Annotated in this window: 55 protein-coding genes and 1 pseudogene; 30 read left to right on the top strand and 26 right to left on the bottom strand. The window is 71.7% G+C overall.

All coding sequences use genetic code 11. The features are described 5' to 3' along the window. Positions 1–85: 85 nt before the first annotated feature. The 3 genes and pseudogenes from ACWER9_RS23275 to ACWER9_RS23265 all read left to right on the top strand — a co-directional run. Positions 86–664 (top strand): annotated as a pseudogene (locus tag ACWER9_RS23275) (AAA family ATPase); the annotation flags it as partial. Next, on the top strand, positions 661–873 hold the full coding sequence (locus ACWER9_RS23270; protein ID WP_452303838.1) for a hypothetical protein: 213 nt from the start codon (positions 661–663) through the stop codon (positions 871–873). The pseudogene ACWER9_RS23275 and the gene ACWER9_RS23270, both read left to right, overlap by 4 nt. After that, complete coding sequence (locus tag ACWER9_RS23265) at positions 873–1,223, top strand: DUF3140 domain-containing protein (RefSeq protein ID WP_357351511.1); 351 nt, start codon at positions 873–875, stop codon at positions 1,221–1,223. Before ACWER9_RS23270 ends, ACWER9_RS23265 begins: the two co-directional genes overlap by 1 nt. Positions 1,224–1,279: 56 nt before the next feature. On the opposite strand, the gene ACWER9_RS23260 is transcribed toward ACWER9_RS23265, so the two are convergent. The 3 genes from ACWER9_RS23260 to ACWER9_RS23250 all read right to left on the bottom strand — a co-directional run bounded on the left by ACWER9_RS23260 (position 1,280) and on the right by ACWER9_RS23250 (position 3,263). Next, positions 1,280–1,525: a hypothetical protein gene (locus ACWER9_RS23260; RefSeq protein WP_030490930.1), complete on the bottom strand. Its 246-nt coding sequence runs from the start codon at positions 1,523–1,525 to the stop codon at positions 1,280–1,282. A gap of 60 nt (positions 1,526–1,585) precedes the next feature. Continuing rightward, complete coding sequence (locus ACWER9_RS23255) at positions 1,586–2,566, bottom strand: LysR family transcriptional regulator (RefSeq protein WP_452303837.1); 981 nt, start codon at positions 2,564–2,566, stop codon at positions 1,586–1,588. Positions 2,567–2,651: 85 nt separating this feature from the next. Beyond that, positions 2,652–3,263, bottom strand: coding sequence for a hemerythrin domain-containing protein (locus ACWER9_RS23250; RefSeq protein WP_452303836.1), 612 nt, complete (start codon positions 3,261–3,263; stop codon positions 2,652–2,654). A 149-nt stretch (positions 3,264–3,412) separates the two neighbouring features. Here ACWER9_RS23250 and ACWER9_RS23245 point away from each other — a divergent pair, with 149 nt between their 5' ends. After that, positions 3,413–4,741, top strand: a complete 1,329-nt coding sequence (locus ACWER9_RS23245; protein ID WP_452303835.1) for a M20/M25/M40 family metallo-hydrolase — start codon at positions 3,413–3,415, stop codon at positions 4,739–4,741. Positions 4,742–4,800: 59 nt separating this feature from the next. Further along, positions 4,801–5,463, top strand: a complete 663-nt coding sequence (locus tag ACWER9_RS23240) for a hypothetical protein (protein ID WP_452303834.1) — start codon at positions 4,801–4,803, stop codon at positions 5,461–5,463. A gap of 45 nt (positions 5,464–5,508) precedes the next feature. Here the strand turns inward: ACWER9_RS23240 and ACWER9_RS23235 are convergent, their stop codons facing one another. The 3 genes from ACWER9_RS23235 to ACWER9_RS23225 form a co-directional block, all read right to left on the bottom strand. After that, positions 5,509–5,700: a DUF5703 family protein gene (locus tag ACWER9_RS23235; protein WP_039906151.1), complete on the bottom strand. Its 192-nt coding sequence runs from the start codon at positions 5,698–5,700 to the stop codon at positions 5,509–5,511. Between the two features lie 442 nt (positions 5,701–6,142). Further along, the gene (locus ACWER9_RS23230; protein WP_452303833.1) at positions 6,143–6,922 is read right to left on the bottom strand and encodes an SseB family protein; all 780 of its coding nucleotides are present in this window, start codon (positions 6,920–6,922) and stop codon (positions 6,143–6,145) included. After that, positions 6,919–7,338 (bottom strand): YbaB/EbfC family nucleoid-associated protein, encoded by a 420-nt coding sequence (locus ACWER9_RS23225; RefSeq protein ID WP_452303832.1) that lies wholly within the window; start codon positions 7,336–7,338, stop codon positions 6,919–6,921. The genes ACWER9_RS23230 and ACWER9_RS23225 overlap by 4 nt, the downstream gene beginning before the upstream one ends. Positions 7,339–7,430: 92 nt before the next feature. On the opposite strand from ACWER9_RS23225, the gene ACWER9_RS23220 reads away from it, so the two are divergent. Genes ACWER9_RS23220 through ACWER9_RS23210 form a run of 3 tightly spaced genes read left to right on the top strand, consistent with a single transcriptional unit; the run spans position 7,431 to position 9,741 of the window. After that, positions 7,431–7,763: a hypothetical protein gene (locus ACWER9_RS23220; RefSeq protein ID WP_452303831.1), complete on the top strand. Its 333-nt coding sequence runs from the start codon at positions 7,431–7,433 to the stop codon at positions 7,761–7,763. Beyond that, positions 7,760–8,821 carry a WXG100 family type VII secretion target gene (locus ACWER9_RS23215; protein WP_452303830.1) on the top strand — a complete coding sequence of 354 codons (1,062 nt, stop codon included), beginning with the start codon at positions 7,760–7,762 and terminating at the stop codon, positions 8,819–8,821. The genes ACWER9_RS23220 and ACWER9_RS23215 overlap by 4 nt, the downstream gene beginning before the upstream one ends. Before the next feature lie 14 nt (positions 8,822–8,835). After that, the gene (locus tag ACWER9_RS23210) at positions 8,836–9,741 is read left to right on the top strand and encodes a hypothetical protein (RefSeq protein WP_452303829.1); all 906 of its coding nucleotides are present in this window, start codon (positions 8,836–8,838) and stop codon (positions 9,739–9,741) included. A gap of 12 nt (positions 9,742–9,753) precedes the next feature. Here the strand turns inward: ACWER9_RS23210 and ACWER9_RS23205 are convergent, their stop codons facing one another. Further along, positions 9,754–10,725, bottom strand: coding sequence for an aldo/keto reductase (locus ACWER9_RS23205; protein WP_357351535.1), 972 nt, complete (start codon positions 10,723–10,725; stop codon positions 9,754–9,756). A 186-nt stretch (positions 10,726–10,911) separates the two neighbouring features. On the opposite strand from ACWER9_RS23205, the gene ACWER9_RS23200 reads away from it, so the two are divergent. The 6 genes from ACWER9_RS23200 to mshC all read left to right on the top strand — a co-directional run bounded on the left by ACWER9_RS23200 (position 10,912) and on the right by mshC (position 16,464). Then, positions 10,912–11,964 (top strand): LLM class F420-dependent oxidoreductase, encoded by a 1,053-nt coding sequence (locus ACWER9_RS23200; protein WP_452303828.1) that lies wholly within the window; start codon positions 10,912–10,914, stop codon positions 11,962–11,964. Beyond that, positions 11,961–12,797, top strand: coding sequence for an undecaprenyl-diphosphate phosphatase (locus ACWER9_RS23195; protein WP_452303827.1), 837 nt, complete (start codon positions 11,961–11,963; stop codon positions 12,795–12,797). Before ACWER9_RS23200 ends, ACWER9_RS23195 begins: the two co-directional genes overlap by 4 nt. A 92-nt stretch (positions 12,798–12,889) precedes the next feature. Beyond that, entirely contained in the window at positions 12,890–13,603 is a 714-nt protein-coding gene (locus tag ACWER9_RS23190; RefSeq protein WP_452303826.1) for an MSMEG_4193 family putative phosphomutase, read from the top strand. A 157-nt stretch (positions 13,604–13,760) separates the two neighbouring features. Further along, positions 13,761–14,342: a DUF3090 domain-containing protein gene (locus tag ACWER9_RS23185; protein ID WP_357232892.1), complete on the top strand. Its 582-nt coding sequence runs from the start codon at positions 13,761–13,763 to the stop codon at positions 14,340–14,342. Further along, positions 14,339–15,157 carry an SCO1664 family protein gene (locus ACWER9_RS23180; RefSeq protein ID WP_452303825.1) on the top strand — a complete coding sequence of 273 codons (819 nt, stop codon included), beginning with the start codon at positions 14,339–14,341 and terminating at the stop codon, positions 15,155–15,157. The genes ACWER9_RS23185 and ACWER9_RS23180 overlap by 4 nt, the downstream gene beginning before the upstream one ends. A gap of 68 nt (positions 15,158–15,225) precedes the next feature. Next, complete coding sequence (mshC, locus tag ACWER9_RS23175; protein WP_452303824.1) at positions 15,226–16,464, top strand: cysteine--1-D-myo-inosityl 2-amino-2-deoxy-alpha-D-glucopyranoside ligase; 1,239 nt, start codon at positions 15,226–15,228, stop codon at positions 16,462–16,464. A 427-nt stretch (positions 16,465–16,891) separates the two neighbouring features. Here mshC and ACWER9_RS23170 read toward each other — a convergent pair whose 3' ends face one another. Beyond that, positions 16,892–17,683: a GntR family transcriptional regulator gene (locus tag ACWER9_RS23170; protein ID WP_452303823.1), complete on the bottom strand. Its 792-nt coding sequence runs from the start codon at positions 17,681–17,683 to the stop codon at positions 16,892–16,894. Positions 17,684–17,807: 124 nt separating this feature from the next. Next, positions 17,808–18,677: a PAC2 family protein gene (locus ACWER9_RS23165; RefSeq protein WP_278139358.1), complete on the bottom strand. Its 870-nt coding sequence runs from the start codon at positions 18,675–18,677 to the stop codon at positions 17,808–17,810. A 276-nt stretch (positions 18,678–18,953) separates the two neighbouring features. On the opposite strand from ACWER9_RS23165, the gene metH reads away from it, so the two are divergent. The 4 genes from metH (at position 18,954) to ACWER9_RS23145 (ending at position 23,859) form a co-directional block, all read left to right on the top strand. Beyond that, entirely contained in the window at positions 18,954–22,454 is a 3,501-nt protein-coding gene (gene metH, locus ACWER9_RS23160) for a methionine synthase (RefSeq protein WP_452303844.1), read from the top strand. Between the two features lie 317 nt (positions 22,455–22,771). Then, on the top strand, positions 22,772–23,116 hold the full coding sequence (locus tag ACWER9_RS23155; RefSeq protein WP_452303821.1) for a zinc finger domain-containing protein: 345 nt from the start codon (positions 22,772–22,774) through the stop codon (positions 23,114–23,116). Positions 23,117–23,168: 52 nt separating this feature from the next. Beyond that, complete coding sequence (locus tag ACWER9_RS23150; RefSeq protein WP_452303819.1) at positions 23,169–23,306, top strand: hypothetical protein; 138 nt, start codon at positions 23,169–23,171, stop codon at positions 23,304–23,306. 112 nt (positions 23,307–23,418) lie between these two features. Beyond that, complete coding sequence (locus ACWER9_RS23145; RefSeq protein WP_452303818.1) at positions 23,419–23,859, top strand: VOC family protein; 441 nt, start codon at positions 23,419–23,421, stop codon at positions 23,857–23,859. 29 nt (positions 23,860–23,888) lie between these two features. Here the strand turns inward: ACWER9_RS23145 and ACWER9_RS23140 are convergent, their stop codons facing one another. Both ACWER9_RS23140 and ACWER9_RS23135 read right to left on the bottom strand, forming a co-directional pair. Continuing rightward, positions 23,889–25,190, bottom strand: coding sequence for an alpha/beta fold hydrolase (locus ACWER9_RS23140; RefSeq protein ID WP_452303817.1), 1,302 nt, complete (start codon positions 25,188–25,190; stop codon positions 23,889–23,891). 127 nt (positions 25,191–25,317) lie between these two features. After that, the gene (locus tag ACWER9_RS23135; RefSeq protein WP_452303816.1) at positions 25,318–26,238 is read right to left on the bottom strand and encodes an NAD-dependent epimerase/dehydratase family protein; all 921 of its coding nucleotides are present in this window, start codon (positions 26,236–26,238) and stop codon (positions 25,318–25,320) included. A gap of 183 nt (positions 26,239–26,421) precedes the next feature. Here ACWER9_RS23135 and ACWER9_RS23130 point away from each other — a divergent pair, with 183 nt between their 5' ends. After that, a complete protein-coding gene (locus ACWER9_RS23130) occupies positions 26,422–27,006 on the top strand; it encodes a hypothetical protein (RefSeq protein WP_452303815.1) in 585 nt (194 codons plus the stop codon). Positions 27,007–27,035: 29 nt separating this feature from the next. Continuing rightward, positions 27,036–27,980, top strand: a complete 945-nt coding sequence (locus tag ACWER9_RS23125; protein WP_452303814.1) for an acyltransferase domain-containing protein — start codon at positions 27,036–27,038, stop codon at positions 27,978–27,980. Here ACWER9_RS23125 and ACWER9_RS23120 read toward each other — a convergent pair. Then, positions 27,977–28,354 carry a nuclear transport factor 2 family protein gene (locus ACWER9_RS23120; RefSeq protein ID WP_452303813.1) on the bottom strand — a complete coding sequence of 126 codons (378 nt, stop codon included), beginning with the start codon at positions 28,352–28,354 and terminating at the stop codon, positions 27,977–27,979. The two genes, ACWER9_RS23125 and ACWER9_RS23120, sit on opposite strands and share 4 nt — an antisense overlap. An 81-nt stretch (positions 28,355–28,435) precedes the next feature. Here ACWER9_RS23120 and ACWER9_RS23115 point away from each other — a divergent pair, with 81 nt between their 5' ends. Then, positions 28,436–29,203, top strand: a complete 768-nt coding sequence (locus ACWER9_RS23115; protein WP_452303812.1) for a helix-turn-helix domain-containing protein — start codon at positions 28,436–28,438, stop codon at positions 29,201–29,203. 52 nt (positions 29,204–29,255) lie between these two features. On the opposite strand, the gene ACWER9_RS23110 is transcribed toward ACWER9_RS23115, so the two are convergent. Together ACWER9_RS23110 and ACWER9_RS23105 are read right to left on the bottom strand one after the other, a co-directional pair. After that, complete coding sequence (locus ACWER9_RS23110; protein ID WP_452303811.1) at positions 29,256–32,090, bottom strand: PQQ-dependent sugar dehydrogenase; 2,835 nt, start codon at positions 32,088–32,090, stop codon at positions 29,256–29,258. A gap of 88 nt (positions 32,091–32,178) precedes the next feature. Beyond that, positions 32,179–33,318, bottom strand: a complete 1,140-nt coding sequence (locus ACWER9_RS23105; protein WP_452303843.1) for a ThuA domain-containing protein — start codon at positions 33,316–33,318, stop codon at positions 32,179–32,181. A 357-nt stretch (positions 33,319–33,675) separates the two neighbouring features. Between ACWER9_RS23105 and ACWER9_RS23100 the strand changes: the two genes are divergently transcribed. After that, entirely contained in the window at positions 33,676–34,023 is a 348-nt protein-coding gene (locus ACWER9_RS23100; protein ID WP_452303810.1) for a hypothetical protein, read from the top strand. A 360-nt stretch (positions 34,024–34,383) separates the two neighbouring features. Here the strand turns inward: ACWER9_RS23100 and ACWER9_RS23095 are convergent, their stop codons facing one another. Both ACWER9_RS23095 and ACWER9_RS23090 read right to left on the bottom strand, forming a co-directional pair. Beyond that, on the bottom strand, positions 34,384–35,202 hold the full coding sequence (locus tag ACWER9_RS23095) for a CPBP family intramembrane glutamic endopeptidase (RefSeq protein WP_452303809.1): 819 nt from the start codon (positions 35,200–35,202) through the stop codon (positions 34,384–34,386). 37 nt (positions 35,203–35,239) lie between these two features. Continuing rightward, complete coding sequence (locus tag ACWER9_RS23090) at positions 35,240–35,983, bottom strand: SAM-dependent methyltransferase (RefSeq protein ID WP_452303808.1); 744 nt, start codon at positions 35,981–35,983, stop codon at positions 35,240–35,242. Positions 35,984–36,045: 62 nt separating this feature from the next. Between ACWER9_RS23090 and mug the strand changes: the two genes are divergently transcribed. Continuing rightward, positions 36,046–36,615 carry a G/U mismatch-specific DNA glycosylase gene (gene mug / locus ACWER9_RS23085; RefSeq protein WP_452303807.1) on the top strand — a complete coding sequence of 190 codons (570 nt, stop codon included), beginning with the start codon at positions 36,046–36,048 and terminating at the stop codon, positions 36,613–36,615. Here the strand turns inward: mug and ACWER9_RS23080 are convergent. After that, complete coding sequence (locus ACWER9_RS23080; protein WP_452303806.1) at positions 36,612–37,115, bottom strand: SRPBCC family protein; 504 nt, start codon at positions 37,113–37,115, stop codon at positions 36,612–36,614. The genes mug and ACWER9_RS23080 overlap by 4 nt on opposite strands. Then, entirely contained in the window at positions 37,112–37,474 is a 363-nt protein-coding gene (locus ACWER9_RS23075; protein WP_452303805.1) for an ArsR/SmtB family transcription factor, read from the bottom strand. The genes ACWER9_RS23080 and ACWER9_RS23075 overlap by 4 nt, the downstream gene beginning before the upstream one ends. Positions 37,475–37,584: 110 nt before the next feature. Between ACWER9_RS23075 and ACWER9_RS23070 the strand changes: the two genes are divergently transcribed. Further along, positions 37,585–38,685, top strand: coding sequence for a calcium:proton antiporter (locus ACWER9_RS23070; RefSeq protein ID WP_452303804.1), 1,101 nt, complete (start codon positions 37,585–37,587; stop codon positions 38,683–38,685). A gap of 56 nt (positions 38,686–38,741) precedes the next feature. Here the strand turns inward: ACWER9_RS23070 and ACWER9_RS23065 are convergent, their stop codons facing one another. Genes ACWER9_RS23065 through ACWER9_RS23055 form a run of 3 tightly spaced genes read right to left on the bottom strand, consistent with a single transcriptional unit; the run spans position 38,742 to position 39,863 of the window. Continuing rightward, positions 38,742–39,104: a sigma factor gene (locus ACWER9_RS23065; RefSeq protein WP_452303803.1), complete on the bottom strand. Its 363-nt coding sequence runs from the start codon at positions 39,102–39,104 to the stop codon at positions 38,742–38,744. 4 nt (positions 39,105–39,108) lie between these two features. After that, a complete protein-coding gene (locus tag ACWER9_RS23060) occupies positions 39,109–39,501 on the bottom strand; it encodes a YciI family protein (protein ID WP_452303842.1) in 393 nt (130 codons plus the stop codon). A gap of 5 nt (positions 39,502–39,506) precedes the next feature. Next, positions 39,507–39,863: a hypothetical protein gene (locus ACWER9_RS23055; RefSeq protein ID WP_452303802.1), complete on the bottom strand. Its 357-nt coding sequence runs from the start codon at positions 39,861–39,863 to the stop codon at positions 39,507–39,509. Between the two features lie 160 nt (positions 39,864–40,023). On the opposite strand from ACWER9_RS23055, the gene ACWER9_RS23050 reads away from it, so the two are divergent. Together ACWER9_RS23050 and ACWER9_RS23045 are read left to right on the top strand one after the other, a co-directional pair. Then, positions 40,024–40,767 carry a neutral zinc metallopeptidase gene (locus ACWER9_RS23050; RefSeq protein ID WP_452303801.1) on the top strand — a complete coding sequence of 248 codons (744 nt, stop codon included), beginning with the start codon at positions 40,024–40,026 and terminating at the stop codon, positions 40,765–40,767. 121 nt (positions 40,768–40,888) lie between these two features. Further along, positions 40,889–41,539 carry an HAD family hydrolase gene (locus ACWER9_RS23045; RefSeq protein ID WP_452303841.1) on the top strand — a complete coding sequence of 217 codons (651 nt, stop codon included), beginning with the start codon at positions 40,889–40,891 and terminating at the stop codon, positions 41,537–41,539. Positions 41,540–41,594: 55 nt separating this feature from the next. Here ACWER9_RS23045 and ACWER9_RS23040 read toward each other — a convergent pair whose 3' ends face one another. The 4 genes from ACWER9_RS23040 to ACWER9_RS23025 all read right to left on the bottom strand — a co-directional run bounded on the left by ACWER9_RS23040 (position 41,595) and on the right by ACWER9_RS23025 (position 47,082). Beyond that, on the bottom strand, positions 41,595–44,150 hold the full coding sequence (locus ACWER9_RS23040) for an ABC transporter permease (RefSeq protein WP_452303800.1): 2,556 nt from the start codon (positions 44,148–44,150) through the stop codon (positions 41,595–41,597). Beyond that, the gene (locus ACWER9_RS23035; RefSeq protein ID WP_452303799.1) at positions 44,150–44,917 is read right to left on the bottom strand and encodes an ABC transporter ATP-binding protein; all 768 of its coding nucleotides are present in this window, start codon (positions 44,915–44,917) and stop codon (positions 44,150–44,152) included. Before ACWER9_RS23035 ends, ACWER9_RS23040 begins: the two co-directional genes overlap by 1 nt. A 357-nt stretch (positions 44,918–45,274) precedes the next feature. Beyond that, positions 45,275–45,961 carry a response regulator gene (locus ACWER9_RS23030; protein ID WP_452303798.1) on the bottom strand — a complete coding sequence of 229 codons (687 nt, stop codon included), beginning with the start codon at positions 45,959–45,961 and terminating at the stop codon, positions 45,275–45,277. A gap of 206 nt (positions 45,962–46,167) precedes the next feature. Further along, on the bottom strand, positions 46,168–47,082 hold the full coding sequence (locus tag ACWER9_RS23025; protein WP_452303797.1) for a RecB family exonuclease: 915 nt from the start codon (positions 47,080–47,082) through the stop codon (positions 46,168–46,170). 140 nt (positions 47,083–47,222) lie between these two features. Here ACWER9_RS23025 and ACWER9_RS23020 point away from each other — a divergent pair, with 140 nt between their 5' ends. The 3 genes from ACWER9_RS23020 to ACWER9_RS23010 are packed head-to-tail and all read left to right on the top strand — an operon-like array spanning position 47,223 to position 49,931. After that, positions 47,223–48,314, top strand: coding sequence for a site-2 protease family protein (locus tag ACWER9_RS23020; RefSeq protein ID WP_452303840.1), 1,092 nt, complete (start codon positions 47,223–47,225; stop codon positions 48,312–48,314). Continuing rightward, positions 48,311–49,312, top strand: a complete 1,002-nt coding sequence (locus ACWER9_RS23015) for a tRNA (adenine-N1)-methyltransferase (protein WP_452303796.1) — start codon at positions 48,311–48,313, stop codon at positions 49,310–49,312. The genes ACWER9_RS23020 and ACWER9_RS23015 overlap by 4 nt, the downstream gene beginning before the upstream one ends. 46 nt (positions 49,313–49,358) lie before the next feature. After that, positions 49,359–49,931 (top strand): hypothetical protein, encoded by a 573-nt coding sequence (locus tag ACWER9_RS23010; protein WP_452303795.1) that lies wholly within the window; start codon positions 49,359–49,361, stop codon positions 49,929–49,931. Between the two features lie 49 nt (positions 49,932–49,980). On the opposite strand, the gene ACWER9_RS23005 is transcribed toward ACWER9_RS23010, so the two are convergent. Beyond that, on the bottom strand, positions 49,981–50,274 hold the full coding sequence (locus ACWER9_RS23005) for a ferredoxin (protein ID WP_452303839.1): 294 nt from the start codon (positions 50,272–50,274) through the stop codon (positions 49,981–49,983). A gap of 178 nt (positions 50,275–50,452) precedes the next feature. On the opposite strand from ACWER9_RS23005, the gene arc reads away from it, so the two are divergent. After that, positions 50,453–52,237: a proteasome ATPase gene (gene arc, locus ACWER9_RS23000; protein WP_452303794.1), complete on the top strand. Its 1,785-nt coding sequence runs from the start codon at positions 50,453–50,455 to the stop codon at positions 52,235–52,237. Positions 52,238–52,367 lie beyond the last annotated feature (130 nt).

Here is a 52,367-nt window from a genome sequence, read left to right as displayed (position 1 = left end):
GGCGAAGTTCGGGTCACCGTACGGCTGACCAGGCTGCGCCGGCGGGAAACCAGGCTGGGCCTGCGGGAAACCAGGCTGCGCCGGTGTGCTCGACGACGGGCGGCTCACCGACAGCCAGGGCCGCACGGTGAACTTCAAGAACACCGTACTGATCATGACGAGCAACCTCGGCTCCGAGCTGATCACCGGCGCCCAGCGCTCGGTCGGCTTCGGCACCGGGGACGTCGGCAGCGAGCAGGAGAGCAACGAGCTGCGCGAGCGGCTCATGCGGCGCCTACAGGAGAACTTCCGCCCGGAGTTCCTCAACCGCATCGACGAGGTCATCATCTTCCGTCGGCTGGAGGCCGAGCAGCTGCGCGACATCACCGCGCTGCTGCTGGAGGAGACCCGCCGCCGTATGCACGCCCAGGACCTCCAGGTGGAGTTCACCACCGCCGGCATCGACTGGCTCGCCGAGCACGGCTACCAGCCGGAGTTCGGCGCCCGACCGCTGCGCCGGGTGATCCAGCGGGAGGTGGACAACCACCTGTCCCGGATGTTGCTGGAGTCGGCGATCTCGCCGGGGCAGAAGGTCACGGTGGACGTCCGCGACGGCGCGCTCACCTTCGACGTGACCGCGGGCGAGCGGGGGTACACCGCCGCCACGACCACCCACCCGCGATGAGCGGGTCGGAGCGACACGACGACCACGAGGACCCGCACGAGCCCGCGGAGCCCGCGAAGACCCGGGACGAGGACGACCATCCCGACCCGATCCTGGCGCCGCCCACCGCGAACCCCCGCCGCACCCGGGTGCCCGCGGAGGGCCTGCACCCCAAGACCGACCAGGACGACCCGGAGACGTCCGGGCCACCGCCCGGAGAGGAGACCTGATGGTACGCGAAGCGCGGCTCGACCCCGAGGTGGAAGTGCTCTGGGAGGACTTCCACGCCGAGGTCAACGTCCCGTCGGAGCAACTGCGGACCTGGCTGTTGACCAGGGGTTCGGGGGAGGAGTCGTTCAGCCCCAACCCGAACCTCGACCTGCCCCAACCGGGCCGGGAGATCCTCAAGGTGCTCAACAAGCGCAAGGTGGACCTCACCCCGGAGGACATCGAGGTCATGCGGGAGGCGGTCGAGCGGATCCGCGAGCTGATGGACGCCAAGCCGTCGCGCGGCAACGCCGACGACACCTGGCGCCACTCCCTGCTGGACCTGGGTCACGACCCGCTCGTCGAACGCTGAGCGAGGCCACCCACGACGGTGCCGTCCCTACCCCGGGACGGCACCGTCGAGGCGTACTACTGACCCTGGTCGGGCTCCAGGCTGCCGATGGTCAGGCCCGCCGCGTCGGCGGCGGCGTCCCGGTCGCCGCGGGTCTGGTCCTCCCGACTGAGCAGGTTCGCGTACTCGGTCACGTCGGCCGGGTCGGGCACCGTCGGCAGACGGCGCAGGAACGCCTCCACCGCACGGGTGGCGGCGGTGTGCGCGGCAGCCGCCTGGCGCAGCAGTTCGCGGTCGTCGGCGGGCGGGTAGAGGTCGGTCATGTCCGCCAGATACCCGGCCCACGGCGGTTCGCACCGCCAGCGCCCGGGAATACCTGCCGCTCAGCCCGGCCGGACCCCACTCGGCTGCCGGACGCCGAACCCCGGGTTGCGGGGCAGCCAGGCCAGGTACGCCGGGTGCGGCGCCAACGAGTCGACGTACGCCGCCTTGGCCGTCTCCAGCACCAGCTCGGCGCCCTCGGCGGCGGGGGAGTCCGGGTGCCAGCCGAGCAGCAGTCGCCAGCGCAGCGGCGTCCCGGCGAGCTGACGGGTCACCAGGCCGCTCACCGGGCGGAACGTCGCCTGGCACAGGGCCACCGCCACGCCCGCGTCCACCAGGTCGACGCAGCCGCGGATGTCGGTCTCGTACACCTTGCGGGGGGTGAAGCCGGCGCGGGCGCACGCGGCGGCGAAGCAGTCGGCGAAGCAGCCGTCACCCGGCGCGGCCACCCACTGCTCGTGGCGCAGGTCCGCCAGGCGGACCTCGTCCTGCGCCGCGAGAGGGTGGGTCTCCGGCAGCAGCACCAGCACCGGGTCGACAGCCACCTCCTGCCAGCTCAGCCCGAACCCGGCCGACGGGCTGGCGTCGCCGCACACACCGGCCAGCGCGAAGTCCAGTCGACCGCCGGCCACCAACTGCGCCAACTCGTCCACCGACCAGGACGCGTACGTGGTGATCTGGGCGGGCGGCTGCTCGGCCGCCAACCGGTGCACCAGCCGACCCAGGATCGGGCTGTTCACCCCGCCGAACCGGTAGCAGGGCGGCGTGTCACCCGCCCCGGCCAGCCGGGCGGCCTCGTCCTGCAGCCCCTTCATCGCCGGCAGCAGCACCCGGGCACGGGCCAGCACCAGCTCACCGAGCGCGGTGGGCCGGGCCCCGCGCCGGTCCCGGTCGAACAGCGGGCCGCCAAGCGTCCGCTCGATGCGTTGGAGCTGGGCGGTGAGCGCCGGCTGGGCCAGGCCGAGCGCCGACGCCGCCTTCGTCACACTTCCCGTCTCCGCGATCGCGCAGACCACCCGCAGGTGACGCAGCTCCAGGTTCATAGGGTGACGGTAGGACTACGCGTCTGCTGGCGGAATAGCCCGAGCGGATCGGTGATAATGAATGCATTGTGCGGGCTGTCGCCGGTCACCTGTCGCGCGGTGGCTCCGGCAGGTCCGCCAGGTAGGTCGGCCGCCGCGTCACCGCGTCGAGGACCTTGTCCACCACCCCGACCGCCGGCTCCACGATCCGGTTCCACGGCGGGGTGGCCGGCGTGCTCGGGTGCGGCCGGGTCGGCGCGGCCTCCTCGGCGATCTCCAGCCGGTTGCCGAGCCGGATCAGCTCCTCCTGCGTCGCGACCGCGCGCAGCTCGGTGACCAGCGCGCCCACCCCGTCGACGTGCCGGCGGACCCGCTCGGCGACCTCGCTCAGCGCCTCGTCCGTCAGCCCCTTCAGGGCGCTCAACAGGGCCGCGTCCGCGTTGATCTCCGCGTCCACCCGTTCGGTGGCCGTCGGCAGCGCCGCGCGAACCGCCGGCAGCAGGTACTGCTCCTCGGCGGACAGGTGCCGCGACAGCGCGGCGGTGAGCACCGCCAGCCCCTCCTGCGGCGTGGTGTCCGGGCCGGAGAGCTGGTCCAGCAGCGCCAGCAGTTGCCGGTGCTCCTGGTCGACGATGTCGGCGATACTGCGACCGGCGGGACGGTAACCCTCCTCGGGCACGGGCGCGGGCGGCAGCGGCGGCAGGGGAACGGCGGACATGGTGCCCTCCTCGACTGGCGGGCGGAAGCTCCGGCAGGGGACGTTCGGTCGTGGGCGGCGGTACCCGAACGCGACCGCCGCGAAACCGACCCGTCGATGCGTGCCCCCGCGCCGGCCTGTCGACCTGCCCGGGCTGGTATGAAGAGGCGATGACGAGCGACGCCGCCTCCGCCCGACCCGAGCCCACCGCAGAGGTCGTGGACCTCTGCCGCGACCTGCTGCGCATCGACACCACCAACACCGGTGACAACGACACCAGCGTCGGCGAGCGCCGCGCGGCCGAGTACGTGGCGGAGAAGCTCGCCGAGGTGGGCGTGGAGTCCGTCCTGCACGAGTCCGCCCCGGGCCGGGCGAACGTGGTGGCCCGCATCCCGGGCACCGACCCGAGCCGGGGCGCGCTGCTGGTGCACGGCCACCTGGACGTGGTGCCCGCCGACGCCGACGAGTGGTCGGTGGACCCGTTCGCCGGCGAGCTGCGCGACGGCTACCTCTGGGGCCGGGGCGCCATCGACATGAAGGACTTCGACGCGATGGTGCTCGCCGTGGTGCGGCACTGGCAACGCACCGGCGTCCGACCCCCGCGCGACATCGTGCTGGCGTACACCGCCGACGAGGAGGCGGGCAGCGACTACGGTGCGCGCTTCCTGGTGGACAACCACCGTGGCCTCTTCGACGGCTGCACCGAGGCGATCGGTGAGGTGGGCGGCTTCTCCTACTCGGTCAACGACAGCCAGCGCCTCTACCTCATCGAGACCGCCGAGAAGGGCATCGACTGGCTGCGGCTGCACGCCAAGGGCCGCCCCGGGCACGGGTCGATGATGCACGACGACAACGCCGTCACCGCGCTCGCCGAGGCGGTCGCCCGGATCGGCCGGCACCGCTTCCCGGTGGTGGTCACCGACACCGTGCGGGCCTTCCTGACCGAGGTCTCCGACCTGCTCGGCATCGAACTGGACCCGGACGACCCGGAGACCGCCATCGCCAAGCTCGGCCCGATCGCCAACATCATCGGCGCCACCATCCGCAACACCGCCAACCCGACCCGGTTGAGCGCCGGCTACAAGGACAACGTCATCCCCGGCCGGGCCACCGCCACCATCGACTGCCGCAGCCTGCCCGGCCAGTCCGAGCTGCTGGAGCGACAGCTGCGCGAGCTGGTCGGCCCCGACATCGCCATCGAGTACGTCCAGCGACAGCCGGCCCTGGAGACCACCTTCGACGGTGACCTGGTCGAGGCGATGTCGGCAGCCCTGCGCGCGGAGGACCCGGGGGCGCGGCCCGTTCCGTACATGCTCTCCGGAGGCACCGACGCCAAGGCGTTCTCGCAGCTCGGCATCCGCTGCTTCGGGTTCGCCCCGCTGCGGCTGCCCGCCGACCTGAACTTCTCGGCGTTGTTCCACGGCATCGACGAGCGCGTTCCGGTGGACGGACTACAGTTCGGCGTGCGGGTTCTCGACCGGTTCCTCCGCGCCTGCTAGCCGCGTCCGGCCGTTGCCGCCGACGCGCAAACCTCCCCATCGTGAAGGGACTGCCCCACATGACCGACCAGAATGGTGAGCTGGACGCCGCTCTCGAGCGGGTGATCGAAGCGGCCCGCCACCACCTGGCCGCCGTACGCGCCGCACAGGGCCGCGTCGACGACGACGACGTCTGGCAGGCGTACGTGGCGTTGAACAACGCCTCCTTCGCGTACGACGAGCGGCTGCTCGACGCCTTCGGCGAGGTGACGCCGTGGGATGTCGACTCGATCGACCCGGACGAGGCCGACGAGCGTTTCGGCGGCGGCGAGGGCGCCGAGGCCAGCGACCCGCACCCCCGGGTGATCTCGGTACGCCAGCGTCGCGACTACCGGGTGCCGAGCGTGTCCGCGCTGCTGCGCGTGGCCGAGGCGGCCCGCCGCGAGGGCACCCCGGAGGACGACGAGCCGGCGCCGGTGGAGGGCGTCGGCGAGGCGGTGCTGGAGCTGCTGCAGAGCGGCGACGGCTCGCTCGGCGCGCTGGACGTCCCCGAGTTGGAACCGCTCGACGGGGTGGTCATGGTCAGCGAGGTCGGCACCCCTGTCGACCTGGAGTCGTTCGACGACGACGACGCGGTCGGCCCGTTCCAGCCGGCGGTCGACGACCGGCTGGTCGGTCGGCTCGACGAGCACCCGTTCCTGGAGCTCGACGACGACCACGACCACGCCGGGCACCAGCACTAGGGCGAGCGTGCGCCCGGGGCCTACACGGGCCCCGGGCGACGACGCTCAGTACGACAGGCCCGGCTGCGGCTGGTTGACCCGCCGCCGCCGCAGCATCACCTGGCGCGTGCCGTCCCGGAACAGCCGCACCCGGGCCAACTCCCATCCGGAGAACTCCGCCTGGATCGCCAACTGCGCCGCGGCGGTCAACCGGTCGACGTTCGGCGGCAACCGCAGCGGCGCGTACTCGTAGTCCATGCCACCCATGCTGCCCAGCCCAGCGACCGTTCGCCACCCCCTCCAGGGTGACCAACAACGCCCCAACCCCGCCCGCCCCCACCCCAAGCCCCCAAGCGCCCCCCGCACCCCCCGCCCCCCACCGCCCCGCCCCCGCCCCGATCTTGCACTTCCTGTCGCAACAAAAGCGACACCTCATCCCATAGCGCCAACCGAAACTGCAAGATCGACGCAGCGAACCAGCGAGCGATCCTCCCCGCCCCGAAGCCCCCACCTCCGGCGCGTGCCAGCCCGCAGGGCCCCGTCGATCATGGAGTTGTGGTGGGGGACGAAGAGCCCGAGCTGGGTCGAATCAGGCACCACAACTCCATGATCGACGGGGGCGGTGGGGCGGGGCTTGGCGGTGGGCTAGGGCTTGGCGGTGGGGCGAGGGCTCGGGCAGGGCGGGGGGCGGCGCGTTGGGTCAGGGGGTGGGGAGGTTTGCTGTCAGGAGGGCGGCCAGGGCTGGGGCGGCCAGGGTTAGCGCCTGGGGGCTGCCCGGGTCTACCGCCAGGCCCCAGGACGGGTCCGGCCAGTCCTCGAACAGTTCGGCGCAGGGCAGCGCGACGAACGGCACCCCGTCCCCGGTGAACGCGCCGAGCGCCTCTGGCGAGGTGAAGACCGGCAGCAGCGGCGCGCCTGACGCGTCGTTGAGCACCGTCCACGGGAAGTCGGCATCCGGCGACGGTTCCCCGGCCAGCGGGAGGCACACCGTGGCGGCGGCCAGCGCCGCGAGGTAGCCAGGCAGGTCACGCCGCACGACGGCCGCGGTGAGCACCGCCACCACCGCCGGCTCCGCGCCCCCGGCCGCTGTCGCCCCGGCCGATGGGCGGGTCTCGAGGGCGGGCTCGGGGGCAGGGCGTGCGGCAGCCGGCAGCGCCCGGCAGGAGAGTGCGCCGGGCTCGTCGGTCAACACCTCGGCGGCGGTACGGGTCACGAACGCACTGAGCCGCTCGACCTGCTCCGGAGTGCGCGGTGCCTCGTACCACCAGCCCTCGTCGCCGGTCGGGCGGTGCCAGCCGAGCGCGGCCAGGCGTGCCTCGTCGTGGCCGGGGCAGACCACCCGCACGACCCGGCGGCGCACCAGCAGCCGGATGCCGCGCGGACCGGCGGAAAGCTCCAGGTCGGTGTCCCGGTCGCAGCGGGCGACGGTGTCCCGCAGCCGGGCGGCGATCTCTGGCCAGGTCGGCGACGGTGACGTCACGCCGGTGCGCCCGGCAGGCGGTCGTCCAGCCGCCCGAGCCGGGCCACGGTCTCCTCCAGACGGCCCAGCGCCGAGAAGTCCCCCGGAGTGCCGAACAGGTCGTTGAGCCCCGCGCCGAGCGCCACGTCAAGCCCCTCGGTGTGCTCGTCGACGTGCGTGGCGGCGACCTCCCGAGCCCGCCGGTACGCGTCGAGCACCAGCTCGGCCACGCCCTCCGTGCCGGCGCGCAGGGCGGCGGGCGCGAGGGTGAGGCCGATCAGCGCGCCGGTGGCGTCGACGGTCGCCGAGACCAGCCCGCTCTCGTCGACCGCGGTGCCGGACAACTCGGCCAGCTCGTCGCGGAGACCCGCGAACCGGCGCTCGATGTCGGCGATCCGCCCGGTGAGCGCGTCGAACGCCGACGACGGGTCCGTCATGAGATTCCTCCCCGTGAATCCTGCGACCGGGTGGTGCCCGGCAGCCGGGAGATCGTATCGTCGGGGCGCTCGACTCATGGGGGAGGAACGGCATGCCACCGGATATCGATGTCGACGTGCAGGTGGTCCGTCGACTGGAGACAGCCGCCAAGCAGGTCGCCAGCTCGCTCGCCGCGCTGGAGAGTCAGATCGTCTCGGCCGGCGACGTGCCGTCGGACGCCTTCGGCCACCTGCCGTTCGCGAGCGACATGCTCCGCGACAAGTACGCCGAGCAGGTCACCGGCGGCAAGGAGCTGTTCGCCGCCGCGAACGCGGCCTTCGGCCGGGTCGCCACGGCGCTTGCCGACACCGCCGAGGCGTACGAGCTCAACGAGCGCGACCTCGACGCCGGGTTCAAGGCCATCCAGTCGGGGCTGCCCGGATGAGCGGCCCGGCCGGCAGCGCCGTCCAGCTCTGGAACGGCCTGGACAACGCGTTGTCCGGGGTGGAGGACGCCGTCAACAGCGTCTGCCGGACCCTGGCCTGGCCACTCATCCAGCTCGTCGACCTCGTCGACGGCGAGCCCGCCGTGCTGCGGGCGAAGGCCGCCGAGTGGGACGCGCTGGCCGCGCAGGTGCGCGACCTGGCGCAGGGCCACCGCGGGGTCCGGGAGTCCGCGCAGGCCGGGTGGCGCTCACCGTCCGGTGTGGCGTACGGCCAGCGGTTGGCCGAGGTGGAGCAGCAGCTCCTCGACGTCGCCGAGCAGTTCGCCGCGACCGCCGAGTACCTGCGAAGCGTCGCCGACGGTCTGCAGACCGTGCACGACGTGCTCGTGGACATCTGCGTGGAGTTCGTGAACTTCCTCCTGGTCACGCTGGTGACGGCGTTGCTGATGGCGCCGGTCACGATGGGCGCGTCCTGGGCCGCCGGCGTGGGCCTGGCCGTCACCAGGGGCCTGATCGTGGTCACCCGGATGCTGAAGGTCATCCGCCCACTTGCGGTGCACCTGCAGAAGGTCATCCGCCTGCTCCAGCGGGTCCTGCTCTACCTGCGCAAGCTGCGGGCGCACCTGAACAAGCTCGTCGACATGCAGAAGGCGCTGCGCAAGGGCAAGAAGTACGCCGACAAGCGCCGCGCCGCCGGCAAGCTCGACAAGTGGCACCACAAGTTCCTCGACCCCACCAAGGGCACCTACAAGCTGGGCAAGTCGGGTTCTCCGTTCGACATGGGCGTCCTCGACCGGGCTGCCGCGCTGCGGACGCACGGCGTCGCGGACGGTGCCCGAGTGATCGCCCGGGACTGGGCGACGCACCTGCCGTGGAACGTGCCGAACTCGGTCGTCCACGGGGTCACCTGGGGGACCGTCGCGTTGACCACCGGGCTCTCCGTTCCCGGCAGTGAACAGGTCGGCGACCAGATCAACGAGGCGGTGCGGGGCGGCGCGGACTGGGTCGACCAGAATGTCTTCGGGCAGCCGCCGGCGGACCAGCCGGCGGGCCGCTAGGGAGGCGACGGGTGATGGCAGGGGAACGGGGTCGGCTGGGCCGGTTCACCGACGCGGTGCTCGGCGGCGCGCGGGCCGCCCGGGACAAGGCCCGCGAGCTGCGCGACGAACTCCGCACCAGCGACGACCCGGAGCGCGCCCTGGTGGCGCCCCTGCTCGAGGGGCAGGATCTTCGGTACGTGGGGCTCGCGCCGGTGCGCATGTCGCAGACCCACCAGGCCGGTCGGCAGCTCGCCGACGAGGTCGGCGACGAGCTGGCCGACGCGCTCGACCCGAAGGCGCTGTTCGGGTTGCTCAACATCGTCAACCCGGTGGTCTGGGTCGACGCCGTGCTGACGCCGGTGCGGCTGGCCGCGGGTGTGTTGCTGCTGCCGGGCAAGGCCGGTGCCGTCGCCGCCGGTGTGCCGGAGATGGCCGCGCCGCAACCGGGGCTGCCGCAGCAACCCGCGCAGCGGGAGCCGATCCCGCTCAGCGAGGAGCAGGAGGCGTTCCGGGCGCTGTTCCGGCTGAGCCAGTACCGTCCGCTGGCCGAGCAGCTCGCCGAGATCGCCTACCGCCGCCGGTACGTCTTCAGCGGCGACCTCGCCACCCTCGCCGGCAGCCTGCTGCTCTTCCTGGAGCGCTACAGCGGCACCCCGCTGGCGGTGACCGACACCCACCTGCACCTGCTGCGGATGGGTCCCCGACCGGACGCCGACCGGCCCGACCGGCGGCAACCGCGGGTGCTGTGGAGTGTGCGCCGCGACCGGGTGGCCCGGGTCGACTCCGAGCGGGGCGCGAGCGGGCTCGTGCAGCTCGCCTCCACCGTCGTCTTCGACGACGGCTCGTGGATCCGCCTCACCCAGCCCGCGCTCCGCGACGACCAGTCGCGCTTCCTGACCGCGATCCAGGACCTCCCCGGTCGGCGCCCGACGCCGTAGCCCGGCCGGCGGTCAGCCGTCGCGTTCGGGGTAGCCGACCGGCACCCCGGAGACGTCGTCGAGCGCGGTGGTGATCTCCTCGGGCAGGGTGATCCGTTCCACCTGGAGTGCCCCGAGCAACTGCCCCACCGTACGGGCACCGAGGATCGGCGCGGTCACACCGGGCCGGTCCCGGATCCACGCCAACGCCACCTCCAGGGGCGACACCCCCAGCCCGCCGGCCGCGGTCGCCACCGCCTCCACGATGCTGGAGCAGCGCGGCTCCAGGTAGGTGGAGACGAACCGTTCGAAGTGCGGCGACGCGGCCCGGGAGTCGCCCGGACGGCCGTGCCGGTACTTGCCGGTGAGCACGCCCCGGCCCAGCGGCGACCAGGGCAGCACGCCGAGACCGAGCGCGTCGCAGGCGGGCAGCACCTCGCGCTCCACGCCCCGCTCCAACAGCGAGTACTCCACCTGGGACGCGACCACCGGCGCCCGCCCCGGCCAGGCGGTCTGCCAGGCGGCGGCCCGCGCGGTCTGCCAGCCGGAGAAGTTGGACACACCCACGTAGCGGACCTTGCCGCTCGCCACCGCGTGGTCCAGGGCGGCCAGGGTCTCCTCCAGGGGGGTGTCCGGGTCGTACCCGTGCACCTGGAACAGGTCGACGTGGTCGGTGCCGAGCCGACGCAGCGACGCGTCCAACGTGCGTAGCAGGTGCCCCCGGGAGCCGTCGCGGCGTCGGCCACTGCCCGGGCGCAACCCGGCCTTGGTGGCGATCAGCAGCTCCTCGCGGGGGACGAGGGAACCCAGCAGCGAGCCGATCACCGACTCGGCGTCGCCGTCGCCGTACACGTCGGCGGTGTCGATGAGGTTGCCGCCCGCGTCCAGGTAACTCTTCAGCTGAGCGGCCGCATCGTCGGCGTCGGTGTCCCGGCCCCAGGTCATGGTGCCGAGCGCGAGCCGGGAAACCGCCAGCCCGCTTCGGCCGAGCGGTCGCTGTTGCATGGGTGAACCTTATTTCGAACCTGCCGCCACGGATATCCTCGCTCCCGTATCTCTGCCGGTTCTGCCGGTTCCGCCGCCCCGGGCTGCCCCGATGGAGGGGGGATCAAAGGTGTCGAGCCGGTGATCGAGTCCGTTATCGGCATTGCGTAACCTGGGGCGACCTGTGCCACGGATGGGGGAGGACCAGTGCGACTCGGGCTCAGTCTCGGATACCAGACGGCGTGGAGCACACCTGCCGACCACCTGGCGCTGGCCCAGGAGGCGGACCGGCTGGGCTACTCGGTGGTGTGGGCGGCGGAGGCGTACGGCTCCGACTCACCGAGCATGTTGGCCTGGATGGCCGGGCAGACCGAACGGATCGACGTCGGCGCCGCGGTGATGCAGATCCCCGCCCGTACGCCAGCGGCCACCGCCATGACCGCCGCCACCATCGACGCGCTCTCCGGCGGCCGGTTCCGGCTCGGCCTGGGCGTCTCCGGCCCGCAGGTGTCCGAGGGCTGGCACGGCGTGCGGTTCGCCAAGCCGCTCGCCCGGACCCGCGAGTTCGTCGACATCGTGAAGCTGGCCGTCGCCCGCAAGGAGGTGGCGTACGACGGCGAGCACTACACGCTGCCGCTGCCGGACGGCCCGGGCAAGGCCCTGCGGCTGGGCTTCCATCCACCCCGCGAACACATACCGATCTACCTGGCCGCGGTCGGCCCGAAGAACCTGGAGTTGGCCGGCGAGATCGCCGACGGTTGGTTGGCTGTCTTCTACGCCCCGGAGTTCGCCGAGGAGCAGCTCGCCTCGGTTCGCGCCGGACGCGCCAAGGTCGGCAAGGAGTTGGCCGGGTTCGACGTGGTGCCGTCGGTGCCCGTGGTGATCGGCGACGACGTGGCGTCCTGCGCCGAGCTTGTCCGCTGGTACGCCGCGCTCTACGTGGGCGGTATGGGCAGCCGGCAGCAGAACTTCTACAACCAGCTCGCCACCCGGATGGGCTACGGCGACGCCGCCCGCGAGGTGCAGGACCTGTACCTGGCCAAGCGGCAGCGCGACGCCGCGGCCGCCGTACCGATGGAGTTCATCGACCGCACCTCGCTGCTCGGCCCGAAGGAGCGCGTCGCCGAGCGGATGCGGGAGTACGCCGCCGCCGGCGTCACCACGCTCTCGGTGACCCTCTTCGTAGCTGACCGGGACAGCGGTGTGCAGACCCTGCGTACCGTCGCCGAGGCTCTCGACCTTTCCGGAGTCGGCGAGTGACCTGGATCGAGGCCATCGTCCTGGGCATCGTCCAGGGACTGACCGAGTTCCTTCCGGTCAGCTCGTCGGGGCATCTGCGGATCACCTCGGCGATCTTCTTCGACCAGGACGCCGGCGCGTCGTTCACCGCGGTCACCCAGCTCGGCACCGAAGCGGCGGTGCTGATCTACTTCGCGAAGGACATCTGGCGGATCACCCGGACCTGGCTGGTCGGCATCCGGGACAAGTCGGTCCGCTCCAGCCTCGACTACCGGATGGGCTGGTACGTGATCGTCGGCTCGATCCCGATCGGGCTCTTCGGTTTCGTCTTCAAGGACCAGATCAAGACCGCCGGGCGCAACCTGTGGGTGGTGGCGACCACGCTGATCGTGTTCGCGTTCGTGCTGGCCTTCGCGGAGTACTGGGGGCGGCAGACCCGCACCCTGGAGAACTTCCGGATGAAGGACGGCATCGTGATGGGCTTCGCCCAGGCCATGGCGCTGGTCCCCGGGGTGTCCCGCTCCGGCGGCACGCTCACCGCGGGCCTGCTGCTCAACCTGACCCGGGAGGCGGCGGCGCGGTACTCGTTCCTGCTGGCCATCCCGGCGGTGGTGATGTCCGGTGTGTTCAGCCTCGGTGACGTCTTCGAACCGTCCGCCCCGGGCACGTCCGTACCCACCGTGGCCCAGACGATCGTGGCCACCGCCATCGCCTTCGGCGTCGGGTACGCGGCCATCGCCTGGTTGCTGCGCTACGTCGCCCACCACACCCTGTACGTCTTCGTGCTGTACCGGGTCGCGCTGGGCACCCTGGTCCTGGCCCTGCTGCTGACCGGCACGATCGACGCCACCTGAGCGACTCCGTCGACGGCCCCCGACCCCGCCCGCGAGCGGAGCCGGGGGTCGTCCGCTGCCCGCGACGGCCCGGTTCGGGCCCAGGTCATAGGGTGGTCACCGTGGCGACCCTTCTGCTCCTGCGACACGGCCGGACGACCGCGAACGCGGACGGCGGTCTGGCCGGTCGGCAACCGGTCGAGTTGGACGACACCGGGCGTGCCCAGGCCAGCGCGGTCGGCGAGCGGTTGCGGGCGGTGCCGCTGGCCGCCGTGGTGACCAGCCCGCTGATCCGGTGCCGGCAGACCCTGGAGTTGGCGCTTCCGCAGGCCACCCCGGTGGTCGAGGACGGGTTGATCGAGTGCGACTACGGCAGCTGGGAGGGGCAGCCGCTGAAGAAGCTCGCCAAGGAGCCGCTCTGGCCGGTCGTCCAGCAGCACCCCAGCGCGGTGGTCTTCCCGGACGGTGAGGCGATGGCGGCGATGGCCGCACGTGCCGTGGCGGCGGTGCGCTCCTGGGACGCCCGGGTGAGCGCCGAACACGGGCCCGAGGCGGTCTGGCTGGCGTGCAGCCACGGCGACGTGATCAAGGCGATCGTGGCGGACGCGCTCGGCGTACACCTGGATGCCTTTCAGCGGATCGTGGCCGACCCGGCGTCGGTGACGGCGATCCGGTTCACGCCGCTGCGTCCGTTCGTGGTGCGTCTCAACGACACCGGCGGCGACCTGGCGGCGCTGGTGCCGCCGCCGGCGAAGCGGCGTCGGCGCGCGAACCGGGCGGCCGACTCGGACGCGGCCGTCGGCGGCGGGGCGGGTGTGTCGCGGTGAGGCCGGTCACGGCGCCGTCGCCGGCCGGCCCGTCAGCTCCTGTCGACAAGGCCGCCACGCCCGGGTATCGCCCCTGGTACGCCGGGCGCGCCGACGCTGCGGCGATTCGCGTCGGTGGGGTGCGCGACGCCAAGGCGGGCCGGATAGGGTCGTGGGTATGACCCACCAGGTGCACGCCTTCGAACCGCCGGAGCGGTTCGTCGCCGGGACTGTCGGGCCGCCGGGGGAGCGCACGTTCTTCCTGCAGGCCCGCGGCGGCGGCAGGCTGGTCAGCGTCGCGCTGGAGAAGGTCCAGGTGTCCCTGCTCGCCGAGAAGCTGGAGGAGCTGCTCACCGAGGCGCAGCGTCGCTTCGGGGTGGACCTGCCCGAGCTGGCGCCGGTGATCGGCGACAACGAGCCGCTGGACACTCCCGTCGACGAGGAGTTCCGGGTCGGGACCCTCGGGCTGGCCTTCGACGTCGACACCGCGACCGTGGTGATCGAGGCGATCGCCGCGGGCGAGGTGGAGCCCGAGGTCGAGCTCGGCGATGAGGACGACGACGAGGACGACGACGAGGACGAGGAGCCGGACGAGGACCTCGACCGGCTCCGGGTCCGGCTCACCCCGCAGGCCACCCGCCAGTTCATCGAGCGGGCCCGGCGAGTGGTCAACGCGGGCCGACCACCGTGCCCGCTCTGCGGCCAGCCGTTGGACCCCGCCGGGCACCTCTGCCCGCGGCACAACGGTTACCACCGGTGACCTCGTCCGGCCTCCAGCCCCGTCAGGACGGCGACGCCGCGCTGCGGCTGCTGCGCGACGGCGCCCTCGAGCTGGAGGGTCGGCTTGTCGACGCGTCGAACACCACACTGCGCGGCATTCTCACCCTGGACGGGGTGACCGCCCGCTGCGTCTACAAGCCGGTCCGTGGCGAGCGCCCACTCTGGGACTTCCCCGATGGCACCCTTGCCGGTCGGGAGGTCTCGGCCTATCTGGTCTCCCGGGCCACCGGGTGGGATCTCGTGCCGCCCACCGTGCTGCGCGACGGCCCGTTCGGCCCCGGCTCCTGTCAGCTCTGGATCGACGAGCCGGAGGACGCCGAGGCGCTCGTCGGTTTCCTGCCCGCCGGGGAGTTGCCGCCGCGCTGGATCCCGATCGCCGCGGCCCGCGACGAGGACGGCGCCGACTACGCCCTGGCGCACGCCGACGACCCGCGGCTGGCCCGGCTTGCGGTGCTCGACGCGGTGCTCAACAACGCCGACCGCAAGGGCGGTCACGTCCTCGTCGGTCCCGACGACCGGATCTACGGCGTGGACCACGGCGTGAGCTTCCACGTGGAGGACAAGCTGCGGACGGTGCTCTGGGGGTGGGCCGGCAAGCAGTTGCCGCCCGATGCCGTGGAGATGCTCGACGCGCTGGCCGGGCAGGTCGCCGGGGCGCTCGGCGCGGAGCTGTCCGACCACCTGACGATCAGCGAGGTTGCCGAGGTGGCCGCCCGGGTCGACCGGCTGCGCGAGACCGGCCGCTTCCCGCAGCCTCCGGAGGACTGGCCGGCGATGCCCTGGCCACCGATGTGAGAGCGTTGTCATCTTGATCACCCGTGGGGCGCTCCGGCCTTGTCGCCGGGCTGGCTAGGCTGATCCCCATGGAGTCTTGGGCGGGACACGAGGTGCCACGGCTGCCGGGCAGGGGCGAGCCACTGGCGTTGTACGACTCGGCGCGGCAGGGTGTCCACCCGAGCGAGCCGGCCGACGCGGGAAGCATGTACGTCTGCGGCATCACCCCGTACGACGCCACCCACCTCGGCCACGCCGCCACCATGATCACGTTCGATCTGGTGCAGCGGATGTGGCGCGACGCCGGTCGCCCGGTGCGCTACGTGCAGAACGTCACCGACATCGACGACCCGCTGCTGGAGCGGGCCGCCCGCGACGGCGAGGACTGGGTGGTCCTGGCGATGCGTGAGACAGCGCTGTTCCGGGAGGACATGGAGGCGCTGCGGATCATACCGCCGGAGCACTACGTGGGCGCGGTCGAGTCGATCCCGGACATCGCCGACAAGGTCGAGGTGCTGCTCAAGGACGGCGCCGCGTACCGGCTGGACGACGGCACCGGCGACGTCTACTTCGACATCTCCGCCACCGGCCGGTTCGGCTACGAGTCGAACCTGACCCGCGAACAGATGCTGGAGATCTTCCCGGAGCGCGGCGGCGACCCGGACCGCGCCGGCAAGCGGGACCCACTGGACCCGCTGCTGTGGCGCGGCGCCCGCGAGGGCGAGCCGTCCTGGCCGGGCGGCGACCTGGGCGCGGGCCGCCCCGGCTGGCACATCGAGTGCGCGGTCATCGCGCTCAACCTGCTCGGCGACCGGATCGACGTGCAGGGCGGCGGCAACGACCTGCTCTTCCCGCACCACGAGGCCTCCGCCGCGCACGCCGAGCGGCTCACCGGCCAGGCGCCGTTCGCCGAGCACTACGTCCACGCCGGGATGATCGGCCTGGACGGCGAGAAGATGTCCAAGTCCCGCGGCAACCTGGTCTTCGTCTCCCGGCTGCGCGCCGACAAGGTCGACCCGATGGCGATCCGCCTGGCGCTGATCTCCGGGCACTACCGCAGCGACCGCACCTGGACCGACGACCTGCTCACGACCGCACAGGAGCGCCTGGACCGCTGGCGGCGGGCCGCCGCCGCGCCGGCCGGACCGTCCGGGGCCGAGCTGCTGGCCGAGGTACGCGCGCGCCTGGCCGACGACCTGGACACCCCTGGCGCTTTGGCAGCGGCGGACCGTTGGGCCGAGGCGACCCTCGCCGGCGCGACCGACGACCCCGAGGCCCCGGCCCTCTTCGCGAACACGGTCGACGCCCTCCTCGGCATCCGCCTCTAGCCCCTCGCAAGCCTGCCCCCCGCGTCGCTCGGCTGACCCCGTGCGCGCTCGGCTGGCGTCCTGCGCGCTCGGCTGGCCCCGTGCGCGCTCGGCTGGCGTCCTCCGTGCTGGGCTGGCGTCGATCGCGCTTGGCTGGCGTCGATCATGGAGTTGTGGTGGCCGGTATAAGGTGCTGTGCCCCTTATGCGCGGCACCACAACTCCTTGATCGACGCGCTCCCCGCGCCCCCCTCGCCGATCTTGCACTTCCTGACGTTACGAAAGGTGCCAAGCGGGGCAAAGCGGCAACAGCAAGTGCAAGATCGCCGGGGCAGGGCAGGGCAGGGCAGGGCAGGGCAGGGCAGGGCAGGGCAGGGCAGGGCAGGGCAGGGCAGGGCAGGGCAGGGCAGGGCAGGGCGGGGCAGGGCGGGGCCGGGCGGGGTGCGGTGTTAGCCCAGGACCAGGCCGGGGTTGGGTTCCGGGTCGGGGGTTGGGCCGGGGATCTTGTACTCCTCGGTGAGGGTGGTCATCGGGCCGGGCCAGGTCGCCTGGGACACCTCGATCGGCTTGCGGTGTGCGTCGTAGGCGACGTGCAGCAGGTGCAGCACGGGGGTGTCGGGTCGGATCTGGAGGGTCTCGGCCTCCTCCCGGCTCGGCTGGCGGGCGCTGATCGTGTCGGTGGCGGCGACGTACCGCCGGCCGGTGGCCTCCTCGGCCTCCTGGTAGAGGGGCCGACCGAACGCCTCGACGCGTTCCAGTGAGGTGCCTGCGGTGTCGCGGGGCAGGAACCAGGAGGCGCCGACCTCGACGGGGGAGTCGTCGGTGCGGACGAGGTGTCGGCGGCAGAGCAGGCTGGTGCCGTCGGACACGCCGAAGGCGTCGGCCACCTCGGCGGGGGCGGGGGCCGGCCCGACGGAGACGAGTTGTTGACGGTAACGGGCGGCCAGGTCGGTGTGGTAGCCGCGGAAGCCGCCGTACCGACCCCGGGAGAGGCGGTTGAGGCGACGGCGGGTGCCTCGGACGTACGTACCGGAGCCGGGTTTGGTGATGAGGATGCCCTCGACCCGCAGCTGGTCGACGGCGCGCTGCACGGTCTGCTTGGCGACGCCGAACATCTCGGCGATGGCCGGGATGGACGGCAGCCGCTCGCCCGGCCCCCAGTCGCCGCGGCGGACCTGGGCCTTGAGCTGCGCGGCGATCTGTCGGTGCGGGAACTCGGCGGCCCCGGGATTGATCTGCACACCCGCCTCCTTGATCACATCTAGGTTCCTAGGATGCCCTAGAGGGTGTGACGGCGCTACCCCGGACACGCGGAAACGGGCCCCCGGACCGAACAGAGGTCCGAGAGCCCGTGCAAGAAAGGTGCTACCAGGAGCCGGCGGTGGGGCCGGCCGAACCGCCCCGGCGGCGCAGGTACTTCTCGAACTCCTGGGCGATTTCGTCACCGGTCAACGGGGTGATGCCCTCGTCACCGACCCGTTCCTCCAGCTCGCGCACGTACTCGCCCAGCTCGGCGTCCTGCTCGGCGGCGCTGCGCACCCGCTGCTCCCACTCGGCCGACTCCTCGGCGAGGTCGGCCATCGGCACCGGCAGGTCGACGACCTCCTCGACCCGGTGCAGCAGGGCGAGGGTGGCCTTCGGGCAGGGCGGGTTGTTGGCGTAGTGCGGCACGTGCACCCAGAACGAGACGGCGTCCACCTCGGCGCGGGAGCAGGCGTCGTGCAGCACGCCGACGATGCCGGTCGGCCCGTCGTACCGGGTGGGGGTGAGCTGGTAGCGCTCGGCGGCCTGCGCGTCGGAGGCGCTGCCGCTGATCGGCAACGGCCGGGTGTACGGCACGTCGGCGAGCAACGCGCCGAGCAGCACCACCCGCTCCACCTCCAGGCTGTGGCAGATCTCCAGCACCTGCTCGCAGAACGTCCGCCAGCGCATGCTCGGCTCGATGCCGCGGATCAGCACCACGTCGCGGTCGGTGCCCTCCGGGCTGGCCACCATGAACCGAGTCGTCGGCCACTCCACCCGCCGGGTCTCCCCGTCGGCCATCGTGATGGTGGGCCGACTGACCTGGAAGTCGTAGAAGTCCTCCGGATCCAGCTCGGCGATCTGCCGCGCGTTCCAGACCTGCTCCAGGTGCTCGACCGCGGCGGTGGACGCGTCGGCGGCGTCATTCCAACCCTCGAACGCGGCGATCGCCACCGGGGACCGCAGCACCGGCAGTCCGTCGAACTCGGTCACGCCGTCACCTCACCCTGCTCGTCGCGGTTGGCGCCGGGACCGCGCCCGGTCGTCATACCGTGGGGCACGGCGGCGTCCCTGTTGTCCTTCACGTCCGTCAGCCTACGTGCAGGGCGAGGGTGCGGCCCGTCGGCCGCGCCGGTCAGCCGCTCCGGCAGCAGGTCATACCCGAACGAACCAGACAGGGTGATCCCCGTGACACAATAGGGGATCGCTCGAGGATGGTCGTGGAGTCCCGCCGAATCGCACTAACCTGAACGGGTGCGGACTTCATTGATGGATGTGCTGGCTGAGCGGGTTCTCATCGCCGATGGCGCGATGGGCACGATGTTGCAGGCCGCGGACCTCACGCTCGACGACTTCGACGGGCTGGAGGGCTGCAACGAGATCCTCAACGTCACGCGCCCGGACGTGGTCCGCGGGGTGCACGACGCCTACCTGGCCGCCGGTGCCGACTGCGTGGAGACCAACACCTTCGGCGCCAACCTCGCCAACCTCGCCGAGTACGACATCCCGCACCGCATCCGCGAGTTGTCCGAGGCCGGCGCCCGGATCGCCCGGGAGGCCGCGGACGCGGCGAGCACCCCGCAGCGGCCCCGGTTCGTCCTCGGCTCGATCGGTCCGGGCACCAAGCTGCCGACCCTCGGGCACGCCGACTACGCGACGCTGCGCGACGCCTACCAGGAGAACGCGGCGGGTCTGATCGCCGGCGGCGCGGACGCGCTGATCATCGAGACCTGCCAGGACCTGCTCCAGGTCAAGGCGGCCGTGGTCGGGTCGAGGCGGGCGATGGCCGAGCTGGGCCAGTCGGTGCCGATCATCTGTCACGTGGCCGTGGAGACCACCGGCACGATGCTTGTCGGCAGCGAGATCGGTGCGGCGCTCGCCGCGATCGAGCCGCTCGGCGTGGACCTGATCGGGCTCAACTGCTCGACCGGCCCGGCCGAGATGAGCGAACACCTCCGCTACCTGTCGCAGCACTCCCGCATCCCCCTGTCGGTGATGCCGAACGCCGGCCTGCCGGTGCTGACCGCCGACGGGGCGTACTTCCCGCTGAGCCCGGTCGAGCTGGGGGAGGCGCTGGAGCGGTTCATCACCGAGTACGGCGTGGGGCTGGTCGGCGGCTGCTGCGGCACCACCCCGGAGCACATCCGGGTGCTGGCCGAGCGGCTGCACGGCGTCACCGCCCCGGCCCGCGAGCCCCGGCACGAGGCGGGTGTTTCGTCGGTGTACCACCCGGTGCCGTTCGCCCAGGACGCGTCGGTGCTGATGGTGGGTGAGCGGACCAACGCCAACGGCTCGAAGGCGTTCCGGGAGGCCATGCTCGCCGGCGACTGGCGGGCCTGTGTGGAGATCGCCCGCAGTCAGGCGCGCGACGGCTCGCACCTGCTCGACCTCTGCGTGGACTACGTCGGCCGCGACGGCACGCAGGACATGCGCGAGCTGGCCGGTCGGTTCGCCACCGCGTCTACCCTGCCCATCATGTTGGACTCCACCGAGCCGGCGGTCATCGAGGCCGGGTTGGAGATGCTCGGCGGCCGGTGCGTGGTCAACTCGGTCAACTTCGAGGACGGTGACGGCCCCGAATCCCGGTACGCCCGGGTGATGCCGATCGTCCGTGAGCACGGCGCGTCGGTGGTGGCGCTGCTCATCGACGAGGAGGGGCAGGCCCGCACCCAGGAGTGGAAGGTCCGGGTCGCGGCGCGGTTGATCGACGACCTGACCGGCCGGTGGGGCATCGACCGGGCCGACATCCTGATCGACGCGCTGACCTTCCCGATCGCCACCGGGCAGGAGGAGACCCGTCGCGACGGCATCGAGACGATCGAGGCGATCCGGGAGATCTCCCGCCGCTACCCCGGCGTCAACTTCACCCTGGGCATCTCGAACATCTCGTTCGGGCTCAACCCGGCGGCCCGGCAGGTGCTCAACTCGGTGTTCCTGCACGAGTGCGTGCAGGCCGGCCTGACGTCGGCGATCGTGCACGCCAGCAAGATCCTGCCGATGGCGAAGATCCCCGACGAGCAGCGCGAGGTCGCCCTGGACCTGGTGTACGACAGGCGCCGGGAGGGCTACGACCCGGTGCAGCGCTTCCTCGAGCTCTTCGAGGGTGTCGACGTGACGAGTGCCCGGGCCAGCCGGGCGCAGGAGTTGGCGGCGTTGCCGCTCGACGAGCGGCTCAAGCGGCGGATCATCGACGGCGAGCGCAACGGCCTGGAGGCCGACCTGGACGAGGCGATGGCCGGCGGCCGTTCCCCGTTGTCGATCATCAACGACATCCTGCTGGACGGCATGAAGGTGGTCGGTGAGCTGTTCGGCTCCGGCCAGATGCAGCTGCCGTTCGTGCTCCAGTCCGCCGAGGTGATGAAGACCGCGGTGGCCTACCTGGAGCCGCACATGGAGACCGCCGAGGACGGCGGCAAGGGCCGCATCGTGCTCGCCACGGTGCGCGGCGACGTGCACGACATCGGCAAGAACCTCGTCGACATCATCCTGTCCAACAACGGCTACGAGGTGGTGAACATCGGCATCAAGCAGCCGATCAGCGCCATCCTCGACGCCGCCGAGCAGCACCGCGCCGACGCGATCGGCATGTCCGGTCTGCTGGTCAAGAGCACCGTGATCATGAAGGAGAACCTGGCCGAGATGGCCACCCGCGGGGTCGCGGAGCGGTGGCCCGTCCTGCTCGGTGGGGCGGCGCTGACCCGCGCGTACGTCGAGGACGACCTGCGCTCGACGTTCCCCGGGCAGGTGCACTACGCGCGGGACGCGTTCGAGGGTCTGTCCCTGATGGACCGGGTGATGACCGCGAAGCGTGGTGGCGCCCCGGTGATCGACCCGGAGCGGGAGGCGGCTCTCGCGGCCCGACGGGCGCGCCGGGAGCGGCAACGCTCGATGGTCACCACGTCGCTGCCGGAGCTGCACGACTCGTCGGTCCGCTCCGACGTGGCAGCCGACGTGGCGGTGCCCACCCCACCGTTCTTCGGCACCCGGGTCGTCAAGGGCGTGCCGATGGCCGACTACGCGGCGCTCCTCGACGAGCGGGCCACCTTCTCCGGGCAGTGGGGGCTGCGCGGCGCCCGGGGTGGCAGCGGGCCCTCCTACGAGGAGCTGGTCGAGACCGAGGGTCGGCCGCGTCTGCGGTACTGGCTGGACCGGCTGATCGCCGACCAGATCCTTGAGGCAGCCGTGGTGTACGGCTACTTCCCCGCGTACTCCGAAGGCAATGACCTGGTGGTGCTCGACGAGAACGGGCACGCGGAGCGCGCCCGGTTCTCGTTCCCCCGGCAGCGGCAGGAGCGGCGGCTCTGCCTGGCGGACTTCTTCAAGCCCCAGGGTGACCAGCTCGATGTGGTCGCGTTGCAACTGGTCACCGTCGGCCAGCCGGTCAGCGAGTACGCGGCGAAGCTGTTCGCCCGCAACGAGTACCGCGACTACCTGGAGGTGCACGGGCTGTCCGTGCAGCTCACCGAGGCTCTGGCCGAGTACTGGCACCAGCGCATCCGTGCCGAGATGACCCTGCCCGACGGGCGTCCGCTGGGGCACGACGACCCGGCGGACCTGGCCGGCATCCTGCACAACGACTACCGGGGCTGCCGGTACGCGTTCGGCTACCCGGCCTGCCCCGACCTGGAGGACCGGGCGAAGATCATGGATCTGCTCGGCGCGGACCGGATCGGGGTCGAGCTGTCCGAGGAGTTCCAGCTCATGCCGGAGCAGGCCACCGACGCGATCGTGGTACACCACCCGGAGGCCAACTACTTCAACGCCAAGTAACGAAGCGCAGGTGCCCTGACCTGTGACTGCTTTGTCCGTAGCCTTTCGGGTGATTGTCCCGGCCTCTTGATGTCGAGCAACTAGCCAAGATCATGAGGTTTGCAGGTTGTCCACGGGGGTCGGCACGGTCCACTGCCGACCATCGTTGCCAAGCGAATCAGCAGCTCACAAGGCACGTCGCCCGCTTGGTCGGCTACGCCCCGTCCTTGATCGATGCAACGCCACGTGTGCCGAGTGCTGATGCCACGTCGCCAAGCGCGGGCGGTGCGCGGCGAATGGTCAGGTTTAGCCCGGTCCGAGCCGGGCAGTCCCGGGCCATGTGGGTTGACGTCGACGAACCGAACGCGGTCGAAGTGTTCTGGAACGGGATGCGGGAGGCCGCTGCTGCCGCTGCCCGGCACCGGGACTCCGGCCTGTACAACGCCATCGTCAAGATCGGTAGGTCGGCGCTGGCGCAGGGCGTCGAACTGGCGCCCTCCTGCGGCTTCTTCCTTCAGTGCCCGGTCTGCAGTGCTCAGTCAGGGCAGCGCTGTGTCAACGCCCCCGGCCACCCTCTGCAGGAGAACATCCTCCACCCGGAACGCGTCGAGTTGAGTGAGAAGGCCATCAGGGGCGAGGTCCCTCTTCCGGCGCCGCTTGGGAGAGTCCATCGATCCGCTTGATCAGGTGATGACAAGTAGCTGTCAGGCGCTTTCCTGACCTACTTTCCATCACTTGATCTTCGGGCGCCACGCCACGCTCCTCGACGCTCCGCTGCTGTCTGACCAGATCAAGATCTCCGGTTACGAGTACGACGTGGAGACCGGTCTGTTGAGAACGCTCGTACCTCCGCGCAGCCGGGCCGACGGGTAGCGGGCCTGCCACGCGACGACGCGGTCAGCTCTGGATGTCGAGAACGGCGGGGTGACTCCGTCCTCGGGGAGGATGCGGTCACCGGGACCGCACCAGAGCAGGGAGATCGAGCATGGCGATCCAGCGGATGGACAACGTCCTCATCGTTGTCGATGACCTGGACGCGGTCATCGCGTTCTTCGTCGAACTCGGCATGCAGGTGGAGGGGCGGGGCCCGGTCGAGGGGCGGTGGGTGGAGCGTGTCATCGGGCTCGACGACGTGCGGCAGGAGGTCGCGATGCTGCGGACCCCGGACGGCCAGGGCAAGGTCGAGCTGGCGATGTTCCACTCACCGGCGGCGGTCAGCGCCACGCCGAGGGACACCCCGGCGAACACACTCGGCATTCGACGCATCATGTTCGCCGTCGACGACATCGACGACGTGATCGCCCGGCTGCGCGGCCATGGCGCCGAACTCGTCGGGGAGGTGGAGCGGTACGAGGACATCTTCCGGCTCTGCTACGTACGCGGCCCGGAGGGCATCATCGTCGGGCTGGCCGAGCAGCTGCGCTGACCGGCACCTGCCCGGATCGAACGACTGCCTCACCGCTCGCCCCGGACCAGCCGGATCAGCCGGTCGAGGACCCGGCCGCCGCTGACCCGGAGGCCGTCGTGCTCGTACTCGTCGGTGACCCAGGTACGCAGCCCGCGTACCGAGCGGGCGGTGTCGAGCGAGTCGACGGTGTCGACGTACATGTCGTCGTGATAGATGGCGGCGGCCACCGGCACCTCGTTGCGGGCCAGCTGAGCGGGGTCGTACAGGTCGGGCCAGCCCTCCCGCTGGGCGAGCAGCTGCGCCGCCTCGGCCAGCGGGGCCAGCGCCGGGTCGGTGGCGAACATCCAGGGGTAGATCATCTCCCCGGTCAGCAGCACCGGGAGGTCGTCGGCCAGCGCCCGGTCGACGTCGAACCGGGGGAACTCCGCGCGGACCGACTGTGCGGCCCACCGGGTGCCGTGCGGGGACACCGACCGCTGACCGTAGATCGACTCGTGGAGTACGGCGTAGAGCGGGCGTCCGGTGAACGACAGGTGACGCTCCACCTGGGCGAGGAACGCGTCGCCGAAGGGTGCGCCGGGCAGCGTGCTCTCCTCCAGCAGGTAGTGCAGCGTGTGCGAGCCGTTCCCGGTGCCCAGGAGGATGCCCAGCGTCTGGAACGCCTCGGCGGTCAACACGCCACCGCCGGGCAGCCGTACCTCCTGCTCGCGCAACTGGCGCACGACGGTGCGGACGGCCTCGGCGTCCTGCGGGTAGCGCGTGTAGTGCGCCTCGACCTTGCGCTGCACCCGGGGATAGGCCGCCCGGTACACCGCCTCCGGCGTGCTGCGCAGGCCGGCGAGACCACCCGTCACGAACGCCTCGCGTAGACCCTGCGGGGCGTACGACAGGTAGGTGAGGGCGCAGAAGCCGCCGTAGCTCTGGCCCAGCACGCTCCACTGCCCGGCGTCGCCGAGGAGTTCCCGGCGGATCAGCTCGCAGTCCCGCACGATCGAGTCGGCGCGGAAGTACGCCAGGTACCGGGCCTGTGCGGCGGCGTCCCCGCGCAGTGGCAGGGTGTGCCGGTCGACGGGTGTGGACCGGCCGGTGCCGCGCTGGTCCACCAGCAGCACCCGGTAGTCGTCGAGCGCCCGGTCCAGCCACTCGTCCCGGCCCACCGGGCGGGGGGACCGCCCGCCCGGCCCGCCCTGCAGGAACAGCAGCCAGGGCAGGGACTCCCGCTGTGCGCCCGCTGCGACGACCTCGCGGGCGTACACCTCGATCTGCTCCCCGGCCGGGTCCGCGTGGTCGAGCGGTACCCGGAAGGTGTGGTCGCTGATGAGGGTGCCCGGGTGGCGGTGGGTCGGCACGTGGTCTCTCCCGGTGGTCGGTCCGGCCTGATGCCCACAGCCTGCCCGACGAGGGCGGCGACGCCGTCTCGACCCCGGGGTCCGACGGCGTCGGGGCGACCAACGGTGGGTCAGCTCGCCGGGACCGTCAGTGGGTGTCGCCGGCGGGGAAGGTTTCGCGCAGTGCCGAGTCCAGTGAGCGGCCGGTGGTCGGCTCGATGAACAGGTCGGCGAGCAGCAGGTCGCCGAGGTGGCTGGGGTTGATGCCGGACTCCTTGCGACCGAGGGCCTGTGCCGCGCCGCCGAGTCGCAGCGCGGCCCGCGCCGCGCCGGCCGGCATCCGGCCGACCCGGCGGGGCCGGCCCACCGCGTCAGCGATGCGGGCGAGCATGTCGGCCCAGGTGAGGTTCTCGTCGGCGATCGGGATGTCCGCGCCACTGGCCCGCTCCAGGGCGTCGACCGCGGTCTCGGCCACGCTGCGCGCGGAGGCCGCGGCGCTACCGCCGGTCGGGGCGACCAACGGGGTACGCGAGCGCGCCCACCGGTCCAGCGGAGGGGCCCAGTTGGGCAGCCGGTCGCCGGCCCGACCGAAGACGAAGGGCAGCTCGAGGACGGCGACCGGAAGGCCCTCGCCGGCGGCCGCCCGCCCCTCCTGGGCCTGCTCCAGGCGGCACCGGATGTACGTGTGCCGTTCGGCGAGGCGCCACTGCGGGTGGAGCCGGTCGAAGTAGGTGTAGTAGGAGCCCATCACGACGCCGCGGGTGAGCCCTTCGAGGCGGGCGGCGGTGAGCAGGCGTACCACCGGGTCGACGTTGTCGCGCCGGAACTCGGGATAGATCGGCTTGGGCAGTGGCCGTTGCTCGTCGGTGCGGGTGGCGTACACGACGCCGTCGTGCCCGGCGAGCAACGGCCGCAGGTCGTCGACCGAGGCGGACCCGACATCGAGCAGGTGGTCGACGCCCGGCTGGGCGGTCCGCGCCACGGTGGTCGCGGCGTGACCACCGTCTCGGAGGACGTCCACGACGTGAGCGCCGATCAGCCCGCTGCCACCCACCACCAGAATCCGCACGGTGCATCGTCCACTCTGGAACCACTGTCTTGTCAACCCACGGGCGCCGCCGGGCGGGTCCTGGGCTGGCCGCTGCGCTCCGACGTCCTTTCGCAGACGCTAGGCTCGGACCGACGGTCAACAGTGGGCGCGTCGTATACCGTCAGTGACGGTTGCCTGACTTCTCACAAACGGGGGTTGAGGATGCCGGAACCGCGCGCCTTCTGGCTGGACGAGCAGTTCGACCGCGAACACGGCACCGACGGACGCGGCCGGTACGAGGCCGAGGTGCTCGGCCGCATCGACGAGTTCACCGACACCTGGGGAGACTTCGCGCCCGTCGCGTTCGCGGTGACGGCCTGGCGGCTGGCCAGCGAGCTGTCGCCGGGCTTCGTCCGCTGGCACCGGCGGATCATCTCGGCTACCTGCGCGCGCAGCCCGTGGGACGGCAGCCTGGTCTGCGCGGTGACCCTCGCCTCCCGCTGGCCGGCCGAGCTGACCTGGACCAAGCAGTGGCAGCGCGACCGTGGTTGGCAGAACTGGCCCCAGCTGTTCGGCCAGTTCACCACGCCCACCGAGCAGGACCAGACGCGCCGGCCGCACCTGCGCGCGCTGCTCCAGGTGGAGGCACCGGTCCCGCTCGACGACCTACCGCCCACTCCCGCCGGGCCGGCGGACGACGTCCCCGCAGCGGCACGGCGGGCCGTGGCGGTGCTGGCCCGGGAACTCAACGACCTTCTCGCGCCGATGGTCGGGCAGCTCGACGCCGGAGTGCCGGCGGGCTCCTGAGACGCCCGCCGGCCGGTATGGTCGTCGGCGTGGACCTGGACGACATCGCCGCCCGGCTCGGGGTGCCCGTCGAAGACGTCGACCGTGTGCACCGACTCGCCGGTGACGGGCCGTCAGCACCGTTACCGGCCAAGGCCGACGCGCCCGCTCTCCTCGACCGGCTCGCCGTGCCGCCGGAGGACGCCGCCGAGGTCATCGCGGGCTGGCCCGACCCCGACTCTCCGTTGTGGACCGAGGAGCTGCGCTGGCTCCTCGACCGCTCGATCGCCCTGGTCCGCGCCGACCTCGCGGGCTACGAGTGGATGTCGCCCGGCCCGGAGCTGCCCCGAGACCGGGGGCTCGCCTGGCGGCACCTCTACGTGTACGCGTACCTGGCCCTGGTCGACGTCGTGCGGGGCTACCACCGCGACCACGACGTCCCCGACGCGGTGTCCTGGGTGACCCTCGCTGACCTGGGCCGCAACCTCGCGATCGACCGGCGGATGCGCGGCGAGGGCTGGCCGATCATGCAGAGTTGGCTGACGCTGCACTCGCGCGGCAGCGTCTACGAGTTGGGCCGGCTGCAACACCAGCGCGGCGACGGCGCTATCGGTCTGCACGTCCCCGACTCGGGCCCGTTGACCCCGCAGGCGGTCGCGTCGTCCCTCGACGAGGCCCGCGCGTTCTTCGCCCGGCACTTCCCCGACGAGCGATACACCGCGTTCTCCTGCGCCTCGTGGCTGCTCGACCCGCAACTACGCGAGTACCTCCCCGAGGACTCCAACATCGTGCGGTTCCAACGCCGCTTCGAGCTGGAGCCCTACCAGGCGTCGGAGGGGCCGGACGCCGACATCGAGGTGCTGCGGTTCGGGTTCCGCACCCTGAGCACGCCCCTCGACGAGCTGCCGCGCCGCACCGTGCTCCAGCGCGCGATCATCGACCACCTGCGCGCCGGCGGCCACTGGCACTGGCGGCACGGCCGCTTCCCGATCTAGTCACGCTTCCACCACGCCCCGTTGGCGGGCGCGTGGGCCGCCGGTTCGATGACCTCCCACGCCTCGGCGATCAACCCGTCGGCGATCCGCAGGACGTCGACGACCACGATCTCCACGTCGGGTAGCCGGCGTCGCGAGTGCACCACGACGTGGTCGCCGTCGGCCAGCAGGTGCAGGATGTCGACTTTCATGCCGGCGGTCGGGCCCAGCGCGGCGCGGACCGCGGCGAGCCACTGCGCCCTGGTCGAGGTCGTCGAGTCCGACCGGTGATGGGTGAAGTCCTCGCTCAGGTACGAGGCGAGCGTGTCGACGTCGCCGGTGTCGACGAGCCCCGCCAACGCCCGTCCGACGATGCTCTTGTTCTCGGTGGTCATGGGCGGGAGTGTTTCCCCGGTCCCGGGTGGTTGTCGATGACATCGCACTTCATGGCGTCCCGGGCGAGGCTGAGTATGGTCATGATCGTGTATGCGGTCGGGGAACTCCTACGGGGGTGGCGCAAGCGCCGAGGGCTCAGCCAACTCGACCTGGCGATCGCCGCGGACGTCTCGGCTCGGCACGTCAGCCTGGTCGAGACCGGCAAGTCCACGCCGAGCGCCGACATGATCCTCCGGCTCGCCGACCAGCTCCACGTGCCGCTGCGCGACCGCAACCAGCTGTTGCTCGCCGCCGGCTTCGCGCCCCGGTACGCGCAGCGCCCGCTCGACGACAGCGCCCTCACGAGTGCCCTCGACGCGGTCCGCAGGGTGCTGCGGGCACACGAGCCGTACCCGGCGCTGGTCTTCGACCGCCGGTGGAACATCGTCATGACCAACCGCGCGGTCGACCCGTTCTTCGCGTACGTGGCCCCCGACCTGTTGCGGCCCCCGGTGAACCTGGTCCGGCTCGGCCTGGACCCGCGCGGGCTCGCGTCCCTGGTCGTCAACCTGGCGGACGTGCGGGCGGTGTTTCGCAGCCGGATCTCACGCCAACTCGCCGCCGCGCCGGACGCGACGCTCGCCGCGCTCTACGAGGAGCTGCTCGGCCCGCAGCCGGAGGAGCCGACGGGCGAACGGGTCGACGCCGACGTGGTGCTCCCGATGATCCTCCGGGTGGGCGACCGGGAGCTGCGGCTCTTCTCGACAATCACCACGTTCGGCACCCCGACTGACATCACCATCGAGGAGATCGCGGTCGAGTCCTACTACCCCGCGGACGCGGAGAGCGCCGCCTACTTCACACGGTAGGGCCCGGCCTGGTCGGTCACCAGGCCGGGCCCTACCGTGCACACACCCCCGGTCAGCCGGTGGTCAGGATGAACCTCTCCCAGGCCCCGACCGACGTGCGGTTGGCGATCAGAGATCCGGCCCCGGCGTTCTCGGCGCACACGATCTGGTTGTTGACCGTGGCCCGCAGGCTCACCGTCCCATCGGAGTTGGTGATGAGCTGGAACCTCTCCCACGATCCGATCGCCGCGGCGTTGGCGACCAGCGCTGCGGCGCCCGCGTTCGTGGCCGAGACGTACAGCCCGTTGGCGCGCGACCGCAGGGCGATGGTGCCGTTGCCGCCGTCGACCTGGTCGAACTGCTCCGTCGTGCCACCGACGCTGGCCTTGTTGGCGATCAACGCGGTGGTGCCGACCGCCGACACGTACTGGTTGTTGACCTGCGCCCGCAGCGTGCTCACCGGCGTGGTGTTACCGGTGCCGGTGGTGAAGGTGAACGCGTCGACGTCGAACAGGTAGCCGGACCCGCCCTTGAAGACCAGGTACAGCGTCGTCGACGCGCTCGGCGGGTTGCTGATCGTGGCGGACGCCTCGACGAACGTCTCCCAGTTGCCGGTCACCGGCACCGTGACGGTGCCCAGCAGGGAACCGGTGGCCGAACCGGCCCGCACCTCGATGGTGCCGCCCGCGCCGGCCGACGACGCCCGCACGGTGATGCGGTTGGCGTTGGCGAGGTTGTACGGCTGGTACGAGATCCAGTCGTTGTTCTCGATGAAGCCGGCCGTGCGGCCACCCTCGGCGTTGGTGTGGTCGGTGGCCTGCACGCCCGACGTGGCGCCGAAGTGCTCACCCTGGCGGTGCTTCGGTTGCAGCGTCTTGATGCTGTGCGTGGTCAGCCCGCCGTTGTCGGTGTAGGCGGCGTCGAAGACCCCGTAGATGTTCGCCGCCGAGTCGTGCTCGCCGTCGGTCGGCAGGGTGATCGAGCCGCTGCACCCGTTCTTCGAGGTGATCTGGTGGGCGTGACTGTCGTGACCCAGCGCGTAGGTCAGGCTCACCCTGGAACAGTCGATCGTGCCGTCCTGCGGGTCGCTCACGCTGATCTGGTACGACACCGTGTCACCGAAGCTGAACAACTGCCCGTCGGCGGGCGAGGTGAGCGTCACCGTCGGGGCCGTGTTGCCGACGGTGATGACCAGGCTCGCCGTGCCGGTCAACCCGTTCGGGTCGGTGACCCTCAACGTGGGGGAGTACGTGCCGTTCGTGGTGTACGTCTTGGTCGGGTTCGCCGCCGTCGACGTGGTGCCGTCACCGAACGTCCACAGGTAGCTCAGCGCCCCACCCTCGGGGTCCGAGCTGCCGGCCGACGAGAAGTTGACGGTCAACGGGTTGGCCCCCGACGTCGGGTTCGCCGAGGCGACCGCGATCGGGTTGCGGTTTCCGCCGCCGATGTACTCGATCCGGAACAACGCCTGGTTGTTCGAGCCGGTGCCGTAGTCCAGCACGTACAACGCGCCGTCCGGTCCGAAGGCCATGTCCATGACCTGGGTGCCGGACCACGGGAAGTTGGAGATCTCCCCGCGGGAGCCGTCGGAGTTGACCGCGATGGCCTTGATCCAGCGGCGGCCGTACTCACCGGCGAAGAACTGGCCGTTGAGCGACTGCGGGAACTTGATGCTGGAGTTCAGCGAAGCGTCGTACCGGTAGACCGGCCCGCCCATCGGCGACTCCGAGCCGCTGCCGAACTCCGACGGTGAACCGGAGTCGCCGGCGTACTTGATCCACGCCGACCTCGCCGCGGGCAGCGTGCCGAGCCCGGTGTTGCGGAACGAGTTGTTGGTCGGCCCGCCCGTGCAGTTGTACTTGGACTGCGACGGCCCGGACGGGAAGGTGTATTCGTTGTATGTTTCCGTGCTGGTGTTGGTGCCGGTGCAGTACGGCCAGCCGTAGTTGCCGGCCGACGCGATGCGGTTGAACTCGACCTGACCTTGGGGACCCCGGCTGGAGTTCGTGCTGCCGGCGTCCGGGCCGTAGTCGCCGAGGTACACGACGCCGGTGGCCTTGTCGACGCTCATCCGGAACGGGTTGCGAAGACCCATCGCGTAGATCTCCGGCCGGGTGTTGGCCGTGCCGGGAGCGAACAGGTTGCCCGACGGGATGGTGTACGTACCGTCGGCCTGCGGCTTGATCCGCAGCAGCTTGCCCCGCAGGTCGTTGGTGTTGCCCGCCGTGCGCTGGGCGTCGAACTGCGGGTTGCGGTTGGTCCGCTCGTCGATCGGCGCGTAGCCGGACGACTCGAACGGGTTGGTGTCGTCGCCGGTGGTCAGGTACAGGTTGCCGGCGGCGTCGAAGTCCAGGTCGCCGCCGACGTGGCAGCACTGCCCACGGTCGTTGGCGACCTGGAGCACGATCTTCTCGCTGCCCAGGTTGAGCGTGTCGTCGGAGTTGAGGGTGAACCGGGACAGCCGCAGGTGCCCCTTCCACCGGTCCCAGTCCGACTGCGAGCCGGTGGTCGGCGCGTCCCCGGACGGGGTGCTCAACGTGGGCGAGTAGTACAGGTAGATCCACCTGTTGGAGGCGAAGCCGGGGTCGACGGCGACGCCCTGCAACCCCTCCTCGTCGTGGGTGTAGACCGACAGGGTGCCGGAGGTCTTGGTATTGCCGGCCACGTCGGTCACCCGCAGCACGCCGTTGCGGGCGGTGTGCAGCACCGAGCGGTTCGGGAGGACGGCCAGGGACATGGCCTCACCCAGCTCGGCCGAGCCGGTGGCCAGTTTGACCTGCTGATAGTCGGAGGCGGGGATCACCGCGGCCTGCGCGGTGGACGGTGCAGCCACAGCGAGGGCCGCGCTTGCGACGGTGAGAACCGCCGCGAAGAGCGCCCGGGGCCAGCGCCGGGGATACGAGAGCATGATCGTCCTTTCTCGACGACCGGGGGTGCGGGCGCGCGGGGGCGCACCACGACCAGATGGGGGTGGTGAAGAGCGGGCGGGGAGCAGGTCAGCTGGTGGTGACCAGGTCGAACTTCTCCCACTGGCCGATGGAGGTCCGGTTGGCGATCAACGGGGAGGCGCCCGCGTTGTCCGCGGAGACGTACCGGTTGTTCACCGTGGCCCGCAGGCTCACCGTGCCGTCGGAGTTGCGCACCAGCTGGAACGTCTCCCAGGCGCCGGCGCTGCCCCGGTTGGCGATCAGCGCGGCGGCCCCGGCGTTCTCGGCCGCGACGTACTGCGAGTTGCTCTTGGCCCGCAGCGCCACGTTGCCGTTGGCCAGGTTGACCAGGTCGAACCGCTCGCTCGTGTTCACCGAGGTCTTGTTGGCGATCAGCGCGGTGGTCGAGTTGGGTGCGCTGACGTACTGGTTGTTGGCGCGGGCCCGCAGGGTGGAGCCGCTGACGGTGGGCGGCGGGGTGGTCGTGCGCGGCGAGCAGTCGGCGGTCACGGAGCCCGCGGCGACCTGGAGGCCGCCGAGCAGCATCCGGGTGAAGTTCGGGTCGGTGTACGACGCCTCGGTGTGCCCGAGGCCGGTGTACCAGGCCCGACCGCCGCCGTACGCCTTGCACCAGGTGATCGGGTGGTCGCCGCTCATGTTGCCGCCGCTGTAGGACGACTCGTCGAGGTTGGCCAGGACCCGAGCGGTGGACCGGGGGTTGGTCCGGTAGTTGTACCACTCGTCGGAGCGGACCCAGGTGGCCCCGAGGTGCGCCGTCGACGGGTTGGTGTTGTCCTCGATCCGCACGGTCGCGGTCTGGATCGCCGGGTGCGAGTCGAAGTACGCGCCGACCAGCTGGCCGTACCAGGGCCAGCTGTACTCGGTGTCGGCGGCGGCGTGCACGCCGACGTAGCCGCCACCAGCGGCGATGTACGACTCGAAGGCCGTCTGCTGGCTGGAGTTGAGGACGTCGCCGGTCGTCGACAGGAAGACCACCGCCTGGTACTGGGCCAGGTTGGAGGTGGTGAACTGGCCGGCGTCCTCGGTCGAGGTCACGGTGAAGCCGTTGGCCGCGCCGAGCTGCTGGATCGCGGCGATGCCGTTGGGGATCGACGAGTGGCGGAAGCCGGCGGTCTTGCTGAACACCAGGACCTTGGTCAGTGGCGCCGCGGCGGCGGGGGTCGGCAGGGTCACCAGGCTGGCCAGCATGACTGCCAGTCCGGTGACGAGTGCCAACAGGCGGGGACGGGAACGCATGGATCTGCTCCTCTGCTGAGCGTCGACCTCAGGGCGTGCACGTGGGCAGGCCAGGGGCCACGGTGGCGGTGCGGGAGCCGGGCCGCCGATGCTCGGCTGAGGTGCTCGGGGGTGGTGGGGGATGGAGGGTGGTGCGGTGGACCAATCGTTGACCTCGGACAACCACTGTGGACGGTCAGAATTCATCGATTGGTATCGCTGACGCAGTAAACCTCCGATGTATGCGCCCCGTCAAGCCCACCCGCTCCCGCCCGGGTGCGCCCGCCCGCGGCCCAGGTCGCGGTGGAGGTGGGCCGTATGGTCGGTGGCATGAGCACCGACGAAGATCGGAAACGCCTCGCCGAGCACCTCACGGCGCTGCCGGTCCGCGAACTCGTCGACGTCCTGCGCCGTGCCCTACCCCACTTCACCGAGGAGTCGTACGGCACGCGAACGGCGCTGACCCTGGCCAGCGTCACCCGCTACGCCGACGACGTCGAGCCGGGCCTCGCCGTCGAACTGGTCGCCTGGCCGGATCGCGACTTCTACGACGGAGGACTCGGGATAGACCAGGGCCTGTGGGAGAACGGCCACTGCGTGCCGTGCGACATCGAGGTCGTCTCGAACGCCAAGCGTGCGTACTGCCCGTACTGCGGATCCGCGTGCACCCTGACCTGACCGACGACCGGACGTCGTACGGCCGGCCCCGGTCGCCCAGGCGGGCCCGCGGGTGCCCCTGCGGTCGTGCGGGCCCCTTAACCGTCGGATGATTGCCTGCCTCACGCCGTGCCCCACCCGGCGCGCCGATCTTGCACTTACGGTTGTCGGATTGAGCAGGATGCCCCAGATGCCGCAACAGAAAGTGCAAGATCGACGCATCTGGTCGCGGGCCGGAAGGGCTTGAGCCGTCGATCATGGAGTTATGGTGCCTGCTTTGGGTTCTCGCGAGTGCTTTGTCCCCCACCACAACTCCATGATCGACGGGGCGGGGCGGGGCGGGGCGGGGCGCGCGGGGGCGGGCGCGCGGGGCGGGGGGCTTCAGCCGCTCGGGGGCGCTGGCTCCGGCGCGAGGGTGTTCCAGTTCAGGTGGTCGCGGTAGCGGTGTCGCAGGACGAGCCAGCTGACCGAGAACGGGATGGCTCCCATGGCCACCACTGCCAGCACGTCCGCGCCGACCACGTCGAAGACCGCCCCGACGTCGCCGAACAGCTGAGCGACCGTCTGGAAGGCGACGTGCAGGCCGATGCCGGCCCAGACGTCGCCGGTGGCGGCGCGGAAGGCGCCCAGCAGCAGCGCGAAGACGAGGAACAGCGCCAGTCGGTCGACGGACCTGGCCGCCCCGATGAGGAACCCGAACACGGTGAACAGCACCGCCTGCCCGACGACCGCCTGCCAGGCGGTCAGCCGGGCGGCGAGGTGGTGTTGCAGGTACCCGCGGAAGACCAGCTCCTCCGGCAGCGCCTCCTTCAGGAAGACCAGCACCACCAGCAGGGCCGCCACGCGTAGCACGTCCCCGACGGACGTCCGGACGCTGATCTCGACCCAGCCAAGCCCGAGGCAGAGCAGGAACCCCACCGCCGCGGGGGCGAGCCAGCAGGCCATCCCGAACAGCAGGTGCCGCCAGCCGGCGCGCAGCGACGGCAACCCGAGCCCGGCCCAGGGCCGTCGGTCCAGGACACGACGGGCGACGACCACCAGGGGTACGACGACAGCGGTGGTGAGGACCGCCCCGACCGCGTGGGTGGTCCGGTCGTAGTCACGACCGAGCAGGGGGCCCAGGAGCAGCCACACCAGCACGGCGCCGCCGGCCACGACGAGGAGCCGCCACGGCAGGGCGAGACGGGGTCCGGCGCTCACCCCGCGCAGCGTAGCCAGCGGGGTCAACGGCGGACCGTCAGCGGCCCAGGACGAGGTAGCCGAGGCCGAGGACGCCCCGGTAACCGCCGACGTACTGGCGCGACCGGTCGTCGAGTTCCGCCCGGACGTCTGCCGCGCGGGGATCCTCCGGGTACGCCAGCAGCCACTCCTGCCGGCCGGCGAGCCAGGTGGACTCGAAGTCGTCCCACTCCCGCTGGTCGGCGGTGCTCAGGTGCAGCAAACGCCAGCCCCGCTCGCGGGCGGCCTCGAGGAGCCCGGGGAGGGTCTCGACCTGCGGGCCGAAGATCTCGGCGACCTCTGCCGTGGGCGTCCGTTCCCAGTACGCGTCGCCGAACAGCAGCCGTCCACCGGGCCGGACCACGGCGGCGAGGGCGTCGAGGGCGCCCGCGGTGCCGCCGAAGGCGTGTGCCGACCCGATGCAGAGGACCCGGTCGGCCGGCTCCTGCCAGGCGGCGGCTTCCCCCAGCACGAAGGCGACGTGCCGGTCCAGCGACCGACCCGCGGCCAGCCGCCGCCCTCGGGCGAGCGCGGCCTCGTCGGTGTCGACACCGACGCCACGCGTCGCGACCGGGCCGGACACACCGCCGGCGGCGACCGCGCGCAGCAGCAGCTCCCCCCAGCCCCAGCCGAGGTCGAGCACGCGCGCGCCGGGCCGGACGTCGAGCCGTTGCAGCAGCAACGCGGCGTGCTCCGGGGAGAGCGGAGTGTTCCAGCGCATCCGGGCGTGACGGCTGGCGGCGAGGACGTCGGTCGACTGCATCGGTTCAGGGTGTCAAGCCGTGCGCCGGTCCCGGCACCCGGGCGTACGGCAGGATCGGTGGGGTGGACGCGGAGCGTGCGGGGCCGTCCCGGCGGCCGACCCCGCAGGAGGTGGCGGCGGCGGCCGGTCGGGGTCTGCCGGACATCATCGCCCCCGGGTTGCGCGTGCTCTTCTGCGGCTACAACCCGGGCCTCTACTCGGCCGCCGTGGGGGAGCCGTTCGCCCGGCGGGGCAGCCGGTTCTGGCCGGCCCTGCACGGGGCCGGCTTCACCGACCGTCAGCTGCACTCGTGGGAACGCGACGAGCTGCTGCGGCAGGGCCTGGGCATCACCAGCCTGAGCAACCGGGCCACCGCCCGCGCCGCCGAGCTGACCGCGCAGGAGTTGGTGGCCGGCGTGACCGGGTTGGCGCTGAAGGCCGAGCGCTATCGACCGCGTTGGGTGGCGGTGCTCGGGGTAAGCGCGTACCGGATCGCCTTCGCCCGACCGACGGCCGGCCTGGGCCCGCGACCGGACCGGCTGGGCCCGGCCCGGGTCTGGGTGTTGCCGAACCCCAGCGGCCTGAACGCGCACTTCCCGCTGCCGGCGTTGACCGCCGAGTTCGCCAAGCTGCGGCGGGAGTTGGACACCTAGCCGGCCGCCGCGGCCAGCTCCTGGTAGTAGGGCTGCATGGCCGGGTGGTAGTCGTCGAACTCCGGGCGCGGCGAGCCGTCGCGGGAGGCGACGAGCAGGTCCAGGTAGTACTCCCAACCGGCGCCCACCTCGGCGATGCCCTCAACGCTGCTCAGGTGCTGCACGAACCGCAGCTCGGTGGTGCCGTCGGTCTCGGTGAGCGACAGCTCCAGCAGCCAGCTGCCGAAGTCGTCGACCATCGACACGGCGAGGCGCTGGTCCGGTTCGCAGGCGTCGATGCGTACCTCGCACCAGGGCTGCTGCTCCTCGTACGCCATCTGGACCCGGATGGTCCGTCCGGGGCCGGCGTCGCCCTCCCACGGGCCGAACCAGCGGGCCGTACGCTCCGGCTCGGTCAGGCTGGCCCAGACGTCCGCGGCGGGGGCGCGGAAGGTCCGGGTGAGGACGAGATCGTGGCCGGTGGCGGTGCGGAACAGGCGTCCGGCAGGCGTACGGGTCATGCGGTGTGCTCCCTTCGGTGCTCCGCCGGGCCGCGGCTGCGGCGCTCTCGGCGGGTGCGGTAGACCTCGGTCTCCAACGCGTCGAGGTGCGGGCCCCACCTGTCGACAGTGGTGAGGGCGGTGAGCCAGTCGATCAGCGGGCCGAGGGGGCCCGGGTCGAGCCGGTAGACCCGCTGTCGGCCGACCAGCTCGGCACGGACCAGCCCGCTGTCGCGCAGCACCCGCAGGTGGCGGCTGATGGCGGGCCGGCTGATCGTGAACCGCTTGGCGATGTCGCCGGCGCTGAGGGGCTCGGCGCGCAACATGGTCAGGATGTGCCGCCGCACCGGGTCGGCGATCGCGACGGCCACGTCATCCACCCGAGAAGCGTAACCTACAGGTTACGGATCTGCCCGTCGTGGACCTCCGAGAGCGCAGATCGGTGCGTCGATGCTGGGCACATGATCACCTGACCTGGCACTCTGTACGGATGGCCGCCCTGCTTCGCTCCCGCCTGACCGACTGGACCTTCGTCGTACCCGTGCTCGCCGTTCTGGTGTTGATCGTCACCTGGGGGCGGAACCTGCCCGGCCCGGTCATCGTGGTCGTCGCGGTGCTGCTCGGGGGTGCCGTGCTCGCGGCCGTGCACCACGCGGAGGTGGTCGCCCACCGGGTGGGGGAGCCGTACGGGTCGTTGGTGCTCGCCGTCGCGGTCACCGTGATCGAGGTCGCCCTCATCGTCACGCTCATGATCAGCGGGCCGGAGAAGACCCAGTCGCTCGCCCGGGACACCGTCTTCGCCGCCGTCATGATCACGTGTAACGGGATACTCGGCCTGTCGCTGCTGCTCGGGGCGATACGCCGTCGCGTCGCGGTGTTCAACCCGGAGGGCACCGGTGGGGCACTGGCCACCGTGATCACCCTGGCCACCCTGAGTCTGGTCATCCCGACCTTCACCACGGCCCGGCCCGGCCCGGAGTTCAGCCCGGCCCAGCTCGCCTTCGCCGCCGTCGCCTCGCTGGCGCTCTACGGGCTGTTCGTGCTCGTGCAGACAGGCCGGCACCGCGACTACTTCCTGCCGGTCGACAGCCGGGGTCAGGTGATCGACGCGGAGGAGCACGCCAAGCCGCCGACCACCCGCGCCGCGCTGATGAGTCTGGGGCTGCTGCTGGTGGCGCTCGTCGCGGTGGTCGGCGACGCCAAGACCGTCTCCCCGACCATCGAGGCCGGCGTCGCCGCGGCGAACCTGCCGCACGCGTTCGTCGGCGTGATCATCGCGCTGCTGGTGCTGCTGCCGGAGACCCTGGCCGCCGCCCGCGCCGCGCGCCGCGACCGCGTGCAGATCAGCCTGAACCTCGCGCTCGGCTCGGCGATGGCAAGCATCGGCCTGACCATCCCAGCCATCGCGATCGCCTCGATCTGGCTCGACGGCCCGCTGCTGCTCGGCCTCGGCGGCACCCAGCTCGCCCTGCTCGCGCTCACCGCCGTCACCGCCGTCCTCACCGTGGTGCCCGGCCGGGCCAACGTGTTGCAGGGCGGCGTGCACCTGGTGCTGATGGCCGCCTTCGTCTTCCTGGCCGCCAGCCCGTGACCCGCCCGGCCTGCTGACCCGCCCGGCCCGCCGGCTGACCCGCCCGGCCCGCCGGCTCAACCGGCGGGCGGCGGGTCGCCCGCGAGACGCTCCGCGCGGGCGTTCAGGTAACGCTGCTGCGCAAGGTTCATCGAGCGCGCCGCCGCGATCCGGTACGCCTCCCGCGCCGCCACCCGCTCACCCTCCAGCTCCCACAGGTGGGCGCGGGCAGCCGGCAGTCGAGGGTCGTCGGCGAGGCGGGGGTCGTCGGCCAGGGTGGCGAGCAGCGCCAACCCGGCTCGTGTGCCCCGGCTCAGCCGACGGGACGCCACGGTGATCAGCCAGCCGCGCGGATTCTCCGGTACGCCGGCGCGCGGCCATCCGTCCGCAGCGGCGATCAGCGCCTCCTGCACCGCGTCCTCGGCGGGAGTCTCCGGCACCGGCTCAGCCGGCCAGGTCCTCGATACCGTCGAGCACCGGCCGCACGTCCACGTACCCGCCCGGGGCGTCGGGGTCGACCAGTCCGGCGGCGATCTCGGTGGCCCGGTCGAAGCTGGCGCACGCCACGATGGTGTAACCGGCGAGGACCTCCTGCGTCTCCGGGTACGGGCCGTCGGTGACCACGGGCGCGCCCTCGCGCACCTGCACCCGGCGGGCGTGCACCGGCTCGCTCAGGCCCCGGGCGTCGACGAGTTCCCCGGACTCGGCGAGCGCCTGGTGGAAGGTCTCCATGTGCTCGTGCATCGCCGCGATCTGCTCGGCCGACATCGCCGGCCGGTCGGAAGCCCGCCCGGACAGCACGTCGTAGTCCTGCTGCGACCCATAGAGCAGAATCATGTACTTCACGTGCCCACCTCTTCCTTCTGCTGCCGGGAACGCCACCCCGGCGTCCCCACCAGAAACGTCGAACCCAACCCCCACCCTCCGGACACCCCACCCGAACTGTCGATCATGAAGGTGTTGCCCCGACACGCCGGGTGCGGTGACAACAACTCCATGATCGTCGGGGCGGAGGGGTGGTGGGTGGGGGTTAGGTTGGCGGTATGGCCGTGGTGTGGGTGGTGGGTGGGGTTTTCGTTGTCGTCGCCGGTGCTGCTTGGGCGGCCGTGGTCCGGCGGGGGCGGGTGGATCTCGGGGACGACCCGGCGGCTGGTCGGGATGCGCGGAGTCGGCAGCACCGGTACGAGGCCGAGCGGCACGGCGACCAGGGTGACGCCTGGCAGCGCGGTCAGGATTCCGGCGGCTGAGCGACCGGTCGGCGTGAACCGTCCGGCCCCACCCTGCGTGAAACCGGTGACAGGCGTGGTGGTCGTATCGTCGGGGTACTACCAGCGCGGGCACGATGTCTGGGGAGGCACAGTGGGCGCACGGTTCGGACGCGGCGCGCGGGGCCTGCTCGCGGGACTTGTGGTCGCCGCCCTGGTCTCCCTCGCCTGCGCCGGCGGCGGGTTGGCCGAGCCGGAGCCCGAGCGCCCCGGGGCGAAGCCGTCGGCCGCCGAGCCGGGGCCGAGCACCACCCGGGCCGACAGCACCACGAGCGTCGCCGAGTTCGAGCAGGACGTCGCGGACGCGCAGGCGGTCGCCGAGCGGTACTGGGCGGCCCAGTTCAAGGAGTCCGGGCAGCGGTTCCGACCGATCCGGCGGATCATCCCGTACCAGCGTGACGGCGAGGTGTCCTGCGGCGGCCAGCGGTTGCCCCGCAACAACGCCGTCTACTGCTCCCAGGGCGACTTCATCGCGTACGACGTCGCCTGGTCGGTGGCGGCGTTCCGTCAGGTCGGCGACGCGTTCGTCTTCTACCTGCTCGGGCACGAGTACGCGCACGCCATCCAGGTGCGGCTCGGCATCAACTACAGCTTCACCATCCAGCAGGAGTTGCAGGCCGACTGCATGGCCGGGGCGTACCTCGGTGACTCGGTGCGCTCGGGCGCGCTGACCCTCGCCGAGGGCGACCTGGACGAGTTCCGGGAGGGGGTGGCGGCGGTCGGCGACGACCCGGACCAGCCCTGGTTCGCCGAAGGGGCGCACGGCACCGCCGAGCAGCGCACCGACATGTTCTTCCGGGGTTACGAGGGTTCCCTGAAGGAGTGCGACCTGGGCTGAGCGGGGTTGCCCGGATCACCCTGCCGCCCGTTGCCGGCACCGGCGACGGGCGGTGCTGGCAGGATCGCCGGTGTCGGTCACGACCCTGGAGGTTCCGCTGAGCAGCCATCACCCCGCCGCCGTGCTCTTCGACATGGACGGCACGTTGGTCGACAGCGAGAAGCTGTGGGACGTCGCGTTGCAGGAACTCGCGAAGGAGTACGGCGGGGAACTCTCCGTCGACGCCCGCCAGGCGATCATCGGTACCGCCATGGCCGAGTCGATGCGCATCCTGCACGACGACCTGGGGCAACCCGAACGGGATCCGGAGCTGAGCGCGGCGTGGATCAACGCCCGCATCCTGGAGCTGTTCCGTAGTGGTCTGCCCTGGCGGCCGGGAGCGTTCGACCTGTTGCGCGCGGTCCGTGCGGCGGGAATCCCCACCGCACTTGTCACCTCCAGCCCACGGGCGCTCGTCGAGATCGCCCTGGACACCCTGGGCCGGGACACCTTCGACACGGTGGTCGCCGGTGACGAGGTGGTGGCGGCCAAGCCGCACCCCGAGCCCTACCTCACCGCGGCCCGGCTGCTGGGTGTGCCGATCGAGCGCTGCGTGGCGATCGAGGACTCGCCGACCGGGGTGGCCAGTGCGGTGGCCTCGGGCGCGGCGGTGCTGGCCGTACCGGCGGAGGTGGCGTTGCCGAGCACTGTCGCCGTACGCCAGGTGGAGAGCCTGACCGGCGTGGACCTGGAACTGCTCGCGGCGCTGCTGACCGACCGGGCCGCGGCCTGACGGACGCGACAGGGGCCCCCGGTGACACCGGGGGCCCCTGTCGCGCGTCGCGGCGTCAGTCGTGGGCGATGGCGCCCAGGACGTTGATCCGGGCCGCCCGGATGGCCGGGAGCACCGCTGCCACCACACCGATGATCGCGGCGAGACCGAGGAAGACACCCATCTGGCCCCAGGGCAGGATCAGGTCGGTGATGCCCTCGTCCTTGAGCGCCTCGACCACCGCGGCACCGAGGCCGGTGCCGACCGCCACGCCCAGCAACGCGCCGAACACGGAGATCACCACCGCCTCCACGGTGATCATGGCCATGGTCTGCGACCGGCGTAGGCCGATCGCCCGTAGCAGCCCCAACTCGCGGGTCCGTTCCAGGATCGACAGCGCCAGGGTGTTGATGATGCCCAGCACGGCGATGACGATGGCCAGCGCCAACAGGATCTGGATCATCGTGAGCAGCCCGTCGAGCTGACCGGTCTGCTGCTTGATGAACGCGTCCCGGTCGGCCACCGACACCTCGGGGCTGTCCGCCAGAAGCGTCTCCACCCGCGGCTGCACGTCGCCCACCCGCGCACCCGGGGCCAACTGGATGAAGCCCTGGAAGGGCTGCGGGATCGCGAAGTCCTTCGCCGCCGTCACCGGCAGCATCACCGGGTTCAACAGCTGCCCGGACTCGTAGATGCCGCTGATCGTGTACGTCCGCGTCTCGCCCCGGGTCAACTGCACGTCCACCGTCGAGCCCACCGACCAGCCGCGCGAGTCGGCGGTGTCCGAACTGGCCAGCATCTGGGTCGGCCCGAGTCGGTCGATGTCACCGGCGACGGGCTTGGCACTGAAGATCTGCCGCAGCGACGCGATGTCGCTGCTCGCCCCGACCCAGGTGCGCTCGCCGTCGATCTGGGCCATGTCGCCGTACTCGCCGTCGACAAGCCGCACACCGGGCAGGGTCTTCGCCTGGTCCAGCACCGACGGGTCGAAACTCGGCGGGCGCGGCCCGCCCTGCGCCCCGGCGATCACCAGCTCGGCCTTGACGGTGTCCTGGGCCAGGGCGCTGATGCTGCCCTTGGCCGAGTCGAGGATCACCGTGACGCCGGTGACGAGCGCGATGCCGACCATCAGCGCGGCCGCGGTGATCGCGGTCCGGCGCGGGTTGCGCCCCGAGTTGAGCCGGCCCAGCTTGCCCGGCAGCGACCAGGAGAAGATTCCGCCGAGCAGACCCACCACCGGCCGGCTGATCAGCGGGGTCAGCAGCGCCACGCCGATGAACGCGAACAGCACCCCACCGAGGATGGTGGGCAGCGTCTGACCACGGGCGTTACCACTGAGCCCGAGGAACAGCAGCACCGCGCCGATGCCGGTGACAAGCGACCCGGCCACCGTGACCTTGGTCAACGGCCGGTCCGGGGTGGCCACGTCCTGCATCGCGGCGATCGGTGGGATCCGCGACGCCCGCAGCGCCGGCAACAGCGCTGCCACCACCGTGATGACCAGCCCGACAGCGAACGACCCGATCACCGCCGCCGCCGGCACGCCGATCCCGGCGAGGGTGAGCCCACCGGCCAGACTGCCGAACAGGTACGCCAGCAACGCGCCCACCCCGATGCCGGCCGCCAGGCCGAGCACCGAGGCGATCAACCCGACCACGATGGCCTCCAACACCACCGACCCGATGATCTGCCGGCCGCTGGCCCCGATGGCGCGCATGAGCGCCAACTCGCGGGTGCGCTGGGCCACGATGATCGAGAAGGTGTTGAGGATCAGGAAGGTGCCCACCAGCAGGGCCACCGCGGCGAAACCGAGCAGGATCTTGTTGAAGAACGACAGGCCCTCCTTGAGGCCGGCCGAGGCGTCCGCGGCGACCTGCTCGCCCGTCTTCACCTCGAAGTCGGCGCCCAGGGTGCGGGCCACGTCGTCGCGCAGCTTCTCGTTGGAGACCCCGTCGGCGGCGGTCACGGTGATGCTGCTGTACACGTCCGGCTCGCCGAGCATCAACCGCTGCGCCACCGGCGTGGTGAAGAAGACCTCGTTGACGCCGCCGATCGAGTCCCGGTCACCGCTGTAGCCGAAGACACCGACGAGCGTGAACTCCCGCTTCTTCGACTCGAACGCGGTCAGCACGCCGACCTTCTGGCCGACCTGCACCTTCGCGGCCGTGGCCAACGCCTTGTTGATGACGATCTCGTCCTCGGCCTGCGGCGCGCGCCCCTCCCGCAGTCGCAGCAGCTCGCTCTCGCCGATCCAGTTCTCGCCCAGCTGCGGCGGGCCGAACGACGTGACCACCTTGCCGTTGCTGCCGATCACCCGAGCACCGTCGGCGTTGACCACACCCGTCGCCGAGGCCGCCCCCGGCACCTGCTTCACCCGGTCCACCACGGCGGCCGGCAACGGTGCGGCGGTCTGCTCGCCCTCGAACTCGTCGACCTGCACCTTCGGCTTCGCCGCGACGTTCACGTCGATCTCGGAGAAACCGTCGGCGAAGACCGAGTCGAAGGAGCGCCCCAGCGTGTCGGTGAGCACGAACGCGCCGGAGACGAACATCACCCCGAGGACCACCGCCAGGCCGGACAGGATCAGCCGGACCTTACGGGCCAGCAGACTCTTCAGTGTCGCGCGGAACATCAGTTGCCCACCTCGGCCGACGTGTCCAGCTTCTTCATGGTGTCCAGCACCGTCTCGGCGGTCGGCTCGATCAGCTCCGAGACGATCTGCCCGTCGGCGAGGAAGACCACCCGGTCGGCGTACGCGGCGGCCGTCGGGTCGTGGGTGACCATCACGATGGTCTGGCCGTGCTCCCGCACCGAGTTGCGCAGGAAGTTGAGCACCTCCGCGCCGGAGCGCGAGTCCAGGTTGCCGGTCGGCTCGTCCGCGAAGATCACCTCGGGGCGGGAGACCAGCGCCCGGGCGCACGCCACCCGCTGCTGCTGCCCACCGGAGAGCTGCGCCGGCCGGTGGTCCAGCCGGTCCTGCAGACCCACCGTCTGGATCACCGTGTCGTACCAGGCCGGGTCCGGCTTGCGCCCGGCGATCGACAGCGGCAGCAGGATGTTCTCCTTGGCGGTGAGCGTCGGCAGCAGGTTGAACTGCTGGAAGATGAAGCCCACCTTGTCGCGCCGTAGCTTCGTCAGCCCCGCGTCGCCGAGCCCGGTGACAGTCGTCTCACCGATCGCCACCGTCCCACGGGTCACCGAGTCCAGGCCAGCCAGGCAGTGCATCAACGTCGACTTCCCGGAACCCGACGGGCCCATGATCGCGGTGAACTGGCCACGTTCGAACTCGGCGCTGACCCCCCGCAGGGCGATGACCTGAGCCTCGCCGCTGCCGTACACCTTCCACACGTCGTTCGCCCGGGCCGCGGCCTGCGCCTGCTGGCCTACCGTCGCGGTCACGTCATCTACCTCTTCCGTCTGTCCGAAAATGCACGCCGCCCCCCGATGGTCCGGCGCGACCGTTCAATCATCGGTGCTGCACCCGTCCGCCCCGTCCAACCCTGGGGGGACCCGGTGCGGATTTCCCGCTGCGGGTGCACCCCCATGTCGCATCAGGGTTGCCCCTGAGTCGACGGCCCGTCGACCGATTTCCCCCACTCGGAGGCGGGCGACAACACCGACGCTTGCACCTGACGCCACAGGAGGGTCAACCGAACCGGGCCATCTCCGGTCACGGTAGGTGACGATGGCAACGGCAGCCGTCCCCCCACGGAGGGATCTTCGAGTACGCCGGGTGAGGTACCCGGGTCGGCGCGGCTACGCCCGGGGGCGGACCAGCCCCGACTCGTACGCCAGCACCACCGCCTGCACCCGGTCGCGCAGCCGCAGCTTGGTGAGCACGTGCCCGACGTGGGTCTTGATGGTGGTCTCGCTCACCGACAGCACCGCCGCGATCTCCGCGTTCGACAGCCCCCGGGCGACCTGCACGAGCACCTCGCGCTCCCGGTCGGTGAGCGCGGAGAGCGCCGCCGACGGGGTCGCCGCCGGGTCGGGCAGCAGCTCGGCGAAGCGGTCCAGCAGCCGCCGCAGGATCCGGGGAGTCACCACCGCGTCCCCGCCAGCGACCGTGCGGATCGCCGCGATCAGGTCCTCGGCCGGCACGTCCTTGGCCAGGAACCCGCTGGCGCCGGCCCGCAACGCGCCCACCACGTACTCGTCCAGGTCGAAGGTGGTGAGCACCAGCACCCGTACCGGCAGCCGGGCGTCGACGATGGCCCGGGTCGCCGCCACCCCGTCCATCCGGGGCATCCGGATGTCCATCAGCACGACGTCGGGCAGCAGCCGGCGGGACAACTCCACCGCCTCCACGCCGTCACCGGCCTCCGCCACCACGTCCAGGTCACTCTCGGCGCCAAGCACCATCCGGAACCCGGTCCGCAGCAGCGGCTGGTCGTCGGCGAGCAGGATCCGCACCGGCCGCGCCGAGGGCACCCGATCGCTCATGTCGTCTCCCGTCCCGCCGACGTCGTGGCGCGCACCGGTCATCCTCGCGCACCGGAGCCGGTGCGTCGCGGATCACCGTAGAGGCCGGCCCGCCGCCCTGTCCCGACCGCGACGGCGCCGCTGCGGTCGGGTCCAGGGTCGCCGGCCGACGGCGTACGCGTGCCGGAGCGGGCGGCGCCACCCCCGGGTCGACGCTCAGCGGAACGTCACTCGTCGGCGCCCGGCGCCACCGGGGTTGACCGGGAGTCGCGCAACGGGTCGGCGGTCGCCGCGGCGACCGGGAACGGCGGCGGAGTGCCGCCGAAGCTGGGGCACAGCGCCTGGTGGCTGCACCAGTCGCAGAGCCGGCTCGGTCGGGGCCGGAAATCCTGCCGGGCGGTGGCCTGCTCGATCGCCCGCCACAGCGCCACCACGGTGCGCTCGAAGCGGACCAGCTCGTCGGCGTCGGGTGTGTAGTCCAACACCTCGGCGTCGCGCAGGTAGAGCAGCCGCAGCACCCGGGGCACCACCCCCCGGGTGCGCCACAGCACCAGGGCGTAGAACTTCAGTTGGAACAGCGCCCGCGCCTCGAACGCCTCCCGCGGAGCGCCGCCGGTCTTGTAGTCGACCACCCGCAGCGCGCCGTCCGGAGCGACGTCGAGGCGGTCGAGGTAGCCCCGGATCAGCAACTCGTCGTCGACGACCGCGGAGATCAGGCTCTCGCGTTCGGCCGGCTCCAGCCGGGTCGGGTCCTCCACCGCGAAGTAGCCCTGCAACAGCCCGGCGGCCGAGCGGAGGAACTCCACCGGGCCCGCCGGCTCGGCGCCGTCGAAGATCCCGGTCAGCTCCGGCTGCTCGGTGACCAACCGGTCCCACTGCGGGGCCACCAGGTCGCCGGCCGCCTCCGGCGTGCGATTGGTGGCCGGCAGGTCGAACAGGCGCTCCAGCACCGCGTGCACGAGCGTGCCCCGCGCCTGCTCGATGGTGGTGCGCTCGGGCAGCCGGTCGATGCTGCGGAACCGGTAGAGCAACGGACAGGTCTTGAAATCCGCCGCGCGGGACGGGGACAGCGAGGCCCGCACCGTCGGTGGCGCCTGCGCCGCGGGGGAGGGTTGGGGGGTGGTGACCGGTTCCGCCGTCATGTGGGCAAAGGTTAGGGCACCGGTGTGACACCGCCCGCCGCCCGCCCCGCACAGCGACGGTCCGTAGCATCGTGGCGATGGAGCAGACAACCCGGCCGCCGCGCCGACCAGACCGACGCCTCGGCCTGAACGTCGGCCGGGTGTTCGGGGTGCCGCTGCACCTCAACGGCTCCATGGTCCTGCTCGCGGTGCTCATCGCGGTGCTGTACGGCGAGTTCGCCCGCCGGCAACTGGGCCTGCCGCAGCTCAGCGGCTATCTGATCGGCTTCGGGTTCGTCGTGTCGCTGCTCGGCTCGGTGCTGCTGCACGAGCTGGGCCACGCCCTCACCGCCCGGCGCTACGGCATCGGTGTGCGCGGGATCACCCTGGAACTGCTCGGCGGCTACACCGAGATGGACCGGGACGCCCCGTCGCCCCGCGTCGACCTGCTGGTCTCGCTTGCCGGCCCGGCGGTCTCCGCGGTGCTCGGCGTCCTGGCGGTCGCCGCCACGCTCGCCCTGCCCGAGGGGACCGTGGCCCACCAACTCGCCTTCCAGCTCGCGGTCAGCAACGTCATCGTGGCGCTGTTCAACAGCCTGCCCGGGCTGCCGCTGGACGGCGGCCGAGCGCTGCGCGCCGCCGTGTGGGGGCTGACCCGCGACCGGCACCTCGGCACCGAGGTCGCCGGGTGGGCCGGCCGGGCCGTCGCCGTCGGCACCGCCGCCCTGGTCCTGCTCCTCACCGTCGAGCGGCGGCTGGCGCCGCTGGCGCTGCCGCTGATGCTGCTGGTCGCCGTCACCCTCTGGCGGGGCGCCGGGCAGTCGATCCGGGCCGCCCGGGTCAGCCGCCGGTTCCCGCTGATCGACCTCGCCCGGCTGGCCCGTCCGGCCTGGCCGGTGCCGACCGGCACGCCCCTGGCCGAGGCCCAGCGCCGACGCGCCGAGAGCGGGCCGCCGGGCGCCGCGCTGCTGGTCACCGACTCCACGGGTCGACCGGTGGCGCTCGTCGACCCGGCCGCCGCCGACGCGGTGCCCGTCGAGCGCCGCCCGTGGCTGGCGGTGGACGCCGTTGCCCGGTCCCTGGCCACACTTCCCTCGTTGCCCCTCGGGTGGGACGGCGAGCGGGTGATGGAGGCCGTACAGACCCACCCGGGCGCGCAGTACGTGGTGACGTCAGGCGAAGATGTCGTCGGCATTCTGCACATCGCGGACCTGGCACAGCTCCTCGAACCCAACCGGAAGATGACACCGTGACCGCAACTCCCTCCACCGTCGCCGCCGACCCCGCCACGCCGGCGCTGACACCCGTGCACCGGGGGCCGTTCCGGCCCGGCGACCGGGTCCAGCTGACCGACCCCAAGGGGCGGATGCACACCGTGACGCTGGAGCCCGGCAAGGAGTTCCACACCCACCGCGGCATCCTGGCCCACGACGCGCTGATCGGGCTCCCCGACGGCAGCGTGGTGACCACCTCCGGTGGCGGCACCGCGTTCCTGGCCCTGCGGCCACTCCTGTCGGACTACGTGCTGTCCATGCCGCGCGGCGCCCAGGTGATCTACCCGAAGGACTCGGCGCAGATCGTCGCGATGGGCGACATCTTCCCCGGCGCGAAGGTCCTCGAGGCCGGCGCCGGCTCCGGCGCGCTGAGCTGCTCTCTGCTGCGCGCCGTCGGCACCGAGGGTGAGCTGCACTCGTTCGAGCTGCGCGACGACTTCGCCCAGATCGCCAAACGCAACGTCGAGGCGTTCTTCAACGGGCCGCACCCCTCGTGGAACCTGCACGTCGGCGACGTCGCGCAGTGCCAGGAGACCGGCTTCGACCGGATCATCCTGGACATGCTGACCCCCTGGGAGACCCTCGACATGGTCGAGCGGGCGCTGGTGCCCGGCGGGGTGTTCATCGGCTACGTCGCTACCACGCCGCAGCTCTCCGAGCTGGTGGAGGCGCTGCGCGAGCGCGGTGGTTGGACCGAGCCGCGGGCCTGGGAGTCCCTGGTGCGCGACTGGCACGCCGAGGGCCTCGCCGTCCGCCCCGACCACCGGATGATCGCGCACACCGCCTTCCTGGTGTCCGCCCGCAAGCTGGCCCCGGGCGTCACCGCGCCACCGCGCCGCCGCAAGCCCAGCAAGGGCACCGAGGCGTACGCGCAGCGCCGCCAGGACCTGCGCGAGGCGGAGGCGGCCCGACAGGCCGCGACCGCCCAGGCGGCAGCCGCCCAGCCCAACGGTACGGGGGAGATGGACAGGCCGTGACGAAGGAGCTGGGTGTCGGCACCGCCGAGCAGGGGGAGACGCTGGCATGAGCCGACCGGGCTACGGCGGTGGAGACCTCCCTGCGGTCTTTCCCGACTGGTCGCCCTACCAGGACCTGGAGTCGGCGGCGCGGGCCTACCTGCGTGACCCGGACGTAGCCCTGGAGGCGCTCGGCGGGGTGCTGCGCGGCGCGTCGGTGCTCGGCTTCACCCTGGAACGCTTCGTCAACGAGGTCAACGGGGTGTGGCAGGAAGTCGTCGTCTGCGACGGCAGCCGGCTGATCCTGTGGCACGGCGAGGACGTACCGCCCGAAGAGGGCCCGCCCGGCTCGATGACCTCGTCGCTGCGGGTGGTGCCGGTCTCCACCGTCACCGAGGTGGGCTGCCGGCGACGGCTCAACCGCACCGAGAGCGGCGAGATCCGGGTCGACAGCATCGACGTCTACCTGCTGCTCACCTCGTTGGACGAGGCGCCACCGAGCGAGGAGATGGCCGGCACCCCCCGGCACGACGCGCTGCGCTTCGGCAAGACCCTCGACGACGGCGGGGCCGGGCAGATCGCCCGGTTGGAGGAGTTCGCGCGGCTTGTCGCCTCGGTGGTCGGCCGTCCGATGCTCTGAGACGCACCCGGTCCTCGGCCCGGCCGGGCTACGTGGCCCGGCCGGTGGGTCAGTCGTCCTCGGCGTCCGGGCCGGCGACCTCGACGCCGTCGCCGCGCACCACGTGGATGCAGTCGCCCGGGCACTCCTTCGCGGAGTCGATCACCTCGAGTCGCAGGTGCGCGGGAACGTCGACCCGGCTGCCCGGCGCCATCCGCAGCTCACCGTCGGCGCCCTTGACGTAGGCCAGGCCGTCGATGTCGAACTCGAAAACCTCCGGCGCGTACTGCACACAGAGCCCGTCGCCGGTGCAGAGATCCTGGTCGACCCAGACCTGCAACTCGTCGGTCGCGACCTCGGCCACCTGTGCACCCCCCATGTTCTCGCGTCCCACGCTGCGACGGTACCCGAACGCCAGTAACGGCCCGTCAGGCCACCCTTGGCGATCAAGGTTCGGTGACGAGGGTGTTGCGTGGGACCGAATCGGCCTCATAGCGGCTAGTGTTAGGGCAGAACGTTCAAGCCCCCCGGGGAGGTGGGACGTGGCAGCACGTAGCGACGACGCGGACTCGCGCGCCGCACGGTGGGAGAAGGAAGCCCACGATCTCTCCACGCAGGTCGCGTTCCTGCAAGAGGAACTCGCCCTGGTGCGGCGCAAGTTGACCGAAAGCCCCCGACACGTCCGGCAGCTCGAAGAGCGGCTGGCGGCCACCCAGGCACAGTTGGCGCGGCTGACCGAGAACAACGACCGGCTGGTGAGCACCCTCAAGGAGGCTCGCACGCAGATCGTGACGCTCAAGGAGGAGATCGACCGGCTCGCGCAACCGCCGAGTGGGTACGGCGTCTTCCTGGCCAAGCACGACGACGGCTCGGTGGACGTCTTCACCGGCGGCCGCAAACTACGGGTCGCGGTCTCACCCTCGCTCGACGTGGGTGACCTGCGCCGTGGCCAGGAGGTCCTGCTCAACGACGCGCTCAACATCGTCGACGCGTTCGGGTACGAGCGGGTCGGCGAGGTGGTGATGCTCAAGGAGATCCTGGAGGGACCCAACGGCGCTGCGGGCGACCGGGCGCTTGTGGTCTCCCACTCCGACGAGGAGCGCATCGTGCACCTCGCGGAGACGCTCATCGGCTCGGCGATCCGGGCCGGCGACTCGCTCATGATCGAGCCCCGCTCGGCGTACGCGTACGAGCGGATCCCGAAGAGCGAGGTCGAGGAGCTGGTCCTGGAGGAGGTGCCCGACGTCGACTACGGCGACATCGGTGGCCTCCAGTCGCAGATCGAGCAGATCCGCGACGCGGTGGAGCTGCCGTTCCTGCACGCGGACCTGTTCCGTGAGCACCAACTCCGCCCACCCAAGGGCATCCTGCTCTACGGCCCGCCCGGCTGCGGCAAGACGCTCATCGCCAAGGCGGTGGCCAACTCGCTGGCCAAGAAGATCGCCGAGCGGCAGGGCAAGGAGAAGCACACCAGCTTCTTCCTCAACATCAAGGGTCCCGAGCTGCTCAACAAGTACGTCGGTGAGACCGAGCGGCACATCCGGCTGATCTTCCAGCGTGCCCGGGAGAAGGCCGGCGAGGGCACCCCGGTGATCGTGTTCTTCGACGAGATGGACTCGATCTTCCGGACCCGCGGCTCCGGTGTCTCCTCCGACGTGGAGAACACCATCGTCCCGCAGCTGCTCAGCGAGATCGACGGCGTGGAGGGGCTGGAGAACGTCATCGTCATCGGCGCCTCCAACCGGGAAGACATGATCGACCCGGCGATCCTGCGCCCCGGCCGTCTCGACGTGAAGATCAAGATCGAGCGACCGGACGCCGAAGCGGCCAAGGACATCTTCTCCAAGTACATCCTCTCCGGGCTGCCCCTGCACCCCGACGACCTGGCCGAACACGGCACCGACGCCCAGGCCACCGTCGCGGCGATGATCGACGCCGTGGTGCTGCGGATGTACTCGGAAACCGAGGAGAACCGATTCCTCGAGGTCACCTACGCCAACGGTGACAAGGAAGTCCTCTACTTCAAGGACTTCAACTCCGGCGCGATGATCCAGAACATCGTCGACCGGAGCAAGAAGATGGCCATCAAGGAGTTCCTCACCTCGGGTCGCAAGGGGCTGCGCCTGCAGCACCTGCTCGACGCCTGCGTCGACGAGTTCCGCGAGAACGAAGACCTCCCCAACACCACCAACCCCGACGACTGGGCGCGCATCTCCGGCAAGAAGGGCGAGCGGATCGTCTACATCCGCACGCTCGTCTCCGGGGGCAAGGGCGCCGAGGCCGGGCGGTCCATCGAGACCGCAAGCAACACCGGCCAGTACCTCTGACCCCAGCAGCGAGGGTGTCCGCCAACCGTGTCGCGCTCACGCTCTCCGGGCGGACGGTGACCGTGCCGCCGGGCAGCGAGGTGGGCGGCCCGTCCGACGAACCCGGGCAGCACCGGGGGCAGCTGGCGGG

It is taken from the genome of Micromonospora sp. NPDC003944 (genome assembly GCF_053605225.1).
The sequence above is the reverse complement of the archived record's forward strand: the minus strand, read 5'-3'. Positions and strand labels throughout refer to the sequence as shown.

Excerpts from the sequence above, each read along its gene's own strand:
- ACWER9_RS23270 (WP_452303838.1), top strand. The coding sequence starts at position 661 with ATGAGCGGGTCGGAGCGACACGACGACCACGAGGACCCGCACGAGCCC.
- ACWER9_RS23265 (WP_357351511.1), top strand. The coding sequence starts at position 873 with ATGGTACGCGAAGCGCGGCTCGACCCCGAGGTGGAAGTGCTCTGGGAG.
- ACWER9_RS23260 (WP_030490930.1), bottom strand. The coding sequence starts at position 1,525 with ATGACCGACCTCTACCCGCCCGCCGACGACCGCGAACTGCTGCGCCAG.
- ACWER9_RS23255 (WP_452303837.1), bottom strand. The coding sequence starts at position 2,566 with ATGAACCTGGAGCTGCGTCACCTGCGGGTGGTCTGCGCGATCGCGGAG.
- ACWER9_RS23250 (WP_452303836.1), bottom strand. The coding sequence starts at position 3,263 with ATGTCCGCCGTTCCCCTGCCGCCGCTGCCGCCCGCGCCCGTGCCCGAG.
- ACWER9_RS23245 (WP_452303835.1), top strand. The coding sequence starts at position 3,413 with ATGACGAGCGACGCCGCCTCCGCCCGACCCGAGCCCACCGCAGAGGTC.
- ACWER9_RS23240 (WP_452303834.1), top strand. The coding sequence starts at position 4,801 with ATGACCGACCAGAATGGTGAGCTGGACGCCGCTCTCGAGCGGGTGATC.
- ACWER9_RS23235 (WP_039906151.1), bottom strand. The coding sequence starts at position 5,700 with ATGGACTACGAGTACGCGCCGCTGCGGTTGCCGCCGAACGTCGACCGG.
- ACWER9_RS23225 (WP_452303832.1), bottom strand. The coding sequence starts at position 7,338 with ATGACGGACCCGTCGTCGGCGTTCGACGCGCTCACCGGGCGGATCGCC.
- ACWER9_RS23220 (WP_452303831.1), top strand. The coding sequence starts at position 7,431 with ATGCCACCGGATATCGATGTCGACGTGCAGGTGGTCCGTCGACTGGAG.
- ACWER9_RS23215 (WP_452303830.1), top strand. The coding sequence starts at position 7,760 with ATGAGCGGCCCGGCCGGCAGCGCCGTCCAGCTCTGGAACGGCCTGGAC.
- ACWER9_RS23210 (WP_452303829.1), top strand. The coding sequence starts at position 8,836 with ATGGCAGGGGAACGGGGTCGGCTGGGCCGGTTCACCGACGCGGTGCTC.
- ACWER9_RS23205 (WP_357351535.1), bottom strand. The coding sequence starts at position 10,725 with ATGCAACAGCGACCGCTCGGCCGAAGCGGGCTGGCGGTTTCCCGGCTC.
- ACWER9_RS23185 (WP_357232892.1), top strand. The coding sequence starts at position 13,761 with ATGACCCACCAGGTGCACGCCTTCGAACCGCCGGAGCGGTTCGTCGCC.
- mshC (WP_452303824.1), top strand. The coding sequence starts at position 15,226 with ATGGAGTCTTGGGCGGGACACGAGGTGCCACGGCTGCCGGGCAGGGGC.
- metH (WP_452303844.1), top strand. The coding sequence starts at position 18,954 with ATGGATGTGCTGGCTGAGCGGGTTCTCATCGCCGATGGCGCGATGGGC.
- ACWER9_RS23155 (WP_452303821.1), top strand. The coding sequence starts at position 22,772 with ATGTGGGTTGACGTCGACGAACCGAACGCGGTCGAAGTGTTCTGGAAC.
- ACWER9_RS23145 (WP_452303818.1), top strand. The coding sequence starts at position 23,419 with ATGGCGATCCAGCGGATGGACAACGTCCTCATCGTTGTCGATGACCTG.
- ACWER9_RS23130 (WP_452303815.1), top strand. The coding sequence starts at position 26,422 with ATGCCGGAACCGCGCGCCTTCTGGCTGGACGAGCAGTTCGACCGCGAA.
- ACWER9_RS23120 (WP_452303813.1), bottom strand. The coding sequence starts at position 28,354 with ATGACCACCGAGAACAAGAGCATCGTCGGACGGGCGTTGGCGGGGCTC.
- ACWER9_RS23115 (WP_452303812.1), top strand. The coding sequence starts at position 28,436 with ATGATCGTGTATGCGGTCGGGGAACTCCTACGGGGGTGGCGCAAGCGC.
- ACWER9_RS23110 (WP_452303811.1), bottom strand. The coding sequence starts at position 32,090 with ATGCTCTCGTATCCCCGGCGCTGGCCCCGGGCGCTCTTCGCGGCGGTT.
- ACWER9_RS23105 (WP_452303843.1), bottom strand. The coding sequence starts at position 33,318 with ATGCTGGCCAGCCTGGTGACCCTGCCGACCCCCGCCGCCGCGGCGCCA.
- ACWER9_RS23100 (WP_452303810.1), top strand. The coding sequence starts at position 33,676 with ATGAGCACCGACGAAGATCGGAAACGCCTCGCCGAGCACCTCACGGCG.
- ACWER9_RS23090 (WP_452303808.1), bottom strand. The coding sequence starts at position 35,983 with ATGCAGTCGACCGACGTCCTCGCCGCCAGCCGTCACGCCCGGATGCGC.
- ACWER9_RS23080 (WP_452303806.1), bottom strand. The coding sequence starts at position 37,115 with ATGACCCGTACGCCTGCCGGACGCCTGTTCCGCACCGCCACCGGCCAC.
- ACWER9_RS23070 (WP_452303804.1), top strand. The coding sequence starts at position 37,585 with ATGGCCGCCCTGCTTCGCTCCCGCCTGACCGACTGGACCTTCGTCGTA.
- ACWER9_RS23060 (WP_452303842.1), bottom strand. The coding sequence starts at position 39,501 with ATGATTCTGCTCTATGGGTCGCAGCAGGACTACGACGTGCTGTCCGGG.
- ACWER9_RS23040 (WP_452303800.1), bottom strand. The coding sequence starts at position 44,150 with ATGTTCCGCGCGACACTGAAGAGTCTGCTGGCCCGTAAGGTCCGGCTG.
- ACWER9_RS23030 (WP_452303798.1), bottom strand. The coding sequence starts at position 45,961 with ATGAGCGATCGGGTGCCCTCGGCGCGGCCGGTGCGGATCCTGCTCGCC.
- ACWER9_RS23025 (WP_452303797.1), bottom strand. The coding sequence starts at position 47,082 with ATGACGGCGGAACCGGTCACCACCCCCCAACCCTCCCCCGCGGCGCAG.
- ACWER9_RS23010 (WP_452303795.1), top strand. The coding sequence starts at position 49,359 with ATGAGCCGACCGGGCTACGGCGGTGGAGACCTCCCTGCGGTCTTTCCC.